This is a genomic window from Salmonella sp. 741265073_HBA, from assembly GCF_046569105.1.
In the GTDB taxonomy this organism is placed as follows: domain Bacteria; phylum Pseudomonadota; class Gammaproteobacteria; order Enterobacterales; family Enterobacteriaceae; genus Salmonella; species Salmonella enterica.
Map to the genome: position 1 here is coordinate 287,738 of NZ_JBKFRY010000002.1, position 57,671 is coordinate 345,408.

Sequence of the window (57,671 nt, forward strand, 5' to 3'; positions counted from 1 at the left end):
GGAAAGTAACGTTTAACTGCTGGACCAGCCGAAGAAAGCTTTGCCTATGGGGAAGGTTAAGGAGGGTGATAAGTTGTTTAAGCCGGTAAACTACACGATGATAAGGTACGCTTTGCTGACGTGCTATTTCTTTTAAAGAGGCGCCTTGCGCTAAAGTTTCAATCATCAACCAGTCAGTACGGCTAAAGCTTTCCGATAAGCGAGGTTTGGCGGCTGATAACAAGGCTTCGCGTACAGAGGCCAGATTTTGTCGTCGCGACAGGACAAAAAAACGCCCAGCCATACGGATAAACTGAGCTATAGCGGGGGTTTTATCTGATACCAGCAGGTAAATCTGGATATCGCTTTGTTGCCAACTGAGCGCGCGTAGCTGGTTAAGCGCCTCAATACAGGAGACAGGTAGCGTCTCCATATCTACAATCAGTTGTCTGAGCGACCCCTTTTCAATCCACAAAGAAATGTCATCTAATGAGCGGAATGCTGCGGTACGTTTTCCGGAAAATAAGTAGTGACTCAATGAATAGCCGAGGTAGTTATCAGTTGTAATTATTGCCTGAGAAATGATACCAACCGGCAAGGCATAATTAAGCTGTTGGTCCAGTAACTCAAGGCGATCAAATATCTGCGGCGTTGGAGAGTGATAACGGCAGGCGCAGTCTTTGGCATTTCTTAAACGGCGGTGTCTTTCCCTGCGTGGTACGCTGCGCATCCTGCTTTTTCCATTGCTCTAATATATATCTGGTAATATGGCTGGCCATAAATAACCTTGTCCCATCGTTGCACCAGCGTAAAAAGCAATGCCTCGTTGCTCTGATGTTTCAATGCCTTCCATCAGCATTAACTGCTGAAAAAAAACTTCGCTATCATGTTTTGACGGAAGTTGCGTCAGGACCTCATAGCCGATTAATTGCGCAGTTGAGAGATTAACGATTGGCTCAGATTTTAACAATCTGCTGTTGAGATATGAATGACGTGTGGGTGAAGACGCCAGGTGTGGGGGATTTATCCTTTCCTTTAATAAAGTACCCTGTGCCACCAAACACTCCTCCAGGCATTTATGATGCAGCCATATATTTTCGACCCCTGAATCTATCAGGATATTATGGGCATCATTGTGGCAGCGTTAAAAAAATGCCTGTAGGTATCGTTACTTAATTATTGGTGAGATATTTCGTAAGCCTTGTAAAAAGTTAAGTGAGTTTACTTACTGAGTAAGAAATGAAGGTTAACTCTAATATACTTTAAAAACTGCTGCTCCGTTTTAACATGTAATTTGCGCATAATGCTCCGGCGGAGTGACTTTGTCTGCTCTTCAGAAAGTGAAAGTAAAGCAGCCGTTTCGCTTAAATGATAACCGCTGGCGATCAGTTTTAACAGGTGACGTTCTGTTACTGAAAAATGACGAGTCGTGCAATAGTGGCAAATGCCGGAAGGGACGCTATGTCGAAGCGCTCGCTTATGTAAGATCAATATCATTTTCCGGGTAATTTCTTCAACATCATCTTCCCGATAAATATGCGGCAGCATATACAGACATGGTCTGAACATGAGCTTTTCTTTATCGCATTTATTACAAATAATTACCCGTAGCTGATGTTGGGTATGCATAGGTATCTGGTAACAGCCTGCGCTGAACCAATCATCATCCAGGGCCAGGAAAGCGATATCGGCATTATCTATCTCTTCTGGCGGCAGAAAGTCAATTTTCTGTTGCCATTGATTCGCCAGACGCGTCATGATGATTTTCAAACCATGCTCAAAGTGACTGTTTTGTTCCTTAATAGCGATACTCAGCATAAAAAATATCCTACACGGCAGGTGAATCATGGTGAAATATTAAAGAAACTGATTGATTATCTAAATACTGGCGGCCTTAATTCCCACTTTATGCGTGCTGAGATGTGTCCAGGCGATTTCCTGGAACCTGGCATTGCGCCAGAAAAGACGATATTCGTACACTTAGTCAGCAACCAGAACAAAAGCCATTGACTCAGGAGTGCCTGACCGTATAATTCTCGCGTTTCGTCTACACGAAGTCTTCACTTCACAAGGCGCCCTTAGCTCAGTTGGATAGAGCAACGGCCTTCTAAGCCGTGGGTCGCAGGTTCGAATCCTGCAGGGCGCGCCATCTAAAAATCAACGCGTTACGCTTCTTTATTCCCTCCTTATTTTCCATATGGGACATATTTGGGACATCATCACTGAAAATCGAGTCAATTTGTTTCGCGTGTTCCGTTAAATGATTCGGCGCAAGGTGAGCATATCTATGAATCACCACGGATAACCTGGACACTTCTGAGTCGTTGATGATATAGGTTTTCATATTCAGCCGGTGGCATCTGCTCGCTCGAACCATGCCGGCGTCTACTGTTATAAAACATTTCTATGTAATCAAAAATATCGCTTCTGGCTTCGTCTCTCGTTCCGTAGATCTTTTCCTTTATCAGTTCACGCTTCAGTAGCTGGAAAAAGCTTTCTGCAACCGCATTGTCATGACAGTTGCCACGACGGCTCATTCTGCTCTCCAGTCCGTGCGATTTCAGGATCGACTGCCATTCATAGCGGGTGATTACGTCGCCACACGGCCATCAGAAGCGCATTCAGGACTCTATCTTTTGTCATTCATGGTTGCAGTGACCAATTGAATCTATTGCGGCTTTTTTTAATATGTCCCGTTCGTCAGTAACCCGCTTCAACTCTTTCGGGAGTCGGCGGATTCCGGTCTGATCATCTGACTGCTCTTTATTTCTTTATTGGTGGAGGAGTCCGACCCGTACTTCTTTATCCTGGCGTAAAGACTGTGGGTAGTAATATCGAGATGTGTTGCGACGCTGGAAACAGAATGGCCACGCTCAACAACCTGTCTTACCGCTTCAATTTTAAACTCTTCGGGATAACGTTTACCGCTCATAGGCACCTCTCTTTAAGTCATCTTAAATGGCTCTGAGGTGTCTGTTAAATCCGTGGCGATTCACATTGACCGCAGATTGTCAGGTTCCTTTACCCGGTAGTGAAACCAGTAGGGGGCAGTTTATCCGCACTAAAAGACGGTGTTCCTGCATCTGTGGTGGAGTTGAACCGGATGGGCTTTGGGCACATGCGTATCCTTGCGTGTATTGGTCAGTTGCCGGAGTCTGGATTAATGCACTATGGCTCCGTTGGGTTCTTTTTTGGGACTGATGGTGCATTGCGACTTCTTGCTAAGAAACCTGATGGGGCATTTGTGACATACGATATGTAGGAATCCCCGCCGCCCGTTACCCATTGGTGGCGGGGAACATTAATTATACATGAATGTTATTTAATTATTTCCGTAATATTCTCATTTGTCCTCGCCCCTGTTCTAACGTCCCATGTCCCAGATGTAATTGATTCTAATTCATTTGAATCTATGCCGTTAATCGCCCGCCCGGAAAGCCATCTTCCGTCTATTTGGAATGTCTTCTTGTCGACATCTGCATTTATAATTTTTCCATCCTTTGTTTTAAAGCTAATGAACATCGCTGTATTCTCATCAAGAGAATCAGCAGGATTCTTATTAAACTCAAATATTACAAAGGTTTTAATGTCCATTTGCTGTTTATATATCCATAATGATTTTATATAAACGTTGTTACATATTTTTGCGTTAATATTAAGAGGCTTGAAATTAAAGGCTCGTGAATAGTCGAAAAATCCTGGAGCAGTTATTTTCAAATCAATCCCGTAGTATCTAGACATTGCTTCACTGTTAAACGTATCAAGACTTGGGCCTGCATGCAGTACCGGTGGAAAGTAATAATCAGGAATTATCGCTTGATCTTGTTTGTTATGTTTCGCCCTGTCTATTATTTCTTCCCTAATCTCCGTTTGTTTGCTTATTGATTTAATTGATGAGTAATAGAGGATGTATGATGGAATGAAATATAAAAAAGCCATTGCATATGTAGTAACAGATAAATAAATGGAAGCCTTGTTAAATTTCGTAAATGCAGAATGAGCAACAAAGGAAATCGAAAGAATCATAAAGCAGAGTGCTCCATTGAGAGCCCTGCTGGGCATTGCAGGAGATGCAAGGAACGCAACATTTGCAGCAATTGCACCCAGTATGAATAAAAAGCTTCCAAACATAAGTTTGCTGCTACTATTCCTTGATAACACTACAGAGATTAGTAGTATTATAAATGCAATATAGACCTGCCAATATGCCCCCATTGCTGATGGCAGCCTTTCTGAAAAGTGCTCAAGAACCCTCCATGCAAGTGGTTGATTGTACCAGTCTTGTATTGTAGACGCACGGGATAGGTTTCCCGGAGCCAGCAGGAGAACCCCCGCGCCTATTGCAGATCCGAATACGCCAATCAGTAAATATTTATTTCTATTCATTATAAAGAAATATGCTACAGAAATTAATACAACTACAAGAGATGTGTTTTCATTTGAGCAACCTGCAAATATCGATGATATGGCATATACAAAGAGTATTAAATTGGATTTTTTACCATTGCTTAAATATATAGAAATTAGTATATAAATGGCAATGAACATGTTGGTCCATAAGTAATTTGCTGACCCAACAAGCCAGAAGTTAGTTTGACCGAGGGCTGGATTTGCAATGAAGTATAAGAAAAATAAGAAAATCATCACATATGGGGACGGTGACGACTTTGTTAATGTAGCTGGGATCATTGTCCAGCACAACACCATTAATGTTAGCGCTGCTGAGTTTATTGCATTGTAAATATGCGGGGAGAAAAACTTTAATAGAGATGTGCTGATCGTATCTGACACAACCCTTCCGCTCCATCCCAAATAGTGCATTTTTACGCTAGAAAGCGAAAGCTCTCTTAGGGCATAAGTATAGTCATCAGAGTTCATTGGTGTGATAAATCCTATTGAATACACCAACGAGAAAACTATAAGGATAGCAATTACCATTTTTAATCTATTGTTAACCATTTTTCTTCTCATTCTTAATTATGTACTTAGGCCTTTTTTTTGTTTCTATGTAAATCCTGCCAATATATTCCCCAAGAATACCTATTCCTATCAATTGAACGCCACCCAGAAAAAGTACAGAAACAAGAAGAGACGGGTAGCCAGGAACATTATTTCCAAATATTAATTTATCAATAATCATCCATGCACCGTAAAGGAATGACATACCTGCAATAAACAATCCAATGTAAGTCCATATGCGGAGCGGAAATGTTGAGAAAGAAGTTATTCCTTCCAGCGCCAGATTCCATAATTTCCAGCCATTGAATTTTGAATCGCCGGCAACACGCTCAGCGCGGGCGTATTCAACTACATCAGTCTTGCCGCCCACCCATGACAGAACGCCTTTCATAAACAGATTACGTTCTGGCATCTGTTTAATATTTTCGACAACTTCACGACTCATTAACCGAAAGTCGCCAACGTTCTCTTCGATTTTCGGATTGCTGATTTTGTTGTGCAGCTTATAAAACCATTCAGCTGTCTTACGCTTCATGCGCCCGTCAGTTGAGCGGTCTGAGCGCTTAGCCAGCACCATATCCGCGCCAGCCTGCCACTTCTCAATGAGATGGGGGATAACTTCTATCGGATCCTGTAAATCGACATCAATAGGAATGACCGCATCCCCGGTTGCATGGTCGAGACCCGCGAAAAGAGCAGGTTCTTTACCGAAGTTTCGCGTAAACGAAAGCGGAATAACGAGCGGATCAGATGCAGCTATTTTGTTAATTATTGATTCAGTCGCATCTTTGCTTCCGTCGTTGATGAAAACAATCTCAACTTCATACGGTTTTAGCTCTTCAAACTCGCGAACCGTTTTATAGAAAATAGGTATCGCATCTTCTTCATTGAAGACCGGAACGACTAACGAGATTTTCATTTCGCATCCCTAAAGACAATGAACTTTGAATAAATGAATCCGCATATCAGGCTGATAGCTGAAAAGGTGACAAGAGTAAGGAGTGGCGGCAGGGAGCATTTGTCAGCCATCCAGCCAACAACAGCGCTCAGTGTTCCCATAAATCCCACGTACATCATGTAGCGAAGCGTGGTAGTGCTGGCGTTAAAGGTGAAGCGCGCATTGGCATAGAAGCTGAACGATACGGCGATAACAAAACCGGAAAAGTTCGCCAGCGCCTGATGCGTATGCATCCCATACACACAAAAAGCAAATACGCTCCAATGAATAAGCGTGTTAAGAACACCGATCGATGTGTACTTAGCGAATAACTTCAACATTATGAAAATCAGCGGATTCGGAAAGGTCTGGAGTGTAGCACTACAAATTGCTTTGATCGATATAAACGATCAATAATGTGATATTTGATAGTTTAAACTTATTGTTATCTTATTAATTGATCGTTGTTACCGATCAATTGGGGCTACTGATTGCTGAGTGGGTTGGGACAAAAACGGGACACACAAAGCTTTGCATCGGCTTGCAAGGCTTTGCATGTTTTTCGAAGATGGGGCGAGTGAGCGCCGTAGTAATGGGATAACTTGTTGTTAGCTCAGGTAGTTCCAGGAACATCTAAGCCGTGGGTCGCAGGTTCGAATCCTGCAGGGCGCGCCATTTAACCTCTCAAAATTATGTTAATCCGTAAGCTTCTGCGGGGGCGACGTTGTGCCATCCGCAGTACGTGACGCTAATATGCAAATAACTAATTGTGTTTAATCTGTTTATGGTGCTCCTCAGCCTGGATCTCGTGGGCGAAAGAATGGGCATTATTCATCGATTGATGGATGACCATTGCTTTTTCATAGTCGTCCATTTCAGAAAAGGGTGTCGCATTTTCCACAGGAGTCGGGGCGCTGGTTTTCTGTGTCTAAGCCATTTGCTGGTGCGCGAAGGCGTCACCGTTATTCATCATCTCATGCGCCGTGGCGGATAATTGGCGGGATTCCATTTTCTCTGCGACTTTTACGCCAGCTGAAATAAAAAAACGACAGCTAAAAGGGATGTAAACTTATTTATCTTATTTCTCCGGTGTGGGTTAATAAGAGAAATAATAAAACAGTCGTTGGGTCTGGCGCGTGACGGGATAATGACGATGATGTCAGATTATTTTGCTGGCTAGTGATAGCGCCTTTCACTATCGCTACAGTTCAACGGAGGTGTTTGGGTAATGTCAAAATAAAACGAGTAGCGCGCGTATCGGAGGTGACAGAAACTTTTCCCTGATGCGCAATGACGATGGATTTTACAATTGCCAGGCCTATACCGCTGCCTTCCCCTTTACGCTGGCGGGAGGGATCAACCCGATAAAAACGATCGAAAAGGCGCGGCAAATGTTCCGGCGCGATTGGCGTACCGGGGTTTTCAACAATAATATGTATCTGGTCGTCCGCTTCTTTTATCCGAAGAGTAATGGTTTTACCCGGCGGCGTATAGCGCATCGTATTAGAGAGTAAATTACTGATGGCTCTGCGCAGCATGATGGGATCGCCGGTGATCCAGCAGGCGCGGCCTTCAAAGCGCAAGCTCCCAACACCTTTTCGGCAGAAAAACTCGATGAGACGCTTTACCACGGGGCGGTGCTTCGGGGGCGGCCAAAAGCCATGACGGTAGCGGTGATTATCGCCGGTCTGCTGCCTGTTTTATGGAGGACCGGCGCGGGTTCTGAAGTGATGAGCCGTATTGCCGCGCCGATGGTCAGCGGCATGATTACCGCGCCGCTGCTGTCGCTGTTTATCATTCCGGCAGCCTACAAGCTGATGTGGCTGCGCAGGCATCGTTGCCTTGCGGCATAACGTGTGTCGCCCGCCTGCGGCGTCAAACTGCAGGCGGGTTCAGCCTACGTTTATCGTCCGAGCGCGCTGACCCGTTTGCGGTATTCGCCTGGTGTACAACCGAATTCACGGACAAAAGCTTTGTGAAAAGAAGATTCGCTCGCATAACCTACCGACTCGGCAATCACCATCACCGGCAGCGCTTCACGCGACAGGGTCTGAGCGGCGATTTGCAGGCGCAGCGTTGTTAACACGGCTAAGGGCGTCGTAGCGGACACGTCGCGAAATAGCTGGGCGAAGCTCGCCCGCGACATGTGTACCCGTTGCGCCAGCGTTTCGACCGTCCAGGGATGCGCCGGTGTTTCCAGCATGTGAAGGATCACGCGGCCCAGCCGGGGATGCAGCAATAAATTGAGCACGCTTTTCGCCGCGCCAGCCTGCGATAGCCAGTCGCGAACGGCGAGGGTAAACAGCGTGGCGCACTGCTGACTGTATAAGACATCAGCGCCAGGCAAATGGCGTTCTGACTCCTGCTGTAACAGCAAAATGGCGGCGTTAATCCAGATACTGGCGGGGCTATGCGGCGGCGGGGCAAGACATAACACTTCCGGCAACGCGGTAAGGAAATAACGTGACGTCGTGTGCAGACGTAGACTACCGCACACGATATGTGTCGGTGCTTCGCCAGACTGGCGCAAACGGTGGGCGGAGTTTTGCGGCAGAATCACCACCTTTCCCGGCGTAAGCGTCATGGCGTCGCCGGTAGGCATTTCCAGTTGCGCTTCGCCCTGCGTAACGGTATGCCAGCGAATCACCGATAGTTCGCCAGCGGCGTGCGGCAACTGCCAGTCGCCGCCTAACGGGCAATTCTTGTCGATTGAGCCCTGAGGGGCGTTAAGCGTCAATAGCCGACTAAGCGCATCCATATAGACTCCAGAACAGATTCTTTTTCAAAAATAGGGATAACCATTTCTGTCTCTGTTCACTATATTTCGGACTCAATGTCATTTCTACTCTTGTTTTTGCTAACCGCTAATTTAGACGATAAGACAAAAAATGACGCGTTGCGGATAACCCTGTCTTTTTTGACGTTATTTATACTTGTCCTGACAAACAGATGGTGATTTGGCGGAGAAAGAAGATGACACAGTATCAGGCGCTCATTATTGGTTTTGGCAAGGCAGGAAAAACGTTGGCGGCAACTCTGGCGAAGACGGGATGGCGCGTGGCGATTATCGAACAGTCCGCCAGTATGTTCGGCGGAACCTGCATCAACATTGGCTGCATTCCAACGAAAACGCTGGTGCATGATGCGGAACGTGAGGGCGATTTTTCTGTCGCCATGCAACGCAAAGCGGCGGTCGTAAATTTTTTACGCGACAAAAATTTTCATAATCTTGCCGACCTGGACAATGTCGATGTGATTGAGGGAAGGGCTGAGTTTATTGATAACCATACCTTACGGGTATTTCAGGAGGACGGCGAGCGGGTGTTACGGGGAGAAAAGATCTTCATTAATACTGGCGCAGAGTCGGTGATCCCGGCTATTACGGGCATAACAACGACGGCGGGGGTGTTCGATAGCACCGGGTTACTCAGCCTGAGCCAGCGCCCGGCGCGGCTGGGGATTTTAGGCGGTGGTTATATTGGCCTTGAATTTGCCTCAATGTTCGCCAACTTCGGTACGAAGGTCACTATCTTTGAAGCAGCGCCGCAATTCCTGCCTCGTGAAGATCGGGATATCGCGCAGGCAATTACCCGTATTTTACAGGAAAAGGGCGTCGAGCTGATTTTAAACGCCAACGTACAGGCCGTATCCTCAAGGGAGGGCGCGGTACAAGTAGAAACGCCGGAAGGCGCGCATCTTGTGGATGCCCTGCTGGTGGCGTCGGGGCGAAAACCGGCGACGGCTGGCTTACAGTTGCAGAACGCCGGCGTGGCGGTGAACGAACGCGGCGGGATCATCGTGGATGATTTCCTGCGTACCACGGCGGACAATATCTGGGCGATGGGCGACGTTACCGGTGGGTTGCAGTTTACCTATATTTCACTGGATGATTTTCGTATTGTACGCGACGGGTTATTGGGAGATGGCAAACGCAGTACCCGCGATCGCCAGAACGTCCCGTATTCCGTCTTTATGACGCCGCCGCTCTCTCGTGTCGGGCTGACGGAAGAACAAGCGCGGGCAAGCGGCGCAACGGTGCAGGTGGTGACATTACCGGTGGCGGCGATCCCTCGCGCCCGTGTTATGAACGATACTCGTGGCGTACTAAAAGCGGTAGTGGACGTGAATACGCAGCGTATTGTAGGGGTGTCATTGTTATGCGTCGATTCTCATGAAATGATTAATATCGTTAAAACCGTTATGGATGCAGATTTACCTTATACGGTGTTACGCGACCAGATATTTACCCATCCTACAATGAGTGAGTCTTTAAACGATCTCTTCTCTCTCATTAAGTAAAACATAAATAACGTAGCCCTGTTAATCAGGGCTTTTTTTTGCCTGTCAGGCTATAAAAATACGCCAGGACAAATATGCTGGCGTCTGAAAGAAAAGGCTTTAGTCAGGCGTAACGTATTATAACACCATTGAAATAACCCACGACTGGAAATCTCGATGTTAAAAATTACCACGCTTATTGCTTCATTATTGGCTGCGCCGCTGGCGTTTTCCGCCTCCGCCCAGCCGCTAACTGACGTTGAATATATCAGCGTTTCTGCGGTGGCAGCAACGCCGTCAATGCTTGAAGACGCTATTGCCAGACTGGCGCAAAGTAAACAGGCCTCGTCATGGAAAATTACGTCAATGCGTATTGATAATACGGGTTACGCCACTGCGATATTATATAAATAAGGAGAGCCTGAGATGGATAAATATCTTCGTCTGTTAAGTCAGGGGGATCGGCTGGGATTAACATTAATTCGCCTGAGTATCGCCATCGTTTTTATCTGGATTGGACTACTAAAATTTGTGCCCTATGAGGCAGACAGTATTACCCCATTTGTGGCGAACAGCCCGTTTATGTCTTTTTTCTATGAACATCCTGAAGAATATCGTCAGCATCTGACTCATGAGGGCGAACTAAAACCGGAGGAACGCGCCTGGCAAACGGCCAATAATACGTATGCGTTTTCGGATGGTCTGGGCGTGGTGGAATTGATTATCGCGGCGCTGGTACTGGCTAACCCTGTCAGCCGCTGGTTAGGGCTGGCGGGCGGCGTGCTGGCATTCCTGACGCCATTTGTCACGCTGTCGTTTTTAATCACCACGCCGGAGGCCTGGGTTATGCCGCTGGGCGATGCGCATTATGGTTTTCCGTATTTATCGGGCGCCGGACGGCTGGTATTAAAAGATACGTTAATGCTGGCAGGTGCGGTGATGATCATGGCGGACTCCGCCCGTTCGTTACTTTTACAGCGACAGTAGCGCCCCTCTTACCCTCTTTATGCCGCGATTCGTCGGGTGGCGCTTGCGCCATCCGACAATTTATTGATGAATGATGGACTACCCTGACAGAAGTTCCTGTTCCACCTGTTGAACCTGCGCCTCCAGCGTATTGCGAATTTCGGTTAGCGCCCGTTCCTGCTCGGAGAAATAGGCTTCCTTATCCGCAACGGAAGAGGCGAGCCGCCAGGCGTTTTCCGTTTCCAGTTGCGTTATCTCTTTCAACAGCGCGTCGATTTGCGTGCGGAGCTGGCGTATTTTATGGCGCAGATGTTCCAGGTTATTTAGCCTGTCGCTTGCCATCATCGGTTCCAGACCGCTTTGCAACTGTGTCAGTAACGCGCGAATTGCCGCCAGATCGGCATTCTGCCGCGCCTGATTAAGCTGTACCATCATCTGGTGCGCTTTTTCTTTCAATTCATCGGCGACCACATCCGGGTGACACAGGCGGCTGGCCTGACGCCACAAACGTTTTAATTCACTGCGTTCGTCGGCCGACAAACGTTGATCGCGGGCGTAGCGGAATTGCGCTTCCTGCTGCTGCTCCCGATACTGGTGATAGTCCTGTTCCGCATTTTCCTGCGCCTGGCGGAATGCGCTGTCGTCCTGATGGGAAAAATCCGCTTCCAGCTCGCGAATTTCCGCCAGCAACGCGGTAATTAATTCCGTCTGCTGCTGGATTCGCTGACGGATTCCCACCGCTTCGCGCGAGGCGGCATTCAATCCTGTCCACTGCTGTTTTAGCGTTGCCAGTTGATCCACGGCCTGGGAAATAAATTGCAGGCAGGATTGATAATCCTTTTCCCGGCGTTTTATTTCGGCTTCTTGCTTACGCTGCATACTCACCGCGAGCTGTTTACGCAACTCCAGAATACGGCTCATCAACGGCCCGAGACGCAGATGATAGAGATCGTTGAAATCGTCGAGAATTTGTACCCGCGCATTTCGTTTGTCAATCAGATCGCGAAGCTGGGCTTCAAGCGCTTTCAGCTCCAGTTTACTGGCGGCAATAGAGGGATCTTGCCACGTCGAGAGCGCCCGTTGAGCCTGTAGCCAGGCGGCGATCTCTTGCATGGCGTCACTGAATCGACGAGCTTCAATCGCCTGGGCAATCGCGCTGATTACGGCATCCTGCGGCTCATTTTTCAGGTAGATGAGCTGCTGACGGATAATCTCTTCGTCCTCAAGTTCGATGGCGCTTTTGATGATCTCTAAACGTTTGATGATCTTATTCATGACGTTGATGCCTGGCGTGGCTCAAAAACGGATAACAGATACCAGGTCTGATTCACCTTTTTGAAAATACTGAAAAAATACTAAATGTATTCTGTAGGGTGTCGTACTTTTCGTCCAGAGTTATTCACATATTTTATACTCGGCATCTGTCACCCGTAACGTTCTATATCGGCGCGCGCTCTTTTCTTTTTACTCCCCGCGATATCTTTTTTTACACGATAACGTTAACGTCCGGAGTTGAGCCTTGACAAACGATTGCGCCTTGCGGCAGCGAGAGCGAAATGTTAAAAGGTGCCCCTCAATAAAAACGATACAGGGGTAGGACGTGAAAAACGCGTCAACTGCATCCGGCGCCAGCGTGTCGGATGCCGCGTCGAAGAATGAACCGACGCTTCAACGGGGGTTGCAAAACCGCCATATTCAGCTAATCGCGCTGGGCGGCGCCATTGGCACCGGACTGTTTCTGGGCATCGGCCCGGCGATTCAAATGGCGGGGCCGGCTGTTTTGTTGGGCTATGGCGTTGCCGGGATTATCGCTTTTCTCATTATGCGCCAGTTGGGTGAAATGGTCGTGGAAGAGCCGGTTTCCGGATCGTTTGCCCACTTCGCCTGGAAATATTGGGGGCCGTTTGCGGGCTTTTTGTCGGGCTGGAACTATTGGGTCATGTTTGTGCTGGTCGGGATGGCGGAGCTGACCGCGGCGGGCATCTATATGCAGTACTGGCTGCCTGACGTACCAACATGGATTTGGGCGGCGGCGTTTTTTATTATCATTAATGCCGTAAATCTGGTGAACGTTCGTCTGTATGGCGAAACGGAATTCTGGTTCGCGCTCATTAAAGTGCTGGCGATTATCGGCATGATAGGTTTTGGTCTGTGGCTGCTGTTCTCCGGCCACGGCGGCGAACATGCCAGCATTGATAACCTCTGGCGTTATAACGGTTTCTTCGCTACCGGTTGGCATGGTTTGCTTCTGTCGCTGGCGGTGATTATGTTTTCTTTTGGCGGACTGGAGCTGATCGGCATTACTGCGGCGGAAGCGCGCGATCCGCAAAAAAGCATTCCGAAAGCGGTGAATCAGGTGGTATACCGTATTTTGCTGTTCTACATCGGTTCGCTGGTGGTGTTGCTGGCGCTCTATCCGTGGGTAGAGGTGAAATCCAATAGCAGCCCTTTTGTGATGATCTTCCATAACCTGGACAGTAATGTGGTGGCGTCGGCGCTGAATTTCGTTATTCTGGTCGCGTCGCTTTCGGTGTATAACAGCGGCGTTTATTCGAACAGCCGAATGCTGTTCGGCCTGTCCGTACAAGGCAATGCGCCGAAATTTTTAACCCGCGTCAGCCATCGCGGCGTGCCGGTGAACTCGCTGATACTTTCCGGAGCGATTACCTCGCTGGTGGTGCTGATCAACTATCTGTTGCCGCAAAAAGCGTTTAGCCTGTTGATGGCACTGGTTGTCGCGACGCTATTGCTAAACTGGATAATGATCTGTCTCGCGCATTTACGTTTTCGCGCGGCGATGCGTCGTAAAGGGCGCGAGACGCAATTTAAGGCGCTGTTCTATCCCGCCGGAAACTATTTGTGCATTGCGTTTCTGGCGCTGATTCTGGTGTTAATGTGTACGATGGACGATATGCGATTGTCGGCGATTTTGCTGCCGGTATGGATTGTATTTCTGTTTATCGCGTTTACAGTTTTGCGCCGTAAGGCTCATTAACTTTTTTGCCCGATCCCATGCTCATGCGATCGGGCAATCCATTAATGCCGCAATGTCCCTGACAGCGCGCGAATATCGCTGCCGGTCGGCGTCTGATGAATACGCAAGCCGAACTCTTCCACCACCGCAAATATATGGTCGAAAATATCGGCCTGAATGCTCTCATATTCCAGCCACACGACGGTATTGGTAAAGGCGTAGATCTCTATCGGCAAACCATGATCGTCAGGCGCCAGTTGGCGTACCATCAGCGTCATGTCTTTACGGATGCGCGGATGGTGGCGTAAATATTCGTTCAGATAGGCGCGAAATGTCCCGATATTGGTCATTCGGCGGTGATTTAAGGCTGATTCCGGCGCATCCAGTTGTTTATTCCATTCATCGATTTCCTGATGACGGCTGGTAAGGTACGGCTTTAACAGTTGCGCGGTTAACAGCCGCTGTTTTTCATCATCATCCAGAAAATGGATACTGGTCGCGTCAATATTAATGCTGCGTTTAATCCGGCGTCCGCCGGACGCAGACATGCCGCTCCAGTTTTTGAACGAGTCGGAAACCAGCGACCAGGTGGGAATGGTGGTGATGGTATTATCCCAGTTGCGTACTTTTACCGTGGTTAAGCCAATATCAATGACCGCGCCATCTGCGCCATATTTCGGCATTTCCAGCCAGTCGCCCAGTTTGAGCATATCGTTGGCGGAAAGCTGGATACCGGCAACCAGGCCAAGAATCGGGTCTTTAAAGACCAGCATTAATACCGCGGCCATCGCGCCCAGCCCGCTGATTAAAATTGCTGGTGACTGGCCAATCAGCAGTGAGATCATCAGAATGCCGACGATAATGGCGCCGATGAGCTTAATACCCTGAAATATTCCTTTTAGCGGTAACTGAGAGGCGGCGGGCCATTTTTGCGATAGATTGAAAATCACGTCCAGCAGAGAAAATAACGACAGCAGGGCGTAGGTCATAATCCATAACTGCGCGCAGGTCGTCAGGATATCCGCAGCCTCACTGCCTTTTTGTAGCCAGAGCGCGGCCTGAATATTGACAATGATGCCTTGCAGCGTAAAAGCCAGACGATGGAATAATTTATTCTGGGTAATAATTTGCAGCCACAGGCGGGAACTGGCGCTGGCACGTTTTTCGAAAGCGCGCAGTACTATCCAGTGCAAAATAATATGCACGACAACTGCCGTCAGAAAAATAATACCAAATATCACCACCAGCGACGTGGTGTGATTCATTTCAATTCCCGCTAAATCTTCTACCTGGGATATCAATTCCTGCATAATCTCTCCTTTATAAACAGCAGCCTATGATGACTGCTGAATGGCATTTATGCAAATCAGGACGCTCGCGCTTCAGGCATAATCAGCAACAGACGGGTAAAAGCGCTTCAGGGGTTATCCATACGCTATATTTTATCCAGCGCCCCATAAACGTCGTTATTTTACGCCACCCCATTTTTTTGAACAGGCGCCAGTTCGTCAACAATGGATGAAAACATTTTAACCAGAATGCTTAAAACGATTGCAATGTTTCTGTCGGATGATGATTAGCACCGTCGTACCTCTCAACAATAACATTAAGGAACATCGGATGACCCAAAAGCGTACCCTGCTAAAATACGGCATACTCTCGCTGGCGCTGGCCGCGCCATTATCTGCCTGTGCGTTTGACTCTCTTACGGTATTTGGCGATAGCCTTAGCGATACCGGGAATAACGGTCGCTGGACCTGGGATAGTGGTCAAAATAAGCTCTACGACGAACAGTTGGCCGAACGATTTGGGCTGGCATTAAGCCCTTCCAACAATGGCGGTTCTAATTATGCCGCCGGCGGCGCGACGGCGACCCCGGAATTAAACCCGCAGGATAATACCGCGGATCAGGTACGGCAGTGGCTTGCCAAAACGGGGGGAAAAGCCGACCACAACGGTTTGTATATTCACTGGGTCGGCGGAAACGATCTGGCGGCGGCCATCGCGCAACCAACCATGGCACAGCAAATAGCCGGTAATAGCGCCACTAGCGCGGCGGCGCAGGTAGGGCTGTTACTGGATGCCGGCGCCGGGCTGGTCGTGGTGCCAAACGTACCGGATATTAGTGCGACGCCAATGCTTCTGGAGGCGGTAATCACCGCCGGGCTGGGCGCAGCGGCGCCTCCGGCGCTAAAAGCGGCGTTAGACGCGCTGGCGGGGGGATCTACGCCCGATTTCGCCAGTCGGCAACAGGCGATCCGCAAGGCGTTGCTGGCGGCGGCTGCAACGGTAAGCAGCAATCCATTTATTCAGCAACTGCTCGTTGATCAACTGCTGGCGGGCTATGAAACGGCGGCAGAGCAGGCGTCAGCTCTGACCGATTATTATAATCAGATGGAAGAGAAGGGGCTGGAGCAACACGGCGGCAATATAGCCCGTGCCGATATCAACGGCCTCTTTAAGGAAATTCTTGCCAACCCGCAGGCGTTTGGTCTGACAAATACCGTAGGTATGGCCTGCCCGCCGGGCGTATCCGCTTCGGCGTGCTCCTCGGCAATGCCTGGATTTAATGCATCACAGGACTATCTGTTTGCCGATCATTTACATCCCGGTCCGCAGGTCCATACCATTATTGCGCAATATATCCAGTCGATCATTGCCGCGCCGGTACAGGCGACATACCTGAACCAAAGCGTTCAGTCGATGGCGCAAGGCAGTCGTACCACGCTTGACAGCCGTTATCAGCAGCTTCGCCAGGGGGAAAATCCTGTTGGTTCACTGGGCATGTTCGGCGGATACAGCGGGGGATATCAACGTTATGATAATAATGAGGCCGACGGGAACGGTAATCATAATAATCTGACGGTTGGCGTCGATTATCAGCTTAACGAGCAGGTACTGCTGGGAGGGCTGATAGCCGGTTCTCTGGATAAGCAACATCCTGACGATAATTATCGTTATGATGCCCGCGGTTTTCAGGCCGCCGTATTCAGCCATTTGCGCGCCGGTCAGGCGTGGCTGGATAGCGATTTACACTATCTGTCCGCTAAATTCAGTAACATTCAGCGCAGTATCACGCTCGGTGCGCTAAGACGGGTGGAAGAGGGCGAAACCAACGGTCGGCTGTGGGGCGCGAGGTTAACCAGTGGTTATGATTTTGTCATGATGCCGTGGTTAACGACCGGACCGATGCTGCAATATGCATGGGATTACAGCCACGTTAATGGCTATAGCGAGAAGCTCAATACCAGTACATCAATGCGTTTTGGCGACCAAAACGCCCATTCGCAGGTGGGTAGCGCTGGCTGGCGTCTGGATCTTCGCCACAGCATCATTCACTCCTGGGCGCAGATTAATTATCGCCGTCAGTTTGGCGATGATACGTATGTGGCGAACGGCGGCCTTAAATCGACCGCGCTGACGTTTAGCCGCGACGGAAAAACGCAGGATAAAAACTGGGTTGATATCGCGATTGGCGCAGATTTTCCGCTGTCGGCAACGGTGTCCGCTTTCGCCGGGCTGTCGCAAACGGCAGGGTTAAGTGATGGCAATCAAACCCGTTATAACGTTGGGTTTAGCGCCCGATTTTGATGACACGCCAGGGAGGGCCAACTCCGTTTGTTCGTGACACGATGAGCCGAAAGCGCAACGGTAAGTTTTATAAAAAGTAAGTATTTTCAAAAATGTGGGTGAAGCCTGTGACGTCGTTTGTAAATTATCGTATAAGCGGAGTTTACGTTTTTGGCGGCGCGCAGGTATGAATAAAGAGTCCATATTTCGTCAGTTGGAGCTACGGCTGGCCGGATGTTCACTAACAGCCGACGCGTTAAGCGGGTTTAGCGCAATGGCGATTGCCGACAGTCTCAGGCAAAAACGCAGCATTATTAGTCACCATCTTAATAACTTGCATCGTGAGCAGCGGGTGGTCAAAGTGAATAGCCGCCCGGTGCTGTTCCTGCCCGTCGAGGCGCTACGTCGTCACCACCGGCTGGCGGTTCGACAGGGGGATTACGCGTCCATTCAGGCGCTGTGCGCGGAGCGGCAGGACAGTCTGGAGCTGCTCATTGGCGCGCAGGGCAGCTTGCAGGAGTCCCTGCGTCAGTGTAAGGCGGCGATCAGTTATCCCGGCGCGGGCTTGCCTTTGCTGCTGCGCGGCCCGACGGGGACAGGAAAAAGTTTTTTGGCGCGTCAGCTTTGGCAGTACGCCATCGAGCAGGGCATTTTGCCCCCGGAGGCGCCCTTTACCGTGTTTAACTGCGCCGAATACGCTAATAACCCGGAATTGCTGACGTCAAAATTATTTGGTCATGCCAAAGGTGCGTTTACCGGCGCAGACAGAGCGGTATCCGGGTTAATTGAGACCAGTAATGGCGGCGTATTGTTTATCGATGAAGTGCACCGTTTACCGCCGGAAGGGCAGGAAAAACTGTTCCATTTTATGGATAACGGCACCTGGCGTCGCTTAGGCGAAAGCAGCGATGAACGCAGCGCCACGGTACGTCTGATATTCGCCTCTACCGAAGATCTGGAAAAGCACTTTCTGGCGACATTTATTCGCCGGATACCGGTCATTGTCAAAATTCTGCCCATCGCCGAACGCGGACAGTATGAGCGGCTGGCGTTTATTCACCATTTTTTCCGTCGCGAGGCGCAGCGTCTTCATCACGATTTGTCGCTGGATAGTGAAATTATCAGCCAACTGATGCAGGAGACCCTGGAAGGGAATGTCGGCGGCCTGGAAAATCTCATTCGTAATATTTGCGCCAGCGCCTGGACTTTCGGCCAGCGTGACGATGGGGTACTGGAAGTAAAAGCCGGGCAACTGCCGGATCGTCTGCTGATGGAGGTGCCCTTTACCGTTCCGCAGACGGCGGAACGCGTCATGATTTATCGCGAAGGTGGCGTTTTTCCGCGAGTTTCCGGTCAGCATCAGGAATATTTACGGTTGACGGAAAACATTTGCGGCCTGTGCGAAGAGCTGGCGCAGGAGAATATTTCCGCACGGACGTTTGACAAGCTGGTCTATCAAAACCTTACGTTATATCTCGATGCCTTAATGAATAAAGAGAGCCCTCGCGCTCGTCAGGACAAGCGGCTGCGTTTTATCGAAGATGTCGGGAAAGCGATCGCTGCACATTACGATCTCGAACTGAATGCGGAATTCGCTTATCTCACCGGACGTTACCTTACCAGCCTGCCGTTAACGCCGGTGGAGGCGTCGCCATCGGTTCGCCATGTGATGCTGCGCTGGCTGGAGGAGGCGCCGGGGCTGGCGCAGCGTGTGGCGCAAAAACTGCTGGACGTGGTAAATAATAAATATGATTTGTTAATCGACACGCTCGACAGACTGGTCGTGGCGGCCATCGTCAGTAATGCCATTGACGCCACCAGCGGCGGTAAGGTAAAAGCGCTGATCATCGCGCATGGTTATTCGACCGCCAGCAGCATTGCAGGCGTGGCGAACCGTCTGATTGGCGAAAAGATTTATCATGCGATGGATATGCCGATGGAGGTCGCGTTTAGCGATGTCAGCCGGGCCATTGTCGATTATCTCCAGCATACGGATACCCGCGCAGGCGTCATGGTGCTGATCGATATGGGATACACCAAAGAGATCGCCGATGCGCTTTTGAGCGTAATTCATGGCCCGCTGGTGGTGGTCGATAACGTTACGACGCGTCTGGCGCTGAACGTGGCCAGCGAGATCGCGCTACAAAAAAACATCGAACAGATCGCCGAAGAGATCGTCCCGTTAAATCAGTCGCGCTGGGATGTCTTCTGGCCCGCGCAGAAAAAAGCGCGCGCGCTGCTGGTGACCTGTATTACCGGCATCGGGACGGCGTTTAAATTTAAAAATTTGATGGAAAAAAGTCAGTTGACCGACTTTGATATTAATATCATCGCCTGTGAATATACCCGCCTGAAAAACAGCCGGATGGCGGCCTCGTTGCTGAATCAGTATGAAGTGATTGCGGTTGTCGGCACCATTGACCCGCAGCTGGCGGGCGTTCCCTGGGTGGGGATTGAAGAGCTGCTTGGCGAGCAGGGGTATGCGCATTTAAGTCAGTTATTAAGCGGTTATCTTAACGATAAACAGATTGCGTTAATTAATAAAAATATGGTTCGCGAATTTTCGTTGCATAATGTGGTTAATTCGCTGACCATTCTCAATGCCAATAAGACGATAGGGCATATCGAAACGATTATTGCCGAATGGCAAAATACGCTGGGCTTCGGCTTTAATAATAATTTGATTATTAGTTTATATGTTCATTTGAGCTGTATGATTGAGCGACTGGTCATGCGCAATGAAATTACCCACTATAAAAACATGACGGAATTTAACGAGCGGCATGGTGAATTTATCGCGATGGTAAATCATTCGTTTCAGCGATTGAAAATTCTTTATAACGTGGCGCTGCCGGTAGCGGAAATTGGCTATATCCACGATATTTTCGAATTACGGATAGAGGATTTTCGCTGGTAGCCGCGGTAGTTCAGGAAAAAAGGGGCGCTAGCGCCCCGCAGAAGAAAGGCCTGATGGCGCTACGCTTATCAGGCCTACAGATCGCTTTGTAGGCTGGATAAAGCGAAGCCGCCATCCGGCATAACTATTAATATTCAACTTTCCACATATACCGGCGGGTGGTCAGTGGGTGGTTACGGGCTGTCGCCAGAGCGAGGTTATAAACGTCCAGCACACAGTTGTGCAACAGACCGCAGAAGTATTCGCCAACGTCGGTGGGCAGATCCTGAATGCCGAGTTTATCCGCATCGATCAACTGCAGTTTTCCCTGATAGCGTTCAATAAAGCGAATCGCACGATCGTCCAGCGGGCGAGTGCGACCACTGCTTTGCAGCAATATAAACGGCGTGCCCGGCTCGGTGATTTCGAACGGTCCGTGGAAATACTCTCCGCTATGTATGCTGGCGGAGTTGATCCACTGCATTTCCAGCAGAATACAGACAGACTCCTGATGCGCGGCGCCGAAAGAGGGGCCGCTGCCCATCATATAGACCACCTTCTCATCCTTCCATTCGGCGGCGAAACGCTGAGCATCTTCTTGTACCTGCCGTTGGGCGCCGTGAACAACGTCGCTAAAGCGCCCAAACGCGCTGACTAACTCATCGTATTGCGCATAGCCCTCTGTTTGGGCGAGAATTTCCAGCGCCAGCCACAGGCTGTATGCGGCTTTTTGTTGTGCAGGGTCGACCGTTTCCGGATAACGCGCCCACTGATATTCAATGATGTAGTCGCTGTATTCGCACAACGGCGTGTCAGGTTGGTAAACCAGACCGATGGTCGCCGCTCCTTTTTCACGCGCCACGCGGGCGGCTGCGACGGTTTCCGCCGTATTGCCCTGCTGCGAGGCAAGAATAACGACGCTATTTTTTCCTAATGCTTTTGGTGTGGCGTGGACAAATTCATTACTGGTGATATAACCGACAGCCAGTTTTGACGCTTCACAGTCCAGAAAGTATTTCCCTGGCCAGAAGCCGGTTAATGAACCGCCGCAGCCGACAAACCAGACGCGTTCAATGTTTTGTTTACCTAAAATATCGCTAATAATACGGCGGGCATTTTCATGAGCAATAGACATATTTATCTCCTTAGCGTGTAGCGCGTCCTCCGCAACAGCGCGGATAATAACGAGCATTAATAAAAATTAAATTTCTTGCTTACTTTTCATTTTTTGATGGAATTGCGGATCTTTGGGTATCGCCGGATTAATGCCTTTTTGCGGGGGTAATATCGCGCATAGCATTTGTAGCGGAATGATATATTCAAAGACGGCAAAGTCCTCATCATTGACAAACGGGAAATTCAGATTCAGACCATTATTTTCTACCTGCGGGCCGATGCGGTAAATAGACGGCGTCCACTCACCGAGTATTTGCGCCAGCCGATCCTGACGCGCGTCAGGCTGCGGGTCGAGCATAATGAGTGCGGATTGCGCATTAAAGGCATTGTAAATACCGTGAATAAACTCCTCGAATTCGTAGCCCGACACCGGGCAGCGCAACGTCTCCAGCATCTTGAGCGCACCCTCCTGCACCGTACCGAACAGCGTTGCCGGGCCGGTCAGACGAATATCTGCGCTATCGCGCAGCGCCAGCGCATTGGTTTGCGCCCACGCCTGCGAGGCGGTAATCAGCGCGGGCAGGTGGTTAAAGGTCTTTTCCATCCGTAGCAGCAGTGACCGGCGCTGTTCGCCGTCCAGCCGCTGTTGCTGCCCGGCGACGGCGAGCGCCAGCAGCATCAAATTGAGAACCGTGCAGTGATAGCCTTTTGTTTTCGCGCCAGCGGTTTCTTCGCCGCAGGGAACGGTAAGGATATAATCCGCCGCCCGGTCGATAGTCGCAGGCGCCACGCCAGCCATTGAGGCGGTGATATGACCAACATTGCGGGCGCGCTCCATCGCCGCCAGCGTTGAGAGGCTGCCGCCGCCCTGGGAGATGCCCACAACCAGCGCCTTGCCGCTGCGGGCAAGCGTCTCATCATCAAGCATAAACGGCCAGCAGACATCCACCGGCAATGCGCACCAGCGCTGCATAAACGCGCGAGCGGTCAGCGCGCCGTGGTATGACGTGCCGGAGCCTGTCAGAATAATGCGGGTGACGCCGCGTTCCGTTAGCGCCTGCGCCGCGCGCCAGAGATCTTCCCGCGTCTGCGTCAGCATCTCCAGCAGGCGAAGGGGCGTCTCGTTCATATAGTCTTCTACTTGCATAGTGTTACCTCTCGTCAAAGCAGGCCCAGCGCGCTGGCAAGAAGCCCAAACGCGACGGTGCCTAACAGGATCCAGTTAATGTTCACGCCCTTACGGATAAGTTTGTACATGCCAAGCGTGAAGAGCAGCGGCAGCAGGGAAGGGAGGATTTTGTCAATAAAATCCTGCACTTTCATGGTAGTCTGCCCGGCGGTAAAGCTCAGCGGGGTTGTAATGTCGATCATGCTGGCGGTCATGGCGCCGACGACCATCAACCCGACGATTGACGCGATATAAGTCACCCTGTCCATCAGCCCGCTTTGCCAGAGGCGCATCAGCCAGGTGGTCCCCGCCCGGTAGCCCAGTTTGAGGGCGTACCAGCGGCAGAGGATGTGCGGAATGTTATAGACCAGTAGAGCGAGAATCGGCCCCAGAATGCTGCCCTGCTGGGCAAAGTAGATCCCCATCCCGGCGGCGATAACTTTCAGCGATCCCCAAAAGATGGAATCGCCGATCCCGGCCAGTGGCCCCATCAGGCTGGTTTTAACGGCATTGATCGACTCTTCGTTAAAGTCCGGGTTGCGTTGATTTTCCTCCTCCATCGCAATCGACAGGCCAAAGACAAACGTTGACAGATGCGGCGTGGTATTAAACAGCACCAGATGGCGCTGTAAGGCGCGCCCCAGTTCGGCGGGGTCCTGGTAGATACGCTTTAGCGCTGGCGACATAGCGAAGGCATAGCCCATATGCTGCTGGCGTTCATAGTTCCACGATCCTTGCAACGTAAAGGAGCGCCAGAAAACGCTGCGTAAATCGCGGGCGGTGATGCGGCTTTCGCTTTGCGAGTGAGCCTGTGCGTCGTCGATCAGGGTCTGCGTCACTTCACTCATGATTAGCCCTCCTGTTGGGATGTGTTAAGAAACTGGCTGATAATGAAAGCCAGCACCACGGCAAACAGCGCGATGGCGATGATGTCCAGTTTGGTATATGCGGCGATCAGAAAGCCCAGCCCAAGGTAAGGTATTAATTTGCTGCTAAGCATCATGCTGATCAGCAACGCGAAACCCAGCGCCGGCAAAATCTTACTGGCGACAACCAGGCCATTGGTAATAAAGGCGGGAATGGCGTCGAGGAACCAGGTGACGGCGGCAGAACCGAGCAAAATGGCGAAAAAGACCGGCAGAAAACCGCTTAGAAAATAGAGCAGCGTTGGGCCTCCCAGGTGCATAACGGCAACCATCCGGGTATTACCCTGCGCCGCATAACGATCGGCCATGTGGCCAAAGCGGGCGTTAACCACGCGCACCAGGACGCCGAGGGTCTGCGCCAGCATAGAGATAGGAATCGCGATGGTCAGCGCCGCTTCGGGCCCGCGCCCGGACATAATAGAAAACGCGGTCGCCAGTACCGAACCGGTGACGACATCAGGCGGTACCGCGGCGCCGATAGCGACATTACCTAAAAAGATCAGTTCCAGCGTCGCGCCGATCAGAATGCCTTCGTGTAAATTGCCGCAGACCAGACCGGTGAGGGCGCACATCACCAGCGGACGGTCAATCATCGACACGCCGAGTAAACGCCCGTCAAGAATGCCCAGTGCGGCAATCAGGCCGAGCAGCGTTGCGGTGAGCAACATAGTGACCTCCGGGTTCAGAGTTTATCGTTAAGCAATTCGGCGGAATGGGCCGGAACCTGGCGCATTTCCAGACGGATGCCTTTGGCTTTTAGCGCCTGGCTATCGGCAATCTCCTGCTCGGTCAGGTATATGGCCTTGCCGAACTGCTGTGCGCCCTCTTTTTGCGCGATACCGCCGTAGTTGATAACGCTAATCCCTGGCACTTTCTCGACGAAGGCGAGGGTTTCGGCAGTATTTCCCAGCACCACCATCACTTTTTTGTGATCCAGCTTGCCGCTGGCGAGTTTTTCCGCCGCCTGTTCCACCGTGATAATGTCCAGCGACACGCCAGCGGGTTTTGCCAGACTTAATGACATAGAGACAAACGCGTCGCCGGCGGCGTTGGCGTTAGCGACGATGATATGGTCGATATCCAGCGCCCGGGTCCAGGCGAAGACCACCTGGCCGTGCAGCAGGCGGTAATCAATGCGCACTAATTTGATCATGGGATTCTCCCTGTAGGTCAGCGGATGGTTGTGTTATTAGCGTGTTGATAAAGACAATGGATTCACGCGCCGCATTGGTGGCGTAGGTAATGGCCGCGTCTGTGCTTTCTTCTTCACAGAGTAAAAACTCCAGCAGCAGGGTCATGTTGACGCCAGCCACCACAAAAACGTGACGGTGACGCATCAGCACTTTCGCGGCGCTATTGTTGATGCTGCCGCCGAGCAGATCGGTAAACACCACCACTTCTTCGCCGTTGGCCTGCGCGATCAGATTTTCGAGGGTTTGTTCAAGCTGCTCCGTGGTGACAATATCGCCATCGTAGGCGCAAACCGGTGTCACGCCGTGTTCGTCGCCAATCAGCAGCGATAGACTGTTAATAAGTCCGCGGGCAAAAGGGCCATGGCTGGCTACATAAACATGTCTCACCCGTTTTCTCCTTCATCCAGATAGGGGGTATCCAGATATGGCAAACGGCGTGCCAGTTTTAAATGTTATTTATTTTCAATGGGTTGAGAGAGGAAGTTAACACTAGCGATGTAAAACCTGGCACTTCGCGCCATTGATCATTGAGGAACCTGGCAGAAAGGTGAAAAAAGCCGGACGGGCGTCCGGCTTAGGCAGGGGATTAGACTTCCGTCAGTGTGGTTTCAAGCGGCAGACGTGATTTCGGCAGCCCGGCGTTGAAATCCTCGACGCTATGATGGCCGACCGGCACCACGACCAGACTGGTATAGCCTTTTTCTTTCAGACCAAATTCAGCGTCGAGCACCTCGGCGTCGAAACCTTCAATGGGGACGGCGTCGAGACCCATCGCGGCGACGCCCAGCAGAAAGTTGCCGACGTTCAGATAGACCTGTTTCGCCATCCACTGGTGGTCATCTTTCAGCGAGACGCGGTGCATATCGGCGAAAAAGCGGCGACCTTTATCATTTGCCGCTTTAGCTTCCGGCGTAGCGAAACGGCCATCGGCTTCTTCCTGATCGACGACGCGCTCAAGCCATGCGTCATCCATTGCGGTTTTGGCGCAGAAGACCACCACATGGGAGGCGTCTAACATTTTACGTTCGTTAAACACATAATTGGCGGCGGCGGATTTTGCGACACGCGCTTTGCCCTCTTCCGTACTGGCGACAATAAAGTGCCACGGCTGGGAATTGGTGCTGGAGGGGCTGTACTGTAGTAGTGTTTTTATTTTATCCGCTTCTTCGGCGGTCAGTTTTTTGCTGGGATCGAACGCCTTAGTGGAGTAGCGCTTTAAGGCGACAGAAACGATATCCATAAATGCTCCTGGTTGGTTTAGTACCCTTTTGTATCAGCAGGGTACCGGGTTATCGGTAAAAAGATAAGGGAGGAAAATGCGGAAACGGTTATTGCATCAGCGCGGCCGCAGGCGCAGTTGCTCTCTTTTAGGCAGCCCGTCTACGACCAGATTCCATGAGTCATTTATCAAATCGTTGAGTAGCGAGACGGTGATATCCTCGCCCGCATAGACTGAAATCCAGTGTTTCTTATTCATGTGATAGCCAGGCGCAATGCTGGGGTAAATTTGTTGATTTACCAGGGACTTTTGGGGATCCGACTTCAGGTTCACCACTGGGCGACAGTGATGTTCAGTGAACAGCATGAATATTTTGCCGCCGACTTTAAACACATCGTACTGTGGGCCGAAAGGCCAGCAGTGTTCGGTAAAAGGCAGTTCCAGCGCAAAGCGTTTTGCACAGGCGTGCAGTGTTTGACCGTCCATTATTGCTCCTCGCGAGTCAGCGCACGCCACATGGCTTCGAATCCCAGCGCAATATATTCGCCAGCGCGAGCGGGATCGCGTGCGGCGAAATCCATTGTTGTTTCAGCCAGCGCCAGAAAAAGGCCGTCGCCGAAGGCGCGGTACTCATCCGACATAAACACCATCAAAACGGAACGATGACATAAATCGCGCAATTCGGGGAACATATCGTCGGCCCGTTGTTCCGTCTCTTTGGTGAGCTTTTCGCTGACGGCCAGTTGGCGGATCGCCCGATGGCGCGCGGGATGGTTCAGACCCCAACTGATGTAACTGTTCCAGATAAAACGGGTCATCATTTTGGCATCGGTAATGGATCGATCCAGTTCCATTATCATTGACTGGCAGAGATCCTGCTTTAAATGCAAATACAACGTGTTAATCAGCTCATCTTTGGTCGCGAAATAGCGAAACAATGTTCCTTCTGCAACACCTGCGTTACGCGCAATCACCGCCGTTGAGGCGGCGATACCGGATTGCGCTATCGCCTGGGTTGCCGCTTCCAGTAATGCTTGTTTTTTGTCTTCACTCTTCGGACGAGCCACTACACGTTACCCTTATGTCTGGAAAAACATGATTGAATCATGCCCGTTGTCGCGTCGCAACGGTGAATGTCAACCTTTGAAAAGTACCTTGACGGCGTATCTTTGCTTTCTATAATGAGTGCTTACTCACTCATAATCAAGGGCTTCCGCATGAAGTGGTAGAAAAGCATATTGCAGGCCATGCGATAAGCCGTCTCACAATTTGTGTGGTTATTACTATGCTTATTGCTGTTGCCGTAAATGTGCGGTGCGGGAGCCGCTGACGAGTTTGATAGAGGGGAGAGCACGATGACCATTTCCGCTCAGGTTATCGACACGATTGTCGAGTGGATTGATGATAATTTGAATCAGCCGTTACGTATTGATGATATTGCCCGTCATGCGGGGTATTCCAAGTGGCACCTGCAGCGCCTTTTTATGCAGTACAAAGGGGAGAGTCTGGGGCGCTACGTGCGTGAACGGAAGCTAAAACTGGCGGCGCGCGACCTGCGCGACACCGACCAGAAGGTGTATGATATTTGTCTCAAGTATGGTTTTGATTCGCAGCAAACCTTTACGCGCATTTTTACCCGCACGTTCAACCTGCCGCCAGGCGCTTATCGTAAAGAAAAGCATGGCCGTACGCATTGAAATGTTTAATCGGCCAGCGAAAACCAGCGCCGCCAGATAAAGCGAATAACATAATATTCCAGCGCGCCGAGCAACAGAAACCATAAACAAAACAACAAAGTATAAAGCTGGTTGAGATCCATAAGATGAAAGATTCCGACCAGTTTTTGCGCCAGCGCAAGGCCGAGCGAAGGGGCGGGCAGCAGCAGGCTGGAGAGCAACGCCATCAGCAAAATACCGGCAGCGGTCATCAATGATTCAAGCGGGTGTTTCATGGCTTTGTTAAACGTAAGTTAAAACGCCATTGTCCGGGATATCGCCTGGTAAGGCAAATATGCTGTCTATTGTCCCGCCCAGATTTCACAATGTTTTTGTACCAGACCTATCAGCGATCCGCCGTCGGCAATAAACTCCCGCATATATTGCGCTTCGTTACCGCCTTTTTTCACCTGCAGACGTAGTGCGTCAATGGCGCTGTCGGCGCCCAGCTTGCGCGCTGAGGGGGTAACGTTGTCCAGCAGACGCAGCGTATCATCTGCCAGGCGACGGCGGTCGCCGGTATAGGCATCGGTTAGCACGCCCTCCAGACCATAGCGGCAAGCCTGAAAACGGTTGAATTTATATAACAGATAGTCTTGTTCCTGCGGTTTAAAGGGACGCTCGGTCAGCAGCCAGTGCGCGGTCGCCTGAATCAACCCTGCCATATTGATGGCATGATCAAGGGTGAGCGGCGTATCCATCACCCGAACTTCTACCGTGCCAAAGGCCGGGCTGGGGCGGATATCCCAGTGCAAATCTTTGATGCTGTCGATCATCGTGGTGTAAGACAGACGGCGAAATAGTCCGGCAAACTCTTGCCAGTTACTGACCCACGGCATGGGACCGTTATCGGGAAAAGCGGAAAAAATATTCAGACGCGCACAGGCAAAACGGGTGTCAGATCCTTGCATATAGGGAGACGCGGCGGAGAGCGCAATAAAGTGTGGCACAAAATGCGACAGCCCGTGTAAAAGATAAATCGCATCGTCGCCGTTCGCGCAGCCGACGTGGACATGCTGGCCGAAAACCGTCGCCTGTTGAATTAAGTAGCCGAAATTTTCCAGCGTGCGTTGATAGCGCTCATTATCACAGACCTCCTGACGCTGCCATTTTTGAAAAGGGTGCGTACCGCCGCCGCAAATGCCGAGATGGTGTTCCGACGCCGCCTGTAAAATAACGTGCTGCATGGCAGAAAGTTGGGCCGCCGCCTGGTCAATATCGCGGCAGACGCCCGTGGCCATCTCCAGCATACTTTCGGTGATATCGTGCTTAATTTCTCCCGCAGTAAGTTGGGGCTTAACGGCGTCAATCAGCGTAGAAGAGTCCTGACTTAAATCGTAGCCAGGTGGATTGATCACCTGCATCTCCAGCTCAATACCAAGCGTATAAGGTTCAGAAACGTGAAAATCATTCAGCGCCATAGCGATCTCATTTATCGGTGTATTGCGCTAAGTATAGAAGCGGGAGCGCTCCTGTCGTGGGGAAAGCGCGTTATTGCAGAAACAAGAGTAATAACGCTATTGCCACGTTGAAACCATTCTGTACGGACGGTACGTTCAGCCATCGTGACGGCAAAGGCTGGCAGCAGATGTAACGAGATGTGCGTGGCGGTAAGCGAGGTAACTTTTGCGCTATTGAATCCCGGGAGCGTGACGCGGTCTGAAAAGGCTTTATAAACGCTCTCTTTGGCGGAGAAAGCCAGCGTCAGGGCAAGTGGAAAAGGGAGCGAGCTCGCCTGGAGAATTTGGCGCTCATCGCTATCGATAATGGACGGCGCCAGCTCTGTCGCCGTGTGCTGACTCATGATTTTTTCTATATCAATGCCGACACGCTGTCGGGATATGACGGCCAGCGCCGTTGACGCACAGTGGCTGATGCTGCCAAATAGGCCGTCCGGCCATAGCGGCTGTCGCTTGTCGCCAATACCGGGCACCGCCCTGACTCCCACCTCGCGTAGCGCATGAACGGCGGCGATGCGGCCTGCCAGATGTTCAGCTTTACGCTTGCGTCCGGCAGACCGGAGCCGATCGTGATGAGGTAGCCATAGCAGGTCGTGTTCGTGAAAGCTGCTCGCATCAAAGTCGACAATATGCAGCCTGCGTCCGGCAAAGGGAAGAGGAAAATGAGATGTCCGCATCGTTTTTTGCTAATTCCCTCCCCGAATGAGGGAGGGAAGGTTGCCATCAGAAATGGGTATTAATGCTCATATACCACGTACGTCCCGGTTCGTTATAGGTGTACGCGCCAGCGCCCGCCATATAAGCGCCAGTTTGAGTATCCCTGACGGTTTGCGCGTTACCTTCACGCCACAGACGTTTGTCAAAGAGGTTATCCACGCCACCGGTCAGGCTGACATTTTTGGTCACGTCCCAGGTCGCGCTCAGGCCAACAATACTGTATGGGCTGACCGCTTGCTTATCTGTTCCGGTAACGGGGTTACCCTGATAATCATATTTCTTCGGTTCTTGTTTGCCGTACCAGGTGAAGGTCGATTGCAGAGAAACGTCCTGACGTACCTGCCAGCTCAGGGTTGAGTTAAGCGTGTACTGTGGAATAATCGACAGGCGTTCGCCGGTCTCTTTGTTTTTGCTCTGCAGCATATACGTAACGTTATTCGTCCAGTTGACGGTGTCGCTAACCGGTACGTTTAACGTGCCTTCCAGACCTTCAACGACCGCTTTCGGTACGTTCTCCCACTGATAGACATCCGTTTTGCCGTTGTTGATACGCTGCAACGGCACCGTACCCGCTTCAATCTTATTGCGGTAATCATTGCGGAACCAGGTGATGCCGGCCAGCCAGCCATCGCGTTTAAATTCCAGACCGATCTCTTTATTGATGCTGGTTTCGGCTTTCAGATCATCGTTACCCATCATATAGCAGCCGATGCCGGTACCCGCGCCAGTCGCGTAGCAACCCTGACCTTTACTGTACAAAATATAGTTTGGGTTAGTCTGGTACAGACTCGGGGCTTTATAAGCGCGGGCGATCCCCATTTTCAGGGTAAAGTCATCCCCCAGACCTTGCGACAGGTTCAGCGACGGGCTCCAGTTATCCCCCACAATACTGTGATGATCGAAACGTAGCCCCGGCGTCAGCATGGTGCTGTCGGTCAGTTCCATGTTGTTTTCAGCAAACAGAGAGAAAATTTCCGCTTTTGAATAGGGGCTACGATTGGTACTGCTGTAACCCGGGATATTTCCCCCCATAAAGGTTTGCGAGTTGGAGAGCTCGTCTTTCATACGCTGTTGGGCCCATTCGGTACCCAGCGTCAGGTTTTGATTGACCAGCAGATCGAAAGGAAGGCTCACTTCGCTGTGTAGGGTGACGTCATTCAAATCGGCATCGGCATATTTTTGCGATGCTTTGGGATCGAAAATCCCTTCGGTGCCGCCTGCCAAGCCTTCCGGCATCCGGGAGTTACGGGTATGTTCGTATTGCACCCAGTTACTGGTGGTTACGCCATTATCCCAGCCGCCGTTCCAGGTCAGAGAGTAGTTCTGCCGATAGAGGCGGTTCGTCTCTTTTCCGTAATTATCTTTCACCAGTTGGTTCGTATTGGTGTTCTGAGTATCACCGGCATAGAGGTTGCCCTGGCGACTGTAACCGGCCTCCAGCTCCAGAGACTGAAGCGGAGCAAAATCCCAACGAACCACACCGTTGATATCTTTGTTAATGACCCCCTCGCGTCCTGCCGGTAGCGTGTCGGCGTAACTCCCGGTACGTTCAGACTGATGCCCCTGGTTAATATTACGCGCATCCGCCTGCGTTTTGTCGAGGTTGCCATACAGACGGAAGCTGAAATCCCCGCCCAGCGGGCCGTTCAGGCTAAAGTTAGTGCGTTTGGTCGCGCCTTCGTCTTTATGTTCCGGCGCGTTGAAATAGGTATTCCAGGAGCCGTGCCACTCGCTACCGCCTTTTTTGGTAATGATATTGACCACGCCACCCGCCGCGCCGTTGCCGTAGCGTGCGGCGGCAGGGCCACGCAGCACTTCAATGCGTTCGATCATCTCCGGTGGCACCCACGCGGTATCGCCGCGGGTATCGCGTTCGCCGCGCCAGCCCAGGCGCACCGAGTTACGGCTGGTGACGGGTTTACCATCAATCAGGATAAGGGTGTTTTCCGGCCCCATGCCGCGAATATCGATTTGGCGGTTATTCCCGCGCTGACCGCTGGTGGAGTTGCCGGTCAGGTTTACGCCCGGCATGGTGCGGATGATTTCTGACACGTCGCGCGCGGGCGGATTTTTGCGGATCTCATCGGCGGTGATGGTGGATACGCCTGGCGCCTGTAGGTTTTGCTGGGCAGCGGTCACCACGATGGTGTCTTCATTGGTGAGCGCAGTGCTATCGGTTTTTTCTTCCGCCATCACGGGCAGAGCGGCCCCGTAAATCCCTAAATTGACCAGTAAGGTCAGGGAATGAATCTTCTTGTTCATTGTATATCCTGCTTTTCTTTAGCCACATAAGCCAAAGCGCCCGTCAAAGGCATTGGCCGGGTGGTGAAATTGTGTTCGCGCGTCCCATAGCGCGACAATACGCTATTGCAAATGCAAATAGTTATCAATAATATTATCAATATATTTCACCTTTTATATACAAAATTCATAATAAACACAGGGTTATAATGAAAGAGGCGCTGGCAACGGGAAGTGAGGCCTGGTGGAGGACGAAAACCGGGCCGGAATGGATACGGGAAAAAGACGGAAATTATCGGGTCACTTTTTGGTGGCGCGACCCGCAGGGAAACGAAACACACTCCCCGATACGGCGTGTCTGGGTTTATATCACTGGCGTAACCGATCATCATCAAAACGCGCAGCCTCAGACGATGGCGCGTATTGCCGGAACGGATGTCTGGCGCTGGAGCACGGCGCTTAGCGCTAACTGGCGCGGCAGCTACTGTTTTATTCCTACCGAGCGAGATGACGTTTTTGCCGCTTTTGCGCCGGGCGAAACGCCCGATCGGAACGCACTGCGTGAAGGCTGGCGACAGCTATTACCGCAGGCGATTGCCGACCCGCTTAATTCGCAAAGCTGGCGGGGAGGACGTGGTCATGCGGTTTCAGCGCTGGAAATGCCGGATGCGCCCCTCCAGCCGGGGTGGGATCGTCCTGAAACGCCGTACTCGCCGCCTTTGATGATGCAGTGGCATAGCGAACGTCTGGGTAACTCCCGCCGCGTATGGATATTGACGACCGGAGACGAGGTGCCGGAGGAAAGACCGTTGGCTATTCTGCTGGACGGTCAATTCTGGGCGGAAAATATGCCCGTCTGGCCCGCGCTCGCCTCGCTGACTCATCAACGCTTGCTTCCCGGTGCCGTCTATCTGCTGATTGACGCGATTGATACTCAACACCGCAGCCAGGAGTTGCCCTGCAATGCCGATTTCTGGCTGGCGGTGCAGCAGGAACTGTTGCCGCAAGTCAGAGCCGTGACGCCTTTTAGCGATGATGCCGGGCGAACGGTGGTCGCCGGACAGAGTTTTGGCGGCCTGTCGGCGCTGTATGCCGGCCTGAACTGGCCGACGCGTTTTGGCTGTGTACTAAGCCAGTCAGGATCGTTCTGGTGGCCTCATCGCATCACCCCGCCGGAGGGGGAAGTCATTACCCGGCTGAAAACCGGCGCATTATGCGCGCGCGGACTGCGTATCGTACTGGAAGCCGGCGTGCGTGAGCCGATCGTGTTTCAGGCAAATCAGGCGCTTTATGCCCAACTGAACACCTCGCAGCAGTCCATTTTCTGGCGTCAGGTTGACGGCGGACACGATGCGCTTTGCTGGCGCGGCGGGCTAACGCAAGGGCTGATGCTGCTTTGGCAGCCGCTTATCGACACGCTTTAACCGGGCACATGTCCATGACAGGAGTTGAGTATGGAATTCAGTAATCCCTTCGATAATCCGCAGGGACAGTTTTACATCCTGCAAAATGCGCAGCGTCAATTCAGCCTTTGGCCAGCGGCATGTGGGCTTCCCGCAGGCTGGGACGTGGTATGCGAACCGCAATCGCAGGACGCGTGCCAGCAGTGGCTTAATACGCGCTGGACAACACTGAATCCGGCGCATTATGCCGATAAGCAGGAGGCGAAATGACGCAGCGTTTACCGTTAGTCGCCGCCCAGCCGGGGATCTGGATGGCGGAAAAACTCTCTGATTTACCCTCCGCCTGGAGCGTGGCGCACTATGTGGAACTGAACGGCGAGCTGGATGCCGCCTTGCTGGCAAAAGCGGTAGCGGTAGGGATGCAACAGGCGGATACGCTACGGATGCGTTTTACCGAAGAGAACGGCGAGGTCTGGCAATGGATAGATCCTGAGCACACCTTCGGCGAGCCCCCGATTGCCGATTTACGCGACCAGCCCGATCCGCATCACGCGGCGCTGGCGTTAATGCAGGCGGATTTACGGCAAAACCTGCGCGCAGATAGCGGTAAGCCGCTGGCGTTTCACCAGTTAATCCGCATTGATGATACCCGCTGGTATTGGTATCAGCGCTATCACCATTTGCTGGTGGATGGCTTTAGCTTCCCGGCGATAACCCGCCAGATTGCGGCGATTTATCGCGCCTGGCAGAGCGACGCCCCTACGCCGGAGTTGCCTTTTACCCCCTTTGCGGATGTGGTCGAGGAATATCAGCGCTATCGCCAGAGCGAGGCCTGGCAGCGTGACGGCGCCTTCTGGGCGCAGCAGCGCCGCGAGCTGCCGCCGCCGGCGTCAATTTCTGCCGCGCCGCTGCCGGGGCGGTCGGCGAGCGCGGATATTCTGCGTATGAAATTGAGCGCGCCGGAGGGGGCGTTTCGCCAACTGGCGGCGCACATGCCTGAGATACCGCGAGCGGATCTTGCCCTGGCGCTGGTGACGTTGTGGCTGGGACGATTATGCGGGCGTATGGATTATGCCGCCGGATTTATCTTTATGCGGCGGATGGGCTCGGCGGCGTTAACGGCGACCGGGCCTGTCCTTAACGTGTTGCCGCTGGCGGTGAACCTTCATGCGACGGAAGATCTGCCAACGCTGGCGAAGCGTCTTGCGGCGCAGTTAAAGAAGATGCGCCGCCACCAGCGTTACGACGCCGAACAGATTGTACGCGATAGCGGGCGAGCCGCAGGGGAGACGCCGCTATTTGGCCCTGTGCTCAATATAAAAGTGTTTGATTATCATCTGGATCTTCCTGGCATACAGGCGCAAACCCATACCCTGGCGACGGGGCCGGTTAACGATCTTGAACTGGCGCTTTTTCCGGATGAAAACGGCGGTCTGGATATTGAATTGCTGGCGAATGCACAGCGTTACGATGATGCCACGCTCTTCCGCCATGCCTTACGATTGATGGCGCTTATCACGCAGTTTGCGGATAACCCGGCGCTGCGCTGCGGCGATGCGCAAATGCTGCTGGCGGAAGAACAAACGCAATTAACACACCTTAATAATACGGCGGTAACGATTCCCGCCGCCACGCTTAGCGATTTGGTGGCGCAGCAGGCACAAAAAACGCCAGAGGCTTCCGCGTTGGCAGATGCGCATTATCACTTTACCTACCGTGAAATGCGTGAACAGGTTGTGGCGCTGGCATACGCGCTGCGGGAACGCGGCGTTCAGCCTGGCGATAGCGTGGCGGTGGCGTTGCCGCGGTCGGTTTTCCTGACCTTAGCGCTGCATGGCATTGTCGAGGCGGGCGCCGCCTGGCTGCCGCTGGATACCGGTTATCCTGACGATCGGCTGCGAATGATGCTGGAAGATGCGCAGCCGAAACTGTTAATTACGACTCAGGCGCAGCTGGCGCGCTTTCACGATATTCCGGGGATGGAATATTTGTGTTATAGCCAACCGCTACCGGTCAGTGACGCCACTCCGCTGGGGCTGTCGTTACCGCATCATACCGCTTACATCATTTTCACCTCTGGCTCGACGGGCAGGCCGAAAGGGGTGATGGTGGGACAAACGGCGATAGTCAACCGGCTGCTGTGGATGCAGGATCACTATCCGTTGACGGCGGATGATGTAGTAGCGCAAAAAACGCCGTGCAGTTTTGACGTCTCAGTATGGGAGTTTTTCTGGCCGTTTATCGCCGGGGCGAAACTGGTGATGGCTGAACCGGAAGCGCACCGCGATCCGCTCGCGATGCAGCGGTTCTTTGCGCAATACGGCGTCACGACCACCCATTTTGTGCCGTCGATGCTGGCGGCCTTTATTGCCTCGCTCACGCCAGCGTCGGCTGGTAAAAGCTGCGCTTCCTTAAAGCGGGTTTTCTGTAGCGGCGAGGCCCTGCCGACGGCGCTGTGCCGCGAATGGGAGACGTTAACCAACGCGCCGCTACACAATCTGTACGGGCCAACGGAGGCCGCGGTGGATGTGAGCTGGTATCCGGCCTGTGGCGATGAGCTGGCGGCTGTTGACGGCAACAGTATCCCGATTGGTTATCCCGTCTGGAATACCGGTTTGCGTATTCTCGATGCGCATATGCAGCCGGTGCCGCCGGGCGTGGCTGGCGATCTCTATCTTACCGGTATCCAACTGGCGCAGGGCTATCTGGGGCGTCCGGATCTTACCGCCAGCCGTTTTATCGCCGATCCTTTTGCGCCAGGCGAACGGATGTACCGTACCGGAGATGTGGCGCGCTGGCTGGATTCCGGCGCGGTAGAATACCTGGGACGCAGCGACGATCAGCTCAAAATTCGGGGTCAACGTATTGAACTGGGCGAGATTGACCGCGTCATGCAAACGCTGCCGGATGTTGAACAGGCGGTAGCACATGCCTGCGTCTTTAATCAGGCGGCGGCGACGGGCGGGGATGCCCGGCAACTGGTCGGCTATCTGGTGTCGCACTCCGGTTTGCCGCTGGATTTACCGGCGCTGCAGGAAAAATTACGCCAAAAACTTCCCGCGCATATGGTGCCGGTTGTGCTGTTGCAACTTGCCAGCTTGCCGCTTAGCGCTAATGGCAAGCTGGATCGCAAAGCCCTGCCGTTGCCGGACCTGACGCCGCGCGTGAAAGGGCGTGCGCCGCAGTCCGCAACGGAGATTGCTGTCGCAGGGGCGTTTTCCCGCCTGCTGGGCTGTGAGATTAACGACGTTGAAAGTGATTTCTTTGCGCTGGGCGGACACTCGCTGCTGGCGATGAAACTGGCCGCGCAGCTAAGCCAGACGTTTAATCGCCAGGTGACGCCGGGTCAGGTGATGGTGGCGTCTGACGTGGCGCAGTTGAGTAAGCTGCTCGATACTGATGATGACGAACGCTCGCGCAATCTGGGGTTCGGGCCGCTGTTGCCGCTGCGTGAAAGCGATGGTCCAACGTTATTTTGTTTCCATCCGGCGTCGGGGTTCGCCTGGCAATTTAGCGTATTATCACGCTATCTTAGCCCGTCGTGGTCGATTATGGGGATTCAGTCGCCGCGCCCCGCTGGCCCTATGCAAACCGCAACCACCCTTGATGAGGTATGTGAACATCATCTGGCGACTTTGCTCGCCCGGCAGCCGCATGGCCCTTATTATTTATTAGGCTATTCGCTGGGCGGGACGCTGGCGCAAGGGATCGCCGCCCGGTTGCGCGCGCGCGGCGAAACCGTGGCGTTTTTGGGGTTACTGGACACCTGGCCGCCGGAAACGCAAAACTGGCGGGAAAAAGAGGCGAATGGCCTCAATCCGGACGTATTGGCGGAAATTGAACGTGAACGCGCAGCGTTTGTCGCCGCTCAGCAGGGAAATGCCTCCGACGCCTTATTTACCGCCATTGAAGGCAATTATGCGGATGCCGTCCGTTTGCTGACGACGGCGCATAGCGTACCGTTTGATGGACATGCTACGCTCTTTGTGGCGGATAAAACGGTGCCGGAAGGCGTATCGCCTGAACAGAGCTGGTCGCCGTGGATAGCGTCTTTGGCTATTTATCACCAGCCGTGCGCGCATGTAGATATTATTTCTCCCTCCGCTTTTGAAACTATCGGGCCCATCATCAGCGAGCTCATTAATAAATAACGGGCGTTGTTTCTGCCTTTAACAAATTAAATCCTGAAACCCATAATAATTACTAATTATTATGGGTTTTTTATTGCAACGATTAATTCTTTTAACATAAGTGATACATGCTACAGGCAAGTTTAATTCCGAATATTTAGCTTTTCGGGCACTGGCGCGCAAAGAGTGTTTCGGATAATTCTGACTTGCTGTTAGAATCTCTGACAGGAATGTGTTCTTTCATTGGATAAAGTTTTCAGGTCATACGGCATGCCATCTCTTAATGTAAAACAAGAAAAACATCAGTCACTTGCAGGTTACTCACTGTCGCCCGCCAACAGTCATGAAATCGATTTGTTTAGCCTTATAGAGGTGTTATGGCAGGCGAAACGTCGTATTCTTGCTACCGTTTTCGCCTTTGCGTGCGTGGGGTTACTTCTGTCCTTTTTGCTGCCGCAAAAATGGACCAGCCAGGCGATTGTCACACCGGCGGAGTCGGTACAGTGGCAGGGACTGGAGAGAACGTTGACCGCGCTGCGCGTGTTGGATATGGAGGTGAGCGTTGATCGGGCCAGCGTCTTTAATCTGTTTATTAAAAAGTTTAGCTCGCCCTCGCTGCTGGAAGAATATCTTCGTTCTTCTCCGTATGTCATGGATCAATTAAAAGGCGCGCAAATAGACGAGCAGGATCTTCACCGGGCGATTGTCGTGCTGAGCGAAAAAATGAAAGCAGTGGACAGTAATGCCAGCAAGAAAAATGAAACATCATTATTCACGTCGTGGACGTTGAGTTTTACCGCGCCGACGCGGGAAGAAGCGCAAAAAGTGCTGGCTGGCTATATTCAGTACATCTCTGATATCGTCGTGAAAGAGACGCTGGAAAATATTCGTAACCAGCTGGAAATCAAAACCCGCTATGAGCAGGAAAAGCTGGCGATGGATCGGGTGCGTCTCAAAAACCAGCTTGATGCCAATATTCAACGTCTCCATTATTCGCTGGAAATCGCCAACGCCGCCGGCATTAAGAGACCGGTTTACAGTAATGGTCAGGCGGTAAAAGATGATCCGGATTTTTCTATTTCTCTCGGTGCGGATGGTATTTCCCGCAAACTGGAAATTGAAAAAGGGGTAACGGACGTGGCCGAGATCAACGGTGATTTGCGTAACCGTCAATACCATGTTGAACAACTGGCGGCAATGAATGTGAGCGACGTGAAGTTTACCCCGTTTAAATATCAACTGTCGCCGTCTCTGCCAGTGAAAAAAGATGGCCCGGGTAAAGCGGTCATTATTATCCTGGCGGCGTTGATTGGCGGTATGATGGCCTGCGGCGGCGTATTACTGCGTCACGCGATGGTCTCGCGTAAAATGGAAAACGCGCTGGCGATAGATGAACGGTTAGTCTGATTTAAACGAAAAGCCGGATAGCGATTATCCGGCTTTGTCATCAGTGTGAACGACTATCGCCGCCCCAGCGGTACCACCAGCGGCGTACCGGCAACCGGATCGTCGATAATCATACAGCGCAGCCCATAGATTTTTTCGATAAGCTCTGCGGTAACAATCTCTTTCGGCGCGCCCTGCGCGACAATGTTACCTTCGCGTAATGCAATCAAATGCGTGGCGTATCGGCAGGCTTGATTCAGGTCGTGCAGGACGGCGGCGAGCGTATAACCTTTTTCGCGGTTGAGATCGCTTAACAATTCCAGCAAATCAATTTGATGGCTAATATCCAGCCACGTTGTCGGCTCATCCAGCAGCATGATGGACGTTTCCTGCGCCAGCACCATGGCTATCCACGCCCGCTGGCGTTGGCCGCCGGACAGAGTATCTACGCTTTGCGTCGCCAGTGAGGTGATACCTGTTGCACGCATGGCACTGGCGACGGCATCGGCATCTTCCTTACGCCAGCGGGTAAATAACGGCTGATGCGGATACCGCCCTCTGGCGACCAGCTCTTGTACGGTGATATCGCCCGGCGTAGTGGCGTTTTGCGCCAGCAATCCGATGCGCCGCGCCACCTCTTTACTGGCGTAACGCTGTATTTGTTCGCCATCCAGCCAGACATGGCCGTCAACAGGCGTCATCAGACGGCTTAGCGTGCGTAGCAACGTTGACTTGCCGCAGCCGTTAGGGCCGATGATGGCGGTAAAATGGCCGTCCGGAATCGAAACATTAAGGTTTTTTGCGACGGTATAGCTGCCATAACCCAGCGTTAACTGGTCGCCGCGCAAACGGGCTACGGATTCGGTCATTTTTTGCGGGACTCCTGAATTAACAAGACGATAAGGTAAATACCGCCGAGGCTGACGGTGACCACGCCCACTGGAAGCTGATAAGGCATAAACAGTTGCTGCGCGCACGCATCGGCGGCCAGTAGTAACAACGCGCCGCACAGCGCCGACTGGGTTAATCCCCAGCGCGCTGTGCCGCTAAGACGGCGGGCGATGTGCGGCGCGACAAGGGCAATAAACGAGATGGGGCCAGCCAGTGCCGTTGCCGCAGCGGTGAGCGACACCGCCACCAGCATCAGCATCAGGCGTGACCGCTCCACGCTAACACCCAGCGCGCAGGCGCTGTCATCGCCCATCTCCAGCAGCCGCATACGACGCACCAGTAGCGCGGCGCCTGTCAGCATCACAATAATCAGCGGCGCCGAAGGCCAGGTTTTTGCCCATGTCAGACCGTTGAGCGACCCGGCGTTCCATAAGCCGGCGGTGAGCGCCGTTTCCAGCGACGCCTGCAACAGAAGCCAGGTATTAAAGGCGACTAACATCGCGCGGATGCCGATACCGATGATAATCAGCCGGAAAGTTTCAATCCCGTTACGCCAGGCGAGCAGCCAGACAATCAATGACGTGACGATACCGCCCGCCATTGCCGCCAGCGCGATTGCGGTAAGATGCTGGCCAAACAGGACCATTGCGACCAGTACGCCGCTCCAGGCGCCGGTATTAAAGCCCATCACATCAGGGCTGCCTAGCGGGTTACGCATCAACGACTGAAAAATCGCGCCACTGACGCCAAGCGCAGCGCCAATCAGCAGCGCCATTAATACGCGCGGTAGTCGCCATTCGGTTACGACAAGGGTGATGTTACGCGGCGCGTCGCCCAGCAGCGCGGCAATAATCTGCCCGGTCTCAAGAGGCACGGCGCCGCTTTGCAGACTCCATAAGCCAATGGCGAAGCAGCCAGCCGCCAGAAGCAGGCAACTTACGATAAGCCGACGAGAAAGAAACATCACAGGCCGCCTCCGTTCGATTTACGGCGTACCAGAAAGATAAGTACCGGCGCGCCGATAAACGCACTGACAACCGATACGCGGAGTTCGCCCGGCACCAACAGACGACCAATAATATCGGCAAAAAGCAGCAGAGCAGGGGTTGCCAGTAGCGTCACTGGCAGCGACCAGCGGTGGTCTGCGCCCACCAGCCAACGCGCCATATGCGGCATCATCAGACCAATAAAGGCGATAGGGCCGACCAGCGCCGTTGCGCTGCCGCACAAGACGGTAATCGCCAGTAAACCGATAAGTTGGGTGCGCGCCACTTTACTCCCCAGCGCTGTCGCGGTATCGCTGCCGAGGCTCAGGCTGTTCAGCGCACGGCTCAGAAATAGCGCCACGATCCCAGCGATAACCACGGGCGCAAGCGCGACTTTCAACGTTTGCAGGCTGCGAATGTCCAGCGATCCCGCCTGCCAGAAGCGAAGCTGGTCATAGACCTCTGGATTTAACAGCGCGATGCCGCTGGTCAGTCCTTCCAGTACCGCGCCAAGCGCCACGCCCGCCAGTGTCAGGCGGACCGGGCTTAACTGGCCGCCGCCCTGACTACCGGTGAAGGCGACAATCAGCGATGCGATAAGCGCGCCGCTAAATGCCATGAAAAGCTGTTCCAGCGGCGTGGAGAAACCAAACAGCGCCGCGCCCAGTACAATGGCGAAGCTGGCGCCGTTGTTAACGCCCAGAATCCCCGGGTCGGCGAGCGGGTTGCGAGTAAGTGTTTGCATGAGCGCCCCGGCGAGACCCAACGCGCCGCCTGCCAGTAATCCGGCCAGCGTACGCGGCAAACGCGCATCCAGGACGATGGTGCAATCGGCGCTTTGGCATACGCCGGTGAACGCCTCCAGCACGGCGGCGGCGGGCAGCGGTTTCGCGCCAATGACCAGGCTTAAAACCGCGGCGAGACTCAGTAATAACAACAATCCGGGCACGGCAAACGCGCGCGTCACGGAAAACGAGCATGACATAGTAACTTCCCTGATAATGATAGTAATTATCGTTATCTATCTTATTTGGTTATGTTAGCATGTGCAGCCATTGAATGGATATTTAAAAAAACTCGCATTAAGGCGTTGTAATGAATCGACAATCCTGGCTGCTCAATCTCAGCCTGTTGAAGACGCACCCTGCATTTCGCGCAGTATTTCTGGCCCGTTTTATCTCTATTGTCTCGCTGGGGCTGCTTGGCGTGGCGGTTCCGGTACAGATCCAAATGATGACGCACTCCACCTGGCAGGTAGGGCTGTCGGTAACGTTAACCGGCGGCGCCATGTTTATTGGCTTAATGGTGGGCGGCGTACTGGCCGATCGCTACGAACGTAAAAAGGTGATTCTGCTGGCGCGCGGTACTTGCGGTATTGGCTTTATTGGCCTGTGCGTGAACGCGTTGCTGCCGGAACCGTCATTGCTGGCGATATATCTCCTTGGCCTGTGGGACGGCTTTTTCGCGTCTCTGGGCGTGACCGCGTTACTGGCGGCGACGCCAGCGCTGGTCGGAAGAGAAAATCTGATGCAGGCCGGCGCGATTACCATGCTGACGGTACGTCTGGGATCGGTTATTTCCCCGATGTTGGGGGGCATATTGCTTGCCAGCGGCGGTGTAGCCTGGAACTATGGGCTGGCGGCCGCCGGGACGTTTATTACGCTATTGCCGTTACTGACGCTGCCGCGACTGCCTGTTCCTCCGCAGCCGCGGGAAAATCCATTTATCGCATTACTAGCGGCATTTCGTTTTTTGCTCGCCAGTCCGCTTATCGGCGGTATTGCGCTGCTTGGCGGTCTGGTGACGATGGCAAGCGCGGTACGCGTCCTCTATCCGGCGCTGGCGATGAGCTGGCAGATGTCGGCGGCGCAAATCGGTTTGCTGTATGCGGCAATTCCGCTGGGGGCGGCCATTGGCGCGCTGACCAGCGGACAACTGGCGCATAGCGTTCGTCCGGGGCTCATTATGCTGGTTTCGACAGTCGGTTCTTTTCTGGCGGTGGGGCTGTTCGCCATCATGCCGGTCTGGATCGCTGGTGTTATCTGTCTGGCGATGTTTGGCTGGCTTAGCGCCATCAGTTCGTTATTACAATACACTCTGCTGCAAACCCAGACGCCGGAAAATATGCTGGGGCGAATGAATGGCCTGTGGACCGCGCAAAACGTCACGGGAGACGCTATCGGCGCGGCGCTGTTAGGCGGTCTTGGCGCAATGATGACGCCGGTCGCTTCCGCGAGCGTGAGTGGATTCGGGCTGGTGATTATCGGTTTGCTGCTGTTGTTAGTGCTGGGCGAGCTACGTCGTTTTCGCCAGACGCCGCCGGTTAGCAATGCTGGCTGATGAAGAGGCGTTTATCCGACTGACAAAATCTGTCTGGTCAGTCGGATAAGACTCCGATAAGGCTAAAACAGGGCGGCCAGCCGGTTAAGCAACAATGTTGCGCTGTAATAATCCAGACGGAACGTCTCCGTGCCCAGGGCATAGACGCGCTTATTTTGCACCGCTGGCAGGTGCGCCAGCAGCGGATTGGCGTAAAGGGCCGCGACATCTTTGTTGTCGCCGGCAAACAGGAAAAGAGATTGGCCGTTTAACCCGGCGGCCAGATTTTCACCGCCAAGCTGAATGATATCGTGGCGCTTACCCTGGCTTTTGCTGGTTTGCAGCCCTCGGGGCAATGTCGCCAGCGTAAAGCCTAACTGCGTCAATAGCTTGCCTTGTGCTGATTCTGGCGTCCACAGATTGGCGCTATGCGCGGCAGGGGTATACACCAGCGCGCTAACCGGCTGCGGCGGCAGGGCGATTCGCTGTTTAACCGTCGTCAGTTGTGCCTCAAATTCCGCTATTCGCGCGGCGGCCTGTTTCTCCTGGCCGGTGATCTCGCCAAGCTGCGTGAGCAAACTCTGCCAGCTTTTATCGTCATAATTGATGACGAGCGTCGGCGCGATAGCGGAGAGCTGATCGTAAAGCGCCAGCGCGGAGTCGCCGCCGGTGGCGCTAATCAAAATGAGATCCGGCATTTGCGCGGCGACCGTTTCGGCATTCGGTTCGCCGATATACAGCCGGGCGACATGGCGAGCCTTTGCTACGTCGCTCCACTGACGCATAAACCCTTGATCGTCAGCAAAGCGGTTATTCGGCGTAGTGGCCCCGCTGGCGACGACGGGCGCATCAATCGCCAGCAGCGAGCCTGTTAACGTCACGCTGGTAGAGACGATACGCGCGGGTTTGTGGTCCAGAGTATGAACGCCGCGGCTGTCCTGAATTTGCCGGGGCCAACCGGCGTCCTGGGCTAAGGATATTCCTGAAATTGATAAACCAACCACTAAAAGCAGCCAACGATAAAAGGCGGGGAGTCTCACAATAGCGTCCTGTTATTAATAAAGTTAATGCTTCTCATTTTCATGTCAGCGGCAGCGAGATGCAAGCCTTAGTGCCATTTAACTCATGACCAGAGTTGACAGAGCGACGTTTTACTCTTAGGTTAGCGCACTAAAAATAGAAATAATAATCATTATTATACACAAAATCATTCAAGAAGCATCGCAACGGCAAGGGAAGAATCCCCGCGGGCATAGATCACTGTGTGACCGGGGTTTCTGAGCGCAGCCAACAAAGAGGCAGCTTGAAAGATGAAGTGTATATAAGCCTTTATCATTGGAGGATGATATGGATATGTCACTGGCCGAGGACGCTCAGGAGACAATGGCAACGCTTGCTCCCGATCGCTTTTTCTTCATGTCGCCGTATCGCAGTTTTACCACTTCCGGGTGTTTCGCCCGTTATACCGAGCCTGCGGTTGCCGGCGATTCGCCGGATAGCCCTTTCCAGCAGAAATTGCGCCAGCAGTTTGCCGAGGCCAAATCGCAGGGCATCGCCAACCCTATCCTGGTGGGGGCGATCCCCTTTGATACCCGCCAGCCGTCGTCGCTATTTATCCCGATGGCGTGGCAGTCCTTTTCCCGCCAGCAAAAGCAGCGCACGGCGCGTTATTTTACTGACCATCAGCCACTGACGGTGACGGCGCGAAAGGCGATTCCGGAGCAGGATGCTTTTGAAGCGATGGTCGCACGCGCGGCTATGCTGACCGCCACGCCAGACGTCGATAAAGTGGTGCTTTCCCGGCTAATAGATATCACCACTGATGTGGCGGTGGATAGCGGAGCATTGCTGGAGCGGCTGGTTGCGCAGAATCCAGTTAGTTACAACTTCCATGTGCCGCTGGCGGATGGCGGCGTTCTGCTGGGTGCCAGCCCCGAATTGCTGCTACGCAAAGAGGGCGATAGGTTTAGTTCGCTGCCGTTAGCAGGCTCAGCGCGCCGGCAGCCGGATGACGTTCTGGATCGCGAGGCGGGAAACCGACTGCTGGCTTCACAAAAAGATCGCCATGAACATGAGCTGGTGACGCAGGCGATGAAGCAGATCCTGCGCGATCGCAGCACGGAACTGCAATTACCTTCCTCTCCACAGTTGATCACCACGCCGACGCTATGGCATCTCGGTACGCCGTTTGAGGGCAAGGCCAACGCCGGAGAAAACGCGCTGACGCTGGCCTGTCTGCTGCATCCAACGCCTGCGTTAAGCGGTTTCCCCCATCAGGTCGCGAAAAAGCTGATTGCTGAACTGGAACCGTTCGATCGTGAACTGTTTGGCGGCATTGTCGGCTGGTGCGACGCCGAAGGAAACGGCGAGTGGGTAGTAACGATTCGTTGCGCGAAATTGCACGGTAATCAGGTGCGCCTGTTCGCCGGCGCCGGGATTGTCCCTGCCTCTTCGCCAGTCGGCGAGTGGCGGGAAACCGGCGTCAAGCTCTCTACGATGTTGAACGTTTTTGGACTGCATTAAGGAACGATGATGCGTATACCTTTCACCCGTTGGCCGGATGAATTTGCCCGCCGTTATCGTGAAAAAGGCTACTGGCAAGACGTGCCGTTGACCGATATTCTGACCCGCCACGCTGACAGCGACAAGACGGCGGTCATTGAAGGCGAGCGCGCATTCAGCTATCGCCAGCTCAACCAGGCCGCAGATAATCTGGCCTGCAGTTTACGCCGTCAGGGCATCAAACCTGGCGAAACCGCTCTGGTACAACTGGGGAATGTACCGGAACTGTATATCACCTTTTTCGCCCTGTTGAAGCTTGGCGTAGCGCCCGTTCTGGCGCTGTTTAGCCATCAACGTACCGAACTTAACGCCTATGCGATGCAGATCGCGCCGACGCTGGTGATTGCCGATCGCCAACATACGCTGTTCGCCGGGGAGGACTTTCTCAACACGTTTGTGGCTGAACACCGCTCTGTGCGGGTGGTGTTATTGCGCAACGACGACGGCGATCACAGCCTGGACGCGGCGATGCGGCAGGCGGCGGAAGATTTCACCGCCACGCCATCACCTGCTGACGAAGTGGCCTACTTTCAGCTTTCCGGCGGTACTACCGGCACGCCAAAGCTTATTCCCCGTACCCATAACGACTATTACTACAGCGTGTGTCGCAGCAATGAGATTTGCGGTTTCAACGAGGAGACGCGTTTTCTGTGCGCGATTCCCGCCGCGCATAACTACGCCATGAGTTCGCCGGGCGCGCTGGGCGTTTTTCTCGCCAAAGGAACGGTAGTGCTGGCGACCGATCCCAGCGCCACGCTCTGTTTCCCGCTGATCGAAAAACACCAGATTAATGCCACGGCGCTGGTGCCGCCCGCGGTCAGTCTATGGCTACAGGCTATCCAGGAGTGGGGCGGCAATGCGCCGCTGGCGTCATTAAGGTTATTGCAGGTCGGCGGCGCGCGGCTTTCTGCGACGCTGGCCGCCCGTATTCCGGCTGAAATTGGCTGTCAGTTGCAGCAGGTCTTCGGCATGGCGGAAGGGTTAGTGAACTATACCCGGCTGGACGATAGTCCGGAACGGATTATCAATACCCAGGGAAGACCCATGTGTCCGGACGACGAAGTGTGGGTGGCGGATGCTGGCGGGAATCCACTGCCGCCGGGCGAGATTGGTCGTCTGATGACGCGCGGCCCCTATACTTTTCGCGGCTATTTCAACAGTCCGCAACACAATGCCAGCGCCTTTGACGCCAACGGTTTTTACTGCTCCGGCGATCTGATCTCCATTGATCAAGACGGCTACATCACCGTTCACGGGCGTGAAAAAGATCAGATCAATCGGGGCGGCGAGAAGATAGCCGCCGAAGAGATAGAAAACCTGTTACTGCGCCACCCGGCGGTGATCCATGCGGCGCTGGTCAGCATGGAAGATGAACTGCTGGGAGAAAAAAGTTGCGCATATCTGGTGGTAAAAGAGCCGCTGCGAGCGGTACAGGTACGCCGTTTCCTGCGAGAGCAGGGCGTGGCGGAATTTAAATTACCGGATCGCGTGGAGTGCGTTGCGTCACTGCCGCTGACGCCGGTTGGTAAAGTCGATAAAAAACAATTACGCCAGCGGTTGGCGTCACGTTCACCGCTCTGAAGGAGAAAGAGAGATGGCAATCCCGAAACTACAGTCTTACGCGCTGCCCACCGCACTGGATATCCCGACCAACAAAGTGAACTGGGCATTTGAGCCGGAGCGCGCGGCGCTGCTCATCCACGATATGCAGGATTACTTTGTCAGTTTTTGGGGCCGCAACTGCCCAATGATGGACCAGGTAATTGCCAATATCGCCGCTCTGCGCCAGTACTGTAAGGAACATCATATCCCGGTTTATTACACCGCTCAGCCGAAAGAGCAAAGCGATGAAGATCGCGCGTTACTCAATGATATGTGGGGACCGGGACTGACGCGCTCTCCGGAACAGCAGAAGGTGGTAGAAGCCTTAACGCCGGATGAGGCGGATACGGTGCTGGTGAAGTGGCGTTATAGCGCGTTTCACCGCTCGCCGCTGGAACAGATGTTAAAAGATACCGGACGCAATCAGCTCATCATTACCGGCGTGTATGCGCATATTGGCTGTATGACCACCGCTACCGATGCGTTTATGCGCGACATTAAGCCGTTTATGGTGGCGGATGCGCTGGCGGATTTCAGCCGGGAAGAGCATCTGATGGCGCTGAACTATGTGGCGGGGCGTTCCGGTCGCGTCGTCATGACCGAGTCGTTGCTACCGACGCCGGTTCCTGCCAGTAAAGCGGCGCTGCGGGCGTTGATTCTGCCGTTGCTGGATGAGACCGACGAGCCGCTGGACGATGAAAACCTGATTGATTATGGCCTGGATTCAGTACGCATGATGGGGCTGGCGGCGCGCTGGCGTAAAGTACACGGCGATATCGACTTCGTGATGCTGGCGAAAAACCCGACCATTGACGCCTGGTGGGCGCTGCTTTCTCGCGGGGTAGAGTAATGCCCTGTATTGATTTTTCAGACAAAACGGTATGGGTGACCGGGGCGGGGAAAGGGATCGGTTACGCGACGGCGCTGGCGTTTGTTGACGCCGGGGCGCGGGTGATCGGCTTCGATCGCGAATTTACGCAAGAGAATTATCCCTTTGCTACCGAAGTCATGGATGTGGCGGATGCCGCACAGGTTGCGCAGGTGTGTCAGCGTGTGTTGCAAAAAACGTCGCGGCTGGATGTGCTGGTCAACGCCGCCGGTATTTTGCGTATGGGAGCGACCGATACGCTTAGCGTCGACGACTGGCAGCAGACGTTTGCGGTCAATGTGGGCGGGGCATTTAACCTGTTTTCGCAGACGATGGCGCAGTTTCGCCGTCAGCAGGGAGGGGCGATTGTCACCGTAGCCTCAGATGCGGCGCATACGCCACGCATTGGTATGAGCGCCTACGGCGCCTCTAAAGCGGCGCTGAAAAGCCTGGCGCTAACCGTAGGGCTGGAGCTGGCGGGCTGTGGGGTGCGCTGTAATGTGGTGTCGCCTGGTTCGACTGACACCGATATGCAGCGCACTTTATGGGTGAGTGAAGATGCCGAACAGCAGCGCATTCGCGGTTTTGGCGAACAGTTTAAGCTCGGCATACCGCTCGGTAAAATCGCCCGTCCGCAGGAGATAGCCAATACCATTTTGTTTCTTGCCTCCGATCTGGCCAGCCACATTACCTTGCAGGATATCGTGGTGGACGGTGGTTCAACATTGGGAGCCTGACGATGATCTGGAAACGGCATTTAACGCTGGATGAATTGAACGCTACCAGTCAGAACACGCTGGTGGCGCATCTGGGCATTGTTTACACCCGTCTGGGCGATGAAGTGCTGGAGGCGGAAATGCCCGTCGATGCCCGCACTCATCAACCGTTTGGTCTGCTACACGGCGGCGCATCGGCAGCGCTGGCGGAGACGTTAGGATCAATGGCGGGTTATCTGATGACCCGCGACGGGCAGTGCGTGGTCGGGACCGAGTTAAACGCCACCCACCACCGCGCCGTCTCGCAGGGGAAAGTACGCGGCGTTTGCCTGCCGCTGCATCTGGGGCGGCAGAATCAAAGCTGGGAAATTACGCTCTTTGACGAGCAGGGGAGGCGCTGCTGCACCTGTCGCCTGGGAACGGCGGTAATGGGATAGTTCTGGCAAAGTAAAATGCAATTGCAGCGTTAACGAAGAAAGGAAGTGATCTGGTTAACACTGTAATGTAAAAAATGGGTAACGATCCGGTTTTATCATGTTGTTGTGTTGTTAATTACGGTAAAGGTGTTATAGAAACAAAATGTAACATCTCTCTGGAACACCCAAACGGACAACAACTATGAATAAATCAGGGAAATACCTCGTCTGGACAGCGCTCTCAGTATTGGGTGCGTTTGCCCTGGGCTATATTGCGTTAAATCGTGGGGAACAGATCAACGCGCTATGGATCGTGGTGGCGTCGGTCTGTGTCTATCTTATTGCGTATCGTTTTTATGGGCTCTATATCGCCAAAAAAGTGCTGGCGGTTGACCCAACGCGTATGACGCCCGCGGTACGTCATAATGATGGTCTGGATTATGTCCCGACCGATAAAAAAGTGCTGTTCGGTCACCATTTTGCGGCCATTGCTGGCGCAGGTCCGCTGGTCGGGCCGGTACTGGCGGCGCAGATGGGCTATCTGCCGGGGATGATCTGGCTGCTGGCGGGCGTCGTGCTGGCGGGAGCGGTGCAGGACTTTATGGTGCTGTTCGTCTCGACCCGGCGCGATGGGCGTTCGCTTGGCGAGCTGGTTAAAGAGGAGATGGGCGCGACGGCAGGGGTGATCGCGCTGGTGGCCTGCTTTATGATCATGGTGATCATTCTGGCCGTCCTGGCGATGATCGTGGTGAAAGCGCTGACCCATAGCCCGTGGGGAACGTACACTGTCGCGTTCACCATTCCACTGGCGATTTTTATGGGCATCTACCTGCGTTATCTGCGTCCGGGGCGCATCGGCGAGGTGTCGGTCATTGGGCTGGTATTCCTTATTTTCGCTATTATTTCCGGCGGATGGGTGGCGGCAAGCCCAACCTGGGCGCCGTACTTTGATTTTACTGGTGTGCAGCTTACCTGGATGCTGGTGGGTTATGGTTTTGTCGCGGCGGTACTGCCGGTCTGGCTGCTGCTCGCGCCGCGTGATTACCTCTCTACCTTCCTGAAAATTGGTACGATTGTCGGTCTGGCGGTCGGGATTCTGATCATGCGTCCGACGCTGACTATGCCGGCGCTGACCAAATTTGTTGATGGTACCGGACCGGTCTGGACGGGCGACCTGTTCCCGTTCCTGTTTATTACCATCGCCTGCGGCGCGGTCTCCGGTTTCCATGCGCTCATCTCCTCCGGCACGACGCCGAAGATGTTGGCCAACGAAGGCCAGGCCTGCTTTATCGGCTACGGCGGGATGTTAATGGAATCTTTCGTCGCCATTATGGCGCTGGTCTCCGCCTGTATTATCGATCCGGGCGTTTACTTTGCGATGAATAGCCCGATGGCGGTACTGGCGCCAGCGGGGACAGCGGATGTCGTGGCTTCTGCTGCGCAGGTGGTCAGCAGTTGGGGTTTCGCTATCACGCCGGATACGTTACACCAGATTGCCAATGAAGTCGGCGAACAATCTATTATCTCCCGCGCAGGCGGTGCGCCAACGCTGGCGGTAGGGATGGCCTACATTTTACATGGCGCGTTGGGCGGCATGATGGATGTGGCGTTCTGGTATCACTTCGCCATTCTGTTTGAAGCGCTGTTTATTCTGACGGCGGTGGATGCGGGTACCCGTGCGGCGCGCTTTATGTTGCAGGATCTGTTGGGCGTAGTGTCGCCAGGACTGAAACGTACCGATTCGCTGCCAGCGAACCTGCTTGCTACGGCATTGTGCGTGCTGGCGTGGGGGTATTTCCTCCATCAGGGGGTAGTCGATCCGTTGGGCGGTATTAACACCCTGTGGCCGCTGTTTGGCATCGCTAACCAGATGCTGGCGGGGATGGCGCTGATGCTTTGCGCCGTGGTACTGTTCAAAATGAAGCGTCAGCGTTATGCGTGGGTCGCGCTGGTGCCAACGGCCTGGCTGCTGATTTGTACGCTGACGGCGGGCTGGCAGAAAGCGTTTAGTCCGGATGCGAAAATCGGCTTCCTGGCCATTGCCAATAAGTTCCAGGCGATGATCGACAGCGGCAATATTCCGCCGCAGTACACCGAATCGCAGCTCGCGCAGTTGGTATTCAATAATCGTCTGGATGCCGGGCTAACCATCTTCTTTATGGTGGTGGTCGTGGTGCTGGCGGTCTTCTCTATTAAGACGGCGCTGGCCGCTCTGAAGATTGATAAACCGACGGCGAATGAAACGCCGTATGAGCCGATGCCGGAAAATGTGGATGAGATCGTGACGCAGGCGAAAGGCGCGCACTAATCTTTTTTCATCAATAGCCCTCTCCAGAATAAGGAGAGGGCATTTGAATGACAGGTGACAACGATGTTCGATACGCTTTCAAAAGCCGGAAAATATCTGGGACAGGCCGCAAAAATGATGATTGGCGTGCCAGACTACGACAACTATGTTGAGCATATGCGCATAACGCATCCGGATCAGACGCCGATGACCTATGAAGAATTTTTCCGCGAGCGGCAAGATGCGCGCTATGGTGGAAAAGGCGGCGCGCGTTGCTGCTGAGTGTTGCCAGGCCTGATAAGCGCAACGTCACCATGCTATATTCTGAAAAATTCAACTTTTTCAAACGCCGCACGCAGGGTGTCTGGCGTTAACGTCACCGGTAAATAGTGGATGGATTCGACCGGGCGCAGGGTATGCGCGATTACCCTATCGATCTCGGCGGTGTTATGAATATCCACCTCCAGTTCGCTAAGCCGGGCCGGCAGATGAAATCGCCGGTACGCTGCAATCAATTGCGCCAGCACGTCATCTTGTCCCAGTAGCGTGCTTTGCACCAGAATGCCATAAGCCACTTTCGTTCCGTGCAGGAATTTTTCCGTTTGCGGCAGGACGGTCAGACCGTTGTGTACCGCATGGGCGGCGGCGACACGGGTATAGCGTTCCCCGAGGCCGCCGACCATACCGCCGCCAGCGATAATCGCATCCACCACGTCGCAAAATGCCTGGGTCAGCCGACGCTGCTGTTTATCCGCTAATGCTTGTTCGCTGCTGGTCAGCAGGAGATCGCGAATAGCGCACGCGCTGTTAATGCCCAGTCTTACGGTCAAAGGCAACGTTTCAGGCTGCGGCGCAAGCACAACGGCTTCATACCATTTTGCCAGCGTATCGCCAATGCCAGCTAACAGATAGTCATCGGGCGCCTGCAGAATAATGCGCGGTTCGACCAGCACCAGAAAATTGGCATCATCAAAAATTTCGAACTGTAACGCCTGTCCCGCGTCGTTATACCAGACGGAAAGCGGTGTCCAGGCGGCGCAGGTCGCCGCGATGGTCGGGATAGCGACAAACGGCAGCGCCAGACGGCGGGCGAGCGCTTTGGCGGTATCAAGCAGCGCGCCGCCGCCGACGCCTATCACCACCTGACGATCGTCGTTGCAGGCGTGCGCCAGTTGGGCAACATGGCGTTCGCTACAATGGCCGGTAAACTGCAGATGTTTTGCGCCAGCACGTTCAAACGCTTCCGGCAGGTAAGGACGGGCGGCGGCAATCGCGCGTTCGCCGTACACCCAAACGGCGTGGGAAAGCTGTTCCGGCGTGAAAAAGTCTGTCAGTCTTCCGAGGCTTCCGGCATGGGAAAAATAATTCGCCGGGCCAGTAACGACGCGGATTTCAGTGTGGTTCATGTTGTGTTGTCCTTAGGGTCTTCTCACCGTTGTTATTATATTTAGACATCTAAACGTCTTGATTGCCAAATACTAACACCCTGTGATAGTGTGTCAATAACCACATCACTGGCGGGTATGAAGATAATGAGAAATAACCCACTGATTCCAAAAAGCAAATTGCCCAATCTTGGCACCACGATTTTTACGCAAATGAGCGCGCTGGCGCAGAAACATCAGGCAATAAATTTATCGCAAGGCTTCCCTGATTTTGATGGTCCTTCTTATTTGCACGAGCGGTTGGCTTATCATGTCGCGCAGGGCGCGAATCAATATGCGCCGATGACGGGCGCGCAGGCGCTGAGGGAGGCCATAGCCGATAAAACGGCGGAAATATATGGTTATCGACCCGATGACGTCAGTGATATCACCGTCACGGCGGGCGCGACAGAAGCGCTGTATGCGGCGATTACCGCGCTGGTGCGGGCAGGGGATGAGGTTATCTGTTTCGATCCCAGTTATGACAGCTATGCCCCGGCCGTGGCGCTTTCCGGCGGCGTGTTAAAACGCATAGCGCTTACGCCGCCGCATTTTCGCGTCGACTGGCAGGCGTTTTCGGCGTTGCTTAGCGAGCGCACGCGGCTGGTGATCCTCAATACGCCGCATAATCCCACCGCTACCGTCTGGCGTCAGGAGGATATCGAGGCGCTGTGGCAGGCTATCGGCGAGCGGGAAATTTATGTATTAAGCGATGAAGTGTACGAACATATTTGTTTTGCCGTCGAAGGCCATGCCAGCGTATTGGCGCACCCTCAGTTACGAGAGCGGGCGGTTGCCGTTTCATCGTTTGGTAAAACCTTTCATATGACAGGATGGAAGATTGGTTACTGCGTTGCGCCTGCGGCCATTAGCGCCGAAATACGCAAAGTTCATCAGTACCTGACGTTTTGCGTCAATACGCCGGCGCAACTGGCGTTGGCGGATATGCTGCGCGCCGCGCCGGAACACTATCGCGCGTTACCCGATTTTTACCGGAAAAAACGCGATGTGCTGGTTAACGCGCTGGCGCAAAGCCGATTAAAAGTGCTGCCCTGTGAAGGTACCTATTTTCTGTTAATCGATTACAGCGCAGTGTCGACGCTAAATGACGTTGAGTTTTGTCAGTGGCTAACCGAAGAAGTCGGTGTCGCCGCTATTCCGCTTTCTGTCTTTTGCGCCGCCCCTTTCCCGCATCAGCTTATACGTTTATGTTTCGCTAAACAGGAATCAACGCTGCTGGCCGCCGCAGAGCGCCTGTGTAAACTGTAGTTATTTAACCGTCCACGCTCTGGAGAATCGACGGTCTGCAAAAAGCTCCTGCAGGCCGTTGATCTGTTTCAGGCGCAGGACTTCATCGGCGTCCATACCTAACTCCTGGCCGATTTTGCTCTCGTCCCAGCCTAGCAGAGAAAGTTCGCGCACGATTTCTGACATGGCGTGGATCTGGTGGCGCCCGCGCGCGCGGTTATGCCGAATGGTTGCCGCCATGCGTTCGTGACGTTCTCTGTCCAGACACGTTATCGGCAGGTAGCCTTTCAGACGCCTTTTCAGGGCCGCTTTTCCTTTGCCCAGCTCATGACGGTGAAAACCGTCCACAATCTCGTACTCCTCGGCATCGGCCTTTACCACCACTATCGGCTGAGTAAATCCATCTTGTTCAATCGATTTAAGCAGCAGTTTTTTCTCGGGCGGCGCAACGTTATTCGGGTTGTAGTCATTAGGCGAAATATGATTGTTTTTCACCCACAGGACACAATCGACAGGCTCATCGCGAAAAGGACTAACGCTATGTATCGCCATTCTAAATTCATTAATGGCGGCGATCCTCTCCTCTTCAGACAGTTCAGAGAGAAAGTGAGTTATTTCGGCTGTGAGTCGGTGTTGCATAAGATCCCCCATTCCTGGCGTTTAGCTTTCATACGTTCGTTATAACGCTGGTAATTCTTAGGTTTTGTCGGACTGAATGACAGCGCCCGGCACCAGTAATCATTGTTCAGTAAAACTTTGCAGATCCGTCGCCACGACGGAATATCCCGCGATCCAATATCGCCCTGCTGCGTCTGTGGGATGGTGTTCATGCCTTTTTTCTTATACCACTGCAAATAAACGGCGATTTTATTACGGTAATGTTCAGCAGTGACTTCAGGCATACTGTGTAGCAGGAGCAGCGCATACTCTTCCCAGTTAAGGTGATCGGGTTTTAAAATTTTCCGGTGGCCGTAAAAATGGCTGTCCTGCCCGGCGTATATTCCTCCGCTGAGCACGCCGCTGACTCTGGCGCACATGGCCGCCCAGCGCTCAGGTTCGATAACATGATACAGCCATAACCCCTGCCGTTGTTCCGGGCCGAACGGTTCACAAATACGCATGTAACGGGCCGGTACGCCAGCCTGATACATCAAATTATACAAAGGGTTACAGGGTTTACCTGTTTTGGCGAACCAGGTCCAGATATCTGCGGTTTTCCAGTCATAGATGGGGTAGATATACCAGGTGTGCCCCTTGGGGGCTAACGTGGTCCAGGGCTTATCGTCGGCAAAGCGCAGCTTATGCGAGTTAGCGATAGCGACAAACCGGTTATAGGATTCATCGGAACGAATACCGACCAGCATAGCGGCAGGACGCTTTTCTGAAAACCAGTCGGCAAAATCGCGAACGAACTGTTCAAAGGTCATGCCGTGTTGATAAAAGGAAAAAAAGGCCGGATCGGTAATCGCATCTTCTGGCGGTTGTCGTACCCAGTCGGCACCCGGCTGCCAACACTGCCACTCCGGCTGGTATTGTGAAAGGGAATTTTGTGTGGTTAAGGGTAATGCGACCCAATAAAAACGCTCAATAACGTCCGCGTAGTATTCACGTAATGATTCAATATAGGCGATGGTACAGGAGAATTGCGCTTCCCAGTCAATGAAGAGAACGTGGATCTTTTTATTCATTTTGCGCGCCAACGTTGCCGTCAGGTGCAGCATAAGTCCTGAATCTTTACCACCAGAAAATGAGACGCAGACCCGGGGTAAGGTTTCCAGGGTCCACATTATACGCTCTTGAGCCGCTTCCAGAACATTTTGCTCAAGCGGAACTTTATAAACCGACATCTCTGGATAGTCTCCAATGTGTTAACTACAGTATATTCGAAATAATTAACATAAAGGATAAGCGGATTAGATGAACTTGCAATGATTTATTATATTTGCCAAATAAATATATTCCATAAATATATACATTAAATTTATGTTAATATCCGTTATTTGGCCTTCTTATCAATGTTTTTTTGTTATTTGCTCAATGAGCTCAGTAAATCCGCTATTATTCATCGAAGCTCTATTATACATAAGATAGAGTTGTATGGGAGCAATGGTAAAAGGTATGGTGATTTTTTTAAGTTTGATAGTAGATGAGTAATAGTCAACAAGTGATTGTGGTAAAAAACCAATAAGCTCCGTGGCGCTGATGGCGTTGGCGATGGTTATCAGCGATTTGCTTCTGAAACCAATTATTCTTTCCCCCAGTACATTATGGATAACTGAATGATGCTCTTTTATATCGTTTTCCCGGGCGATGAATTGCGTAAATGACTCTTGTAGAATTTCGTCGATAGTTGCGGTTTCACCTAGCCGGGGATGGTTTTCACTGCAAGCCAGGATACATTCTACCTTATTAAAGTGAGTACAAACAATAGAACGATTATTGAGTGGGGCCATTGAAACCACAATATCTGCTTTGCGGTAGGCAAGAAGATCTTCAGGCTGTTCGTCAGTGGTCAAAATATCGTGATGTTCAATTTCAACTTGTGAATCTTTACGGATATATTCAACTAATTTCATCACATATTGGGTGATCAACAGCTGTGGGCTATAGATAATAAACTTTTTCTTCAGACTGGACTGATTCATTATATTAATAGTTTGTTCCAGGCTGTTAAGGTTATTTTCTAAATGATAATGTAAATTAATGCCTGTTACGGTAGGCGTAATTCCTTTGCCTGAACGAATAAATAAAGGATCATTGAATTGCGTGCGCAGGCGTTGCAATGACTGGCTTACGGCAGAAGGTGTAATATAGAGTGTTTCTGCTGCTTTGCTAATGCTTAAATGTTGATAAATACATTCAAATATAACCAACAAGTTAAGGTCAAATTTTTTAAGGTCGTAAAGGTTAGCCATAGTATCTTCCCGGCATAATCATGGTATCTTCCATGATTATGACTTAATCTCAATAATTTACCAGAATTATGTTTATTAAACTTAATGTAGAGTTTATTTAAACTAAAATACCACAGTTATGAATATTTTAGCGAGTAAATAATTACAGTAAAGGCTGTCATAACTGACACTTATATAATCACGCCGTTAGTCTAAAAGGCTGTG

51 protein-coding genes, 1 tRNA gene and 4 pseudogenes (1 of these 56 cut by a window edge) are annotated in these 57,671 nt (G+C 52.6%); 22 read left to right on the forward strand and 34 right to left on the reverse strand.

Annotated elements, in window-relative coordinates:
• From fimY to fimW, 3 genes are all read right to left on the reverse strand, one after another.
• A protein-coding gene (fimY, locus tag ACLD3P_RS03910; protein ID WP_131046233.1) for a fimbria biosynthesis regulator FimY crosses the window boundary here: on the reverse strand, positions 1–709 show its 5' portion. Its footprint begins 14 nt before the window's first position; only the first 709 of its 723 coding nucleotides appear in the window; the start codon lies at positions 707–709; the stop codon falls past the left edge of the window.
• Positions 710–727: 18 nt separating this feature from the next.
• Positions 728–1,039: a hypothetical protein gene (locus ACLD3P_RS03915; RefSeq protein WP_000226500.1), complete on the reverse strand. Its 312-nt coding sequence runs from the start codon at positions 1,037–1,039 to the stop codon at positions 728–730.
• A 161-nt stretch (positions 1,040–1,200) separates the two neighbouring features.
• Positions 1,201–1,797: a fimbria biosynthesis transcriptional regulator FimW gene (gene fimW, locus ACLD3P_RS03920; protein ID WP_000948629.1), complete on the reverse strand. Its 597-nt coding sequence runs from the start codon at positions 1,795–1,797 to the stop codon at positions 1,201–1,203.
• Positions 1,798–2,051: 254 nt separating this feature from the next.
• Here fimW and ACLD3P_RS03925 point away from each other — a divergent pair.
• Positions 2,052–2,128: transfer RNA gene (locus tag ACLD3P_RS03925), tRNA-Arg, on the forward strand.
• A gap of 21 nt (positions 2,129–2,149) precedes the next feature.
• Here the strand turns inward: ACLD3P_RS03925 and ACLD3P_RS03930 are convergent.
• From ACLD3P_RS03930 to ACLD3P_RS03960, 7 genes and pseudogenes are all read right to left on the reverse strand, one after another.
• Positions 2,150–2,275: pseudogene (locus ACLD3P_RS03930) on the reverse strand (integrase); the annotation flags it as partial.
• Positions 2,265–2,622 (reverse strand): annotated as a pseudogene (locus ACLD3P_RS03935) (IS3 family transposase); the annotation flags it as partial. The pseudogenes ACLD3P_RS03930 and ACLD3P_RS03935, both read right to left, overlap by 11 nt.
• A 70-nt stretch (positions 2,623–2,692) precedes the next feature.
• Entirely contained in the window at positions 2,693–2,911 is a 219-nt protein-coding gene (locus tag ACLD3P_RS03940; protein WP_411006329.1) for a transposase, read from the reverse strand.
• 386 nt (positions 2,912–3,297) lie between these two features.
• Positions 3,298–4,950 (reverse strand): putative glucosyltransferase GtrC1, encoded by a 1,653-nt coding sequence (gene gtrC1, locus ACLD3P_RS03945; protein ID WP_131046232.1) that lies wholly within the window; start codon positions 4,948–4,950, stop codon positions 3,298–3,300.
• Positions 4,931–5,857, reverse strand: a complete 927-nt coding sequence (locus ACLD3P_RS03950) for a glycosyltransferase family 2 protein (RefSeq protein WP_131041695.1) — start codon at positions 5,855–5,857, stop codon at positions 4,931–4,933. The genes gtrC1 and ACLD3P_RS03950 overlap by 20 nt, the downstream gene beginning before the upstream one ends.
• Positions 5,854–6,216: a GtrA family protein gene (locus ACLD3P_RS03955; protein ID WP_000915531.1), complete on the reverse strand. Its 363-nt coding sequence runs from the start codon at positions 6,214–6,216 to the stop codon at positions 5,854–5,856. The genes ACLD3P_RS03950 and ACLD3P_RS03955 overlap by 4 nt, the downstream gene beginning before the upstream one ends.
• Before the next feature lie 867 nt (positions 6,217–7,083).
• Positions 7,084–7,458 (reverse strand): annotated as a pseudogene (locus tag ACLD3P_RS03960) (ATP-binding protein); the annotation flags it as partial.
• Positions 7,459–7,461: 3 nt separating this feature from the next.
• Between ACLD3P_RS03960 and ACLD3P_RS03965 the strand changes: the two are divergent.
• Positions 7,462–7,728, forward strand: a pseudogene (locus tag ACLD3P_RS03965) (efflux RND transporter permease subunit); the annotation flags it as partial.
• 50 nt (positions 7,729–7,778) lie between these two features.
• On the opposite strand, the gene rclR reads toward ACLD3P_RS03965, so the two are convergent.
• Positions 7,779–8,633 (reverse strand): reactive chlorine-specific transcriptional regulator RclR, encoded by an 855-nt coding sequence (gene rclR / locus ACLD3P_RS03970; RefSeq protein WP_131046230.1) that lies wholly within the window; start codon positions 8,631–8,633, stop codon positions 7,779–7,781.
• A 215-nt stretch (positions 8,634–8,848) separates the two neighbouring features.
• Here rclR and rclA point away from each other — a divergent pair, with 215 nt between their 5' ends.
• From rclA to rclC, 3 genes are all read left to right on the forward strand, one after another.
• Positions 8,849–10,174, forward strand: coding sequence for a pyridine nucleotide-disulfide oxidoreductase (rclA, locus tag ACLD3P_RS03975; protein WP_411006330.1), 1,326 nt, complete (start codon positions 8,849–8,851; stop codon positions 10,172–10,174).
• Positions 10,175–10,330: 156 nt separating this feature from the next.
• Positions 10,331–10,567 carry a reactive chlorine resistance periplasmic protein RclB gene (gene rclB, locus ACLD3P_RS03980; protein ID WP_023220881.1) on the forward strand — a complete coding sequence of 79 codons (237 nt, stop codon included), beginning with the start codon at positions 10,331–10,333 and terminating at the stop codon, positions 10,565–10,567.
• Between the two features lie 12 nt (positions 10,568–10,579).
• Positions 10,580–11,140: a reactive chlorine resistance membrane protein RclC gene (gene rclC / locus ACLD3P_RS03985; RefSeq protein WP_000362177.1), complete on the forward strand. Its 561-nt coding sequence runs from the start codon at positions 10,580–10,582 to the stop codon at positions 11,138–11,140.
• A gap of 78 nt (positions 11,141–11,218) precedes the next feature.
• Here the strand turns inward: rclC and ACLD3P_RS03990 are convergent, their stop codons facing one another.
• Positions 11,219–12,394 (reverse strand): DnaJ family molecular chaperone, encoded by a 1,176-nt coding sequence (locus ACLD3P_RS03990; RefSeq protein ID WP_001033457.1) that lies wholly within the window; start codon positions 12,392–12,394, stop codon positions 11,219–11,221.
• Between the two features lie 325 nt (positions 12,395–12,719).
• On the opposite strand from ACLD3P_RS03990, the gene pheP reads away from it, so the two are divergent.
• Positions 12,720–14,114 (forward strand): phenylalanine transporter, encoded by a 1,395-nt coding sequence (pheP, locus tag ACLD3P_RS03995; RefSeq protein WP_000786283.1) that lies wholly within the window; start codon positions 12,720–12,722, stop codon positions 14,112–14,114.
• 41 nt (positions 14,115–14,155) lie between these two features.
• On the opposite strand, the gene ACLD3P_RS04000 is transcribed toward pheP, so the two are convergent.
• Positions 14,156–15,403, reverse strand: a complete 1,248-nt coding sequence (locus ACLD3P_RS04000; protein WP_001156971.1) for a mechanosensitive ion channel family protein — start codon at positions 15,401–15,403, stop codon at positions 14,156–14,158.
• Between the two features lie 310 nt (positions 15,404–15,713).
• On the opposite strand from ACLD3P_RS04000, the gene ACLD3P_RS04005 reads away from it, so the two are divergent.
• Positions 15,714–17,684 carry an autotransporter domain-containing esterase gene (locus tag ACLD3P_RS04005; protein ID WP_024798000.1) on the forward strand — a complete coding sequence of 657 codons (1,971 nt, stop codon included), beginning with the start codon at positions 15,714–15,716 and terminating at the stop codon, positions 17,682–17,684.
• Positions 17,685–17,850: 166 nt separating this feature from the next.
• Positions 17,851–20,580 (forward strand): sigma 54-interacting transcriptional regulator, encoded by a 2,730-nt coding sequence (locus ACLD3P_RS04010; RefSeq protein ID WP_411006331.1) that lies wholly within the window; start codon positions 17,851–17,853, stop codon positions 20,578–20,580.
• Between the two features lie 127 nt (positions 20,581–20,707).
• Here the strand turns inward: ACLD3P_RS04010 and ACLD3P_RS04015 are convergent, their stop codons facing one another.
• The 9 genes from ACLD3P_RS04015 to ACLD3P_RS04055 form a co-directional block, all read right to left on the reverse strand.
• Complete coding sequence (locus ACLD3P_RS04015) at positions 20,708–21,694, reverse strand: SIS domain-containing protein (protein ID WP_131046228.1); 987 nt, start codon at positions 21,692–21,694, stop codon at positions 20,708–20,710.
• A gap of 66 nt (positions 21,695–21,760) precedes the next feature.
• Positions 21,761–22,804, reverse strand: coding sequence for a glutamine--fructose-6-phosphate aminotransferase (locus ACLD3P_RS04020; protein ID WP_023139453.1), 1,044 nt, complete (start codon positions 22,802–22,804; stop codon positions 21,761–21,763).
• A gap of 32 nt (positions 22,805–22,836) precedes the next feature.
• Complete coding sequence (locus ACLD3P_RS04025) at positions 22,837–23,691, reverse strand: PTS system mannose/fructose/sorbose family transporter subunit IID (RefSeq protein ID WP_000005802.1); 855 nt, start codon at positions 23,689–23,691, stop codon at positions 22,837–22,839.
• 2 nt (positions 23,692–23,693) lie between these two features.
• Entirely contained in the window at positions 23,694–24,437 is a 744-nt protein-coding gene (locus ACLD3P_RS04030) for a PTS mannose/fructose/sorbose/N-acetylgalactosamine transporter subunit IIC (protein WP_000927522.1), read from the reverse strand.
• Positions 24,438–24,451: 14 nt separating this feature from the next.
• Entirely contained in the window at positions 24,452–24,922 is a 471-nt protein-coding gene (locus ACLD3P_RS04035) for a PTS sugar transporter subunit IIB (protein ID WP_000594177.1), read from the reverse strand.
• The gene (locus ACLD3P_RS04040; protein ID WP_001216659.1) at positions 24,900–25,349 is read right to left on the reverse strand and encodes a PTS sugar transporter subunit IIA; all 450 of its coding nucleotides are present in this window, start codon (positions 25,347–25,349) and stop codon (positions 24,900–24,902) included. The genes ACLD3P_RS04035 and ACLD3P_RS04040 overlap by 23 nt, the downstream gene beginning before the upstream one ends.
• Before the next feature lie 199 nt (positions 25,350–25,548).
• On the reverse strand, positions 25,549–26,202 hold the full coding sequence (gene nfsB / locus ACLD3P_RS04045; RefSeq protein WP_000355868.1) for an oxygen-insensitive NAD(P)H nitroreductase: 654 nt from the start codon (positions 26,200–26,202) through the stop codon (positions 25,549–25,551).
• Between the two features lie 96 nt (positions 26,203–26,298).
• Positions 26,299–26,667 (reverse strand): MmcQ/YjbR family DNA-binding protein, encoded by a 369-nt coding sequence (locus ACLD3P_RS04050; RefSeq protein ID WP_000348989.1) that lies wholly within the window; start codon positions 26,665–26,667, stop codon positions 26,299–26,301.
• Positions 26,667–27,248, reverse strand: coding sequence for a TetR/AcrR family transcriptional regulator (locus ACLD3P_RS04055; RefSeq protein WP_000113609.1), 582 nt, complete (start codon positions 27,246–27,248; stop codon positions 26,667–26,669). Before ACLD3P_RS04055 ends, ACLD3P_RS04050 begins: the two co-directional genes overlap by 1 nt.
• 288 nt (positions 27,249–27,536) lie before the next feature.
• On the opposite strand from ACLD3P_RS04055, the gene ACLD3P_RS04060 reads away from it, so the two are divergent.
• A complete protein-coding gene (locus ACLD3P_RS04060; protein ID WP_000155633.1) occupies positions 27,537–27,878 on the forward strand; it encodes a RamA family antibiotic efflux transcriptional regulator in 342 nt (113 codons plus the stop codon).
• A 5-nt stretch (positions 27,879–27,883) separates the two neighbouring features.
• Here ACLD3P_RS04060 and ACLD3P_RS04065 read toward each other — a convergent pair whose 3' ends face one another.
• From ACLD3P_RS04065 to ACLD3P_RS04080, 4 genes are all read right to left on the reverse strand, one after another.
• A complete protein-coding gene (locus ACLD3P_RS04065) occupies positions 27,884–28,132 on the reverse strand; it encodes a DUF1158 family protein (RefSeq protein WP_000682497.1) in 249 nt (82 codons plus the stop codon).
• 66 nt (positions 28,133–28,198) lie between these two features.
• Positions 28,199–29,317: a YbdK family carboxylate-amine ligase gene (locus ACLD3P_RS04070; protein ID WP_001196908.1), complete on the reverse strand. Its 1,119-nt coding sequence runs from the start codon at positions 29,315–29,317 to the stop codon at positions 28,199–28,201.
• 11 nt (positions 29,318–29,328) lie between these two features.
• Entirely contained in the window at positions 29,329–30,033 is a 705-nt protein-coding gene (gene entD / locus ACLD3P_RS04075; protein ID WP_131046227.1) for an enterobactin synthase subunit EntD, read from the reverse strand.
• 46 nt (positions 30,034–30,079) lie between these two features.
• Entirely contained in the window at positions 30,080–32,335 is a 2,256-nt protein-coding gene (locus ACLD3P_RS04080) for a TonB-dependent siderophore receptor (RefSeq protein WP_023206874.1), read from the reverse strand.
• Between the two features lie 188 nt (positions 32,336–32,523).
• Between ACLD3P_RS04080 and fes the strand changes: the two genes are divergently transcribed.
• The 4 genes from fes (at position 32,524) to wzz(fepE) (ending at position 39,254) form a co-directional block, all read left to right on the forward strand.
• Positions 32,524–33,738 (forward strand): enterochelin esterase, encoded by a 1,215-nt coding sequence (gene fes / locus ACLD3P_RS04085; RefSeq protein ID WP_411006332.1) that lies wholly within the window; start codon positions 32,524–32,526, stop codon positions 33,736–33,738.
• A gap of 30 nt (positions 33,739–33,768) precedes the next feature.
• Positions 33,769–33,987 carry an MbtH family protein gene (locus tag ACLD3P_RS04090; protein WP_023137885.1) on the forward strand — a complete coding sequence of 73 codons (219 nt, stop codon included), beginning with the start codon at positions 33,769–33,771 and terminating at the stop codon, positions 33,985–33,987.
• Positions 33,984–37,868 carry an enterobactin synthase subunit F gene (gene entF, locus ACLD3P_RS04095; protein ID WP_411006333.1) on the forward strand — a complete coding sequence of 1,295 codons (3,885 nt, stop codon included), beginning with the start codon at positions 33,984–33,986 and terminating at the stop codon, positions 37,866–37,868. Before ACLD3P_RS04090 ends, entF begins: the two co-directional genes overlap by 4 nt.
• Positions 37,869–38,117: 249 nt before the next feature.
• Positions 38,118–39,254 (forward strand): LPS O-antigen length regulator, encoded by a 1,137-nt coding sequence (wzz(fepE), locus tag ACLD3P_RS04100; protein ID WP_411006334.1) that lies wholly within the window; start codon positions 38,118–38,120, stop codon positions 39,252–39,254.
• A gap of 53 nt (positions 39,255–39,307) precedes the next feature.
• Here wzz(fepE) and fepC read toward each other — a convergent pair whose 3' ends face one another.
• The 3 genes from fepC to fepD are packed head-to-tail and all read right to left on the reverse strand — an operon-like array spanning position 39,308 to position 42,095.
• Positions 39,308–40,102: an iron-enterobactin ABC transporter ATP-binding protein gene (gene fepC / locus ACLD3P_RS04105; protein WP_000140622.1), complete on the reverse strand. Its 795-nt coding sequence runs from the start codon at positions 40,100–40,102 to the stop codon at positions 39,308–39,310.
• Positions 40,099–41,088: an iron-enterobactin ABC transporter permease gene (fepG, locus tag ACLD3P_RS04110; protein WP_000480064.1), complete on the reverse strand. Its 990-nt coding sequence runs from the start codon at positions 41,086–41,088 to the stop codon at positions 40,099–40,101. The genes fepC and fepG overlap by 4 nt, the downstream gene beginning before the upstream one ends.
• Positions 41,088–42,095: a Fe(3+)-siderophore ABC transporter permease gene (fepD, locus tag ACLD3P_RS04115; protein WP_001277869.1), complete on the reverse strand. Its 1,008-nt coding sequence runs from the start codon at positions 42,093–42,095 to the stop codon at positions 41,088–41,090. Before fepD ends, fepG begins: the two co-directional genes overlap by 1 nt.
• A gap of 110 nt (positions 42,096–42,205) precedes the next feature.
• Between fepD and entS the strand changes: the two genes are divergently transcribed.
• Positions 42,206–43,450 (forward strand): MFS transporter, encoded by a 1,245-nt coding sequence (gene entS / locus ACLD3P_RS04120; protein ID WP_411006335.1) that lies wholly within the window; start codon positions 42,206–42,208, stop codon positions 43,448–43,450.
• A gap of 62 nt (positions 43,451–43,512) precedes the next feature.
• Here the strand turns inward: entS and fepB are convergent, their stop codons facing one another.
• A complete protein-coding gene (gene fepB, locus ACLD3P_RS04125; RefSeq protein WP_001238994.1) occupies positions 43,513–44,469 on the reverse strand; it encodes a Fe2+-enterobactin ABC transporter substrate-binding protein in 957 nt (318 codons plus the stop codon).
• Positions 44,470–44,776: 307 nt separating this feature from the next.
• On the opposite strand from fepB, the gene entC reads away from it, so the two are divergent.
• The 7 genes from entC to ACLD3P_RS04160 all read left to right on the forward strand — a co-directional run bounded on the left by entC (position 44,777) and on the right by ACLD3P_RS04160 (position 52,162).
• Positions 44,777–45,952: an isochorismate synthase EntC gene (gene entC, locus ACLD3P_RS04130; protein WP_078057604.1), complete on the forward strand. Its 1,176-nt coding sequence runs from the start codon at positions 44,777–44,779 to the stop codon at positions 45,950–45,952.
• 9 nt (positions 45,953–45,961) lie between these two features.
• The gene (entE, locus tag ACLD3P_RS04135; RefSeq protein WP_024797991.1) at positions 45,962–47,572 is read left to right on the forward strand and encodes a (2,3-dihydroxybenzoyl)adenylate synthase EntE; all 1,611 of its coding nucleotides are present in this window, start codon (positions 45,962–45,964) and stop codon (positions 47,570–47,572) included.
• A gap of 13 nt (positions 47,573–47,585) precedes the next feature.
• Positions 47,586–48,443: an isochorismatase gene (locus tag ACLD3P_RS04140; RefSeq protein WP_001007166.1), complete on the forward strand. Its 858-nt coding sequence runs from the start codon at positions 47,586–47,588 to the stop codon at positions 48,441–48,443.
• Complete coding sequence (gene entA / locus ACLD3P_RS04145) at positions 48,443–49,198, forward strand: 2,3-dihydro-2,3-dihydroxybenzoate dehydrogenase EntA (RefSeq protein WP_151354122.1); 756 nt, start codon at positions 48,443–48,445, stop codon at positions 49,196–49,198. The genes ACLD3P_RS04140 and entA overlap by 1 nt, the downstream gene beginning before the upstream one ends.
• Before the next feature lie 2 nt (positions 49,199–49,200).
• Complete coding sequence (gene entH, locus ACLD3P_RS04150; protein ID WP_000637969.1) at positions 49,201–49,614, forward strand: proofreading thioesterase EntH; 414 nt, start codon at positions 49,201–49,203, stop codon at positions 49,612–49,614.
• 181 nt (positions 49,615–49,795) lie between these two features.
• Entirely contained in the window at positions 49,796–51,901 is a 2,106-nt protein-coding gene (gene cstA / locus ACLD3P_RS04155; protein ID WP_001043108.1) for a pyruvate/proton symporter CstA, read from the forward strand.
• A 63-nt stretch (positions 51,902–51,964) separates the two neighbouring features.
• Positions 51,965–52,162 carry a YbdD/YjiX family protein gene (locus tag ACLD3P_RS04160; protein WP_000460619.1) on the forward strand — a complete coding sequence of 66 codons (198 nt, stop codon included), beginning with the start codon at positions 51,965–51,967 and terminating at the stop codon, positions 52,160–52,162.
• Between the two features lie 35 nt (positions 52,163–52,197).
• On the opposite strand, the gene ACLD3P_RS04165 is transcribed toward ACLD3P_RS04160, so the two are convergent.
• Positions 52,198–53,286 (reverse strand): oxidoreductase, encoded by a 1,089-nt coding sequence (locus tag ACLD3P_RS04165; protein WP_134944937.1) that lies wholly within the window; start codon positions 53,284–53,286, stop codon positions 52,198–52,200.
• Between the two features lie 126 nt (positions 53,287–53,412).
• Here ACLD3P_RS04165 and ACLD3P_RS04170 point away from each other — a divergent pair, with 126 nt between their 5' ends.
• Positions 53,413–54,573, forward strand: a complete 1,161-nt coding sequence (locus ACLD3P_RS04170) for a pyridoxal phosphate-dependent aminotransferase (RefSeq protein ID WP_001245605.1) — start codon at positions 53,413–53,415, stop codon at positions 54,571–54,573.
• On the opposite strand, the gene ACLD3P_RS04175 is transcribed toward ACLD3P_RS04170, so the two are convergent.
• The 3 genes from ACLD3P_RS04175 to citR form a co-directional block, all read right to left on the reverse strand.
• The gene (locus ACLD3P_RS04175) at positions 54,574–55,191 is read right to left on the reverse strand and encodes an IbrB-like domain-containing protein (RefSeq protein ID WP_076935483.1); all 618 of its coding nucleotides are present in this window, start codon (positions 55,189–55,191) and stop codon (positions 54,574–54,576) included. It abuts the gene before it with no gap.
• On the reverse strand, positions 55,164–56,399 hold the full coding sequence (locus tag ACLD3P_RS04180; protein ID WP_076935482.1) for a phosphoadenosine phosphosulfate reductase: 1,236 nt from the start codon (positions 56,397–56,399) through the stop codon (positions 55,164–55,166). The genes ACLD3P_RS04175 and ACLD3P_RS04180 overlap by 28 nt, the downstream gene beginning before the upstream one ends.
• 165 nt (positions 56,400–56,564) lie before the next feature.
• Complete coding sequence (gene citR / locus ACLD3P_RS04185) at positions 56,565–57,467, reverse strand: DNA-binding transcriptional repressor CitR (protein ID WP_115286212.1); 903 nt, start codon at positions 57,465–57,467, stop codon at positions 56,565–56,567.
• Between the last annotated feature and the right edge of the window lie 204 nt (positions 57,468–57,671).

Coding starts and splice junctions, on each gene's coding strand:
- ACLD3P_RS04025 (WP_000005802.1), bottom strand. CDS start 23,691: ATGAGTGAAGTGACGCAGACCCTGATCGACGACGCACAGGCTCACTCG.
- ACLD3P_RS03950 (WP_131041695.1), bottom strand. CDS start 5,857: ATGAAAATCTCGTTAGTCGTTCCGGTCTTCAATGAAGAAGATGCGATA.
- ACLD3P_RS04010 (WP_411006331.1), top strand. CDS start 17,851: ATGAATAAAGAGTCCATATTTCGTCAGTTGGAGCTACGGCTGGCCGGA.
- entF (WP_411006333.1), top strand. CDS start 33,984: ATGACGCAGCGTTTACCGTTAGTCGCCGCCCAGCCGGGGATCTGGATG.
- ACLD3P_RS04090 (WP_023137885.1), top strand. CDS start 33,769: ATGGAATTCAGTAATCCCTTCGATAATCCGCAGGGACAGTTTTACATC.
- rclC (WP_000362177.1), top strand. CDS start 10,580: ATGGATAAATATCTTCGTCTGTTAAGTCAGGGGGATCGGCTGGGATTA.
- rclB (WP_023220881.1), top strand. CDS start 10,331: ATGTTAAAAATTACCACGCTTATTGCTTCATTATTGGCTGCGCCGCTG.
- cstA (WP_001043108.1), top strand. CDS start 49,796: ATGAATAAATCAGGGAAATACCTCGTCTGGACAGCGCTCTCAGTATTG.
- ACLD3P_RS04180 (WP_076935482.1), bottom strand. CDS start 56,399: ATGTCGGTTTATAAAGTTCCGCTTGAGCAAAATGTTCTGGAAGCGGCT.
- fes (WP_411006332.1), top strand. CDS start 32,524: ATGAAAGAGGCGCTGGCAACGGGAAGTGAGGCCTGGTGGAGGACGAAA.
- entA (WP_151354122.1), top strand. CDS start 48,443: ATGCCCTGTATTGATTTTTCAGACAAAACGGTATGGGTGACCGGGGCG.
- entH (WP_000637969.1), top strand. CDS start 49,201: ATGATCTGGAAACGGCATTTAACGCTGGATGAATTGAACGCTACCAGT.
- entD (WP_131046227.1), bottom strand. CDS start 30,033: ATGCGGACATCTCATTTTCCTCTTCCCTTTGCCGGACGCAGGCTGCAT.
- ACLD3P_RS04015 (WP_131046228.1), bottom strand. CDS start 21,694: ATGTCTATTGCTCATGAAAATGCCCGCCGTATTATTAGCGATATTTTA.
- ACLD3P_RS04140 (WP_001007166.1), top strand. CDS start 47,586: ATGGCAATCCCGAAACTACAGTCTTACGCGCTGCCCACCGCACTGGAT.
- ACLD3P_RS03990 (WP_001033457.1), bottom strand. CDS start 12,394: ATGAATAAGATCATCAAACGTTTAGAGATCATCAAAAGCGCCATCGAA.
- entS (WP_411006335.1), top strand. CDS start 42,206: ATGAATCGACAATCCTGGCTGCTCAATCTCAGCCTGTTGAAGACGCAC.
- ACLD3P_RS03940 (WP_411006329.1), bottom strand. CDS start 2,911: ATGAGCGGTAAACGTTATCCCGAAGAGTTTAAAATTGAAGCGGTAAGA.
- ACLD3P_RS04000 (WP_001156971.1), bottom strand. CDS start 15,403: ATGCAGGAATTGATATCCCAGGTAGAAGATTTAGCGGGAATTGAAATG.
- ACLD3P_RS04060 (WP_000155633.1), top strand. CDS start 27,537: ATGACCATTTCCGCTCAGGTTATCGACACGATTGTCGAGTGGATTGAT.
- entE (WP_024797991.1), top strand. CDS start 45,962: ATGCGTATACCTTTCACCCGTTGGCCGGATGAATTTGCCCGCCGTTAT.
- gtrC1 (WP_131046232.1), bottom strand. CDS start 4,950: ATGAGAAGAAAAATGGTTAACAATAGATTAAAAATGGTAATTGCTATC.
- rclR (WP_131046230.1), bottom strand. CDS start 8,633: ATGGATGCGCTTAGTCGGCTATTGACGCTTAACGCCCCTCAGGGCTCA.
- ACLD3P_RS03955 (WP_000915531.1), bottom strand. CDS start 6,216: ATGTTGAAGTTATTCGCTAAGTACACATCGATCGGTGTTCTTAACACG.
- fimW (WP_000948629.1), bottom strand. CDS start 1,797: ATGCTGAGTATCGCTATTAAGGAACAAAACAGTCACTTTGAGCATGGT.
- fepC (WP_000140622.1), bottom strand. CDS start 40,102: ATGACCGAATCCGTAGCCCGTTTGCGCGGCGACCAGTTAACGCTGGGT.
- ACLD3P_RS04050 (WP_000348989.1), bottom strand. CDS start 26,667: ATGGACGGTCAAACACTGCACGCCTGTGCAAAACGCTTTGCGCTGGAA.
- entC (WP_078057604.1), top strand. CDS start 44,777: ATGGATATGTCACTGGCCGAGGACGCTCAGGAGACAATGGCAACGCTT.
- ACLD3P_RS04160 (WP_000460619.1), top strand. CDS start 51,965: ATGTTCGATACGCTTTCAAAAGCCGGAAAATATCTGGGACAGGCCGCA.
- ACLD3P_RS04065 (WP_000682497.1), bottom strand. CDS start 28,132: ATGAAACACCCGCTTGAATCATTGATGACCGCTGCCGGTATTTTGCTG.
- ACLD3P_RS04070 (WP_001196908.1), bottom strand. CDS start 29,317: ATGGCGCTGAATGATTTTCACGTTTCTGAACCTTATACGCTTGGTATT.
- ACLD3P_RS04175 (WP_076935483.1), bottom strand. CDS start 55,191: ATGCAACACCGACTCACAGCCGAAATAACTCACTTTCTCTCTGAACTG.
- ACLD3P_RS04170 (WP_001245605.1), top strand. CDS start 53,413: ATGAGAAATAACCCACTGATTCCAAAAAGCAAATTGCCCAATCTTGGC.
- ACLD3P_RS04020 (WP_023139453.1), bottom strand. CDS start 22,804: ATGAACGAGACGCCCCTTCGCCTGCTGGAGATGCTGACGCAGACGCGG.
- citR (WP_115286212.1), bottom strand. CDS start 57,467: ATGGCTAACCTTTACGACCTTAAAAAATTTGACCTTAACTTGTTGGTT.
- ACLD3P_RS04030 (WP_000927522.1), bottom strand. CDS start 24,437: ATGTTGCTCACCGCAACGCTGCTCGGCCTGATTGCCGCACTGGGCATT.
- ACLD3P_RS04080 (WP_023206874.1), bottom strand. CDS start 32,335: ATGAACAAGAAGATTCATTCCCTGACCTTACTGGTCAATTTAGGGATT.
- ACLD3P_RS04035 (WP_000594177.1), bottom strand. CDS start 24,922: ATGATCAAATTAGTGCGCATTGATTACCGCCTGCTGCACGGCCAGGTG.
- nfsB (WP_000355868.1), bottom strand. CDS start 26,202: ATGGATATCGTTTCTGTCGCCTTAAAGCGCTACTCCACTAAGGCGTTC.
- rclA (WP_411006330.1), top strand. CDS start 8,849: ATGACACAGTATCAGGCGCTCATTATTGGTTTTGGCAAGGCAGGAAAA.
- fepG (WP_000480064.1), bottom strand. CDS start 41,088: ATGTTTCTTTCTCGTCGGCTTATCGTAAGTTGCCTGCTTCTGGCGGCT.
- ACLD3P_RS04005 (WP_024798000.1), top strand. CDS start 15,714: ATGACCCAAAAGCGTACCCTGCTAAAATACGGCATACTCTCGCTGGCG.
- ACLD3P_RS04165 (WP_134944937.1), bottom strand. CDS start 53,286: ATGAACCACACTGAAATCCGCGTCGTTACTGGCCCGGCGAATTATTTT.
- fepD (WP_001277869.1), bottom strand. CDS start 42,095: ATGTCATGCTCGTTTTCCGTGACGCGCGCGTTTGCCGTGCCCGGATTG.